Annotated in this window: 46 protein-coding genes and 3 pseudogenes (1 of these 49 only partly in view); 19 read left to right on the forward strand and 30 right to left on the reverse strand. The window is 70.3% G+C overall.

Translation table 11 applies throughout. The features are described 5' to 3' along the window. The 12 genes from ABT147_RS11735 to ABT147_RS11790 all read right to left on the reverse strand — a co-directional run. Positions 1 to 510: the 5' portion of a hypothetical protein gene (locus ABT147_RS11735; RefSeq protein WP_351404516.1), read on the reverse strand. It extends 96 nt beyond the left edge of the window; only the first 510 of its 606 coding nucleotides appear in the window; it begins with the start codon at positions 508 to 510; its stop codon lies off the left edge, out of view. Positions 511 to 525: 15 nt separating this feature from the next. Further along, positions 526 to 1,143 (reverse strand): pilus assembly protein TadG-related protein, encoded by a 618-nt coding sequence (locus tag ABT147_RS11740; RefSeq protein ID WP_351404628.1) that lies wholly within the window; start codon positions 1,141 to 1,143, stop codon positions 526 to 528. After that, on the reverse strand, positions 1,140 to 1,352 hold the full coding sequence (locus ABT147_RS11745) for a hypothetical protein (RefSeq protein WP_060890813.1): 213 nt from the start codon (positions 1,350 to 1,352) through the stop codon (positions 1,140 to 1,142). Before ABT147_RS11745 ends, ABT147_RS11740 begins: the two co-directional genes overlap by 4 nt. A 105-nt stretch (positions 1,353 to 1,457) precedes the next feature. After that, positions 1,458 to 2,255, reverse strand: a complete 798-nt coding sequence (locus tag ABT147_RS11750; RefSeq protein ID WP_351404518.1) for a response regulator — start codon at positions 2,253 to 2,255, stop codon at positions 1,458 to 1,460. After that, positions 2,248 to 3,654, reverse strand: a complete 1,407-nt coding sequence (locus ABT147_RS11755; RefSeq protein WP_351404521.1) for a sensor histidine kinase — start codon at positions 3,652 to 3,654, stop codon at positions 2,248 to 2,250. Before ABT147_RS11755 ends, ABT147_RS11750 begins: the two co-directional genes overlap by 8 nt. Further along, the gene (locus ABT147_RS11760; RefSeq protein WP_351404630.1) at positions 3,654 to 4,565 is read right to left on the reverse strand and encodes a DUF5936 domain-containing protein; all 912 of its coding nucleotides are present in this window, start codon (positions 4,563 to 4,565) and stop codon (positions 3,654 to 3,656) included. The genes ABT147_RS11755 and ABT147_RS11760 overlap by 1 nt, the downstream gene beginning before the upstream one ends. A gap of 19 nt (positions 4,566 to 4,584) precedes the next feature. Next, positions 4,585 to 5,532 (reverse strand): type II secretion system F family protein, encoded by a 948-nt coding sequence (locus ABT147_RS11765; protein WP_351404632.1) that lies wholly within the window; start codon positions 5,530 to 5,532, stop codon positions 4,585 to 4,587. A gap of 155 nt (positions 5,533 to 5,687) precedes the next feature. Next, entirely contained in the window at positions 5,688 to 7,028 is a 1,341-nt protein-coding gene (locus ABT147_RS11770) for a TadA family conjugal transfer-associated ATPase (RefSeq protein WP_351404523.1), read from the reverse strand. Positions 7,029 to 7,082: 54 nt separating this feature from the next. Then, positions 7,083 to 7,361 carry a hypothetical protein gene (locus tag ABT147_RS11775; RefSeq protein ID WP_502983073.1) on the reverse strand — a complete coding sequence of 93 codons (279 nt, stop codon included), beginning with the start codon at positions 7,359 to 7,361 and terminating at the stop codon, positions 7,083 to 7,085. A gap of 416 nt (positions 7,362 to 7,777) precedes the next feature. Continuing rightward, a complete protein-coding gene (locus tag ABT147_RS11780) occupies positions 7,778 to 9,391 on the reverse strand; it encodes a CpaE/TadZ family protein (RefSeq protein ID WP_351404525.1) in 1,614 nt (537 codons plus the stop codon). A gap of 184 nt (positions 9,392 to 9,575) precedes the next feature. After that, entirely contained in the window at positions 9,576 to 10,292 is a 717-nt protein-coding gene (gene cpaB / locus ABT147_RS11785) for a Flp pilus assembly protein CpaB (protein WP_351404527.1), read from the reverse strand. 184 nt (positions 10,293 to 10,476) lie between these two features. After that, positions 10,477 to 11,337 (reverse strand): hypothetical protein, encoded by an 861-nt coding sequence (locus ABT147_RS11790; RefSeq protein WP_351404530.1) that lies wholly within the window; start codon positions 11,335 to 11,337, stop codon positions 10,477 to 10,479. A gap of 368 nt (positions 11,338 to 11,705) precedes the next feature. Between ABT147_RS11790 and ABT147_RS11795 the strand changes: the two genes are divergently transcribed. The 3 genes and pseudogenes from ABT147_RS11795 to ABT147_RS11805 form a co-directional block, all read left to right on the forward strand. Further along, positions 11,706 to 12,374: an RNA polymerase sigma factor gene (locus tag ABT147_RS11795; RefSeq protein WP_351404532.1), complete on the forward strand. Its 669-nt coding sequence runs from the start codon at positions 11,706 to 11,708 to the stop codon at positions 12,372 to 12,374. Next, complete coding sequence (locus ABT147_RS11800; protein WP_351404534.1) at positions 12,371 to 13,390, forward strand: CU044_5270 family protein; 1,020 nt, start codon at positions 12,371 to 12,373, stop codon at positions 13,388 to 13,390. The genes ABT147_RS11795 and ABT147_RS11800 overlap by 4 nt, the downstream gene beginning before the upstream one ends. Before the next feature lie 670 nt (positions 13,391 to 14,060). Then, positions 14,061 to 15,128 (forward strand): annotated as a pseudogene (locus ABT147_RS11805) (RHS domain-containing protein); the annotation flags it as partial. A gap of 562 nt (positions 15,129 to 15,690) precedes the next feature. Here the strand turns inward: ABT147_RS11805 and ABT147_RS11810 are convergent. Beyond that, positions 15,691 to 16,481 (reverse strand): IS5 family transposase gene (locus ABT147_RS11810; protein WP_502983077.1). Its coding sequence is split into 2 segments (ribosomal slippage): positions 15,691 to 16,166 and positions 16,166 to 16,481, totalling 792 coding nucleotides; the frame shifts between segments, so codons are not numbered across the junction. A gap of 70 nt (positions 16,482 to 16,551) precedes the next feature. Between ABT147_RS11810 and ABT147_RS11815 the strand changes: the two are divergent. From ABT147_RS11815 to ABT147_RS11835, 5 genes and pseudogenes are all read left to right on the forward strand, one after another. Beyond that, positions 16,552 to 16,830 (forward strand): annotated as a pseudogene (locus tag ABT147_RS11815) (RHS repeat-associated core domain-containing protein); the annotation flags it as partial. A 409-nt stretch (positions 16,831 to 17,239) separates the two neighbouring features. Continuing rightward, complete coding sequence (locus tag ABT147_RS11820) at positions 17,240 to 17,638, forward strand: hypothetical protein (protein ID WP_351404542.1); 399 nt, start codon at positions 17,240 to 17,242, stop codon at positions 17,636 to 17,638. 178 nt (positions 17,639 to 17,816) lie between these two features. Further along, positions 17,817 to 18,019: pseudogene (locus tag ABT147_RS11825) on the forward strand (hypothetical protein). A gap of 182 nt (positions 18,020 to 18,201) precedes the next feature. Next, on the forward strand, positions 18,202 to 18,708 hold the full coding sequence (locus ABT147_RS11830; RefSeq protein WP_351404544.1) for a hypothetical protein: 507 nt from the start codon (positions 18,202 to 18,204) through the stop codon (positions 18,706 to 18,708). A gap of 89 nt (positions 18,709 to 18,797) precedes the next feature. After that, the gene (locus tag ABT147_RS11835) at positions 18,798 to 19,928 is read left to right on the forward strand and encodes an epoxide hydrolase family protein (protein ID WP_351404546.1); all 1,131 of its coding nucleotides are present in this window, start codon (positions 18,798 to 18,800) and stop codon (positions 19,926 to 19,928) included. A 102-nt stretch (positions 19,929 to 20,030) separates the two neighbouring features. Here ABT147_RS11835 and ABT147_RS11840 read toward each other — a convergent pair whose 3' ends face one another. Next, positions 20,031 to 20,258, reverse strand: a complete 228-nt coding sequence (locus ABT147_RS11840; RefSeq protein ID WP_351404548.1) for a hypothetical protein — start codon at positions 20,256 to 20,258, stop codon at positions 20,031 to 20,033. A gap of 240 nt (positions 20,259 to 20,498) precedes the next feature. Continuing rightward, the gene (locus ABT147_RS11845; protein ID WP_351404550.1) at positions 20,499 to 21,023 is read right to left on the reverse strand and encodes a hypothetical protein; all 525 of its coding nucleotides are present in this window, start codon (positions 21,021 to 21,023) and stop codon (positions 20,499 to 20,501) included. A gap of 160 nt (positions 21,024 to 21,183) precedes the next feature. Between ABT147_RS11845 and ABT147_RS11850 the strand changes: the two genes are divergently transcribed. Both ABT147_RS11850 and ABT147_RS11855 read left to right on the forward strand, forming a co-directional pair. Beyond that, complete coding sequence (locus ABT147_RS11850) at positions 21,184 to 21,693, forward strand: SigE family RNA polymerase sigma factor (RefSeq protein WP_351404552.1); 510 nt, start codon at positions 21,184 to 21,186, stop codon at positions 21,691 to 21,693. A 128-nt stretch (positions 21,694 to 21,821) separates the two neighbouring features. Next, positions 21,822 to 23,141 carry a hypothetical protein gene (locus ABT147_RS11855; RefSeq protein WP_351404555.1) on the forward strand — a complete coding sequence of 440 codons (1,320 nt, stop codon included), beginning with the start codon at positions 21,822 to 21,824 and terminating at the stop codon, positions 23,139 to 23,141. Between the two features lie 139 nt (positions 23,142 to 23,280). Here the strand turns inward: ABT147_RS11855 and ABT147_RS11860 are convergent, their stop codons facing one another. Both ABT147_RS11860 and ABT147_RS11865 read right to left on the reverse strand, forming a co-directional pair. Further along, positions 23,281 to 24,621, reverse strand: coding sequence for an Nramp family divalent metal transporter (locus ABT147_RS11860; protein ID WP_351404557.1), 1,341 nt, complete (start codon positions 24,619 to 24,621; stop codon positions 23,281 to 23,283). Between the two features lie 46 nt (positions 24,622 to 24,667). Beyond that, a complete protein-coding gene (locus ABT147_RS11865; protein WP_351404636.1) occupies positions 24,668 to 25,069 on the reverse strand; it encodes an ATP-binding protein in 402 nt (133 codons plus the stop codon). A 454-nt stretch (positions 25,070 to 25,523) separates the two neighbouring features. Here ABT147_RS11865 and ABT147_RS11870 point away from each other — a divergent pair, with 454 nt between their 5' ends. Further along, positions 25,524 to 26,918 (forward strand): M14 family metallopeptidase, encoded by a 1,395-nt coding sequence (locus ABT147_RS11870; RefSeq protein ID WP_351404558.1) that lies wholly within the window; start codon positions 25,524 to 25,526, stop codon positions 26,916 to 26,918. A gap of 92 nt (positions 26,919 to 27,010) precedes the next feature. On the opposite strand, the gene ABT147_RS11875 is transcribed toward ABT147_RS11870, so the two are convergent. From ABT147_RS11875 to ABT147_RS11895, 5 genes are all read right to left on the reverse strand, one after another. Next, positions 27,011 to 27,613, reverse strand: a complete 603-nt coding sequence (locus tag ABT147_RS11875) for a hypothetical protein (RefSeq protein WP_351404560.1) — start codon at positions 27,611 to 27,613, stop codon at positions 27,011 to 27,013. Between the two features lie 77 nt (positions 27,614 to 27,690). After that, complete coding sequence (locus tag ABT147_RS11880; protein ID WP_351404562.1) at positions 27,691 to 29,169, reverse strand: GntP family permease; 1,479 nt, start codon at positions 29,167 to 29,169, stop codon at positions 27,691 to 27,693. 208 nt (positions 29,170 to 29,377) lie between these two features. Continuing rightward, positions 29,378 to 29,815 carry a RidA family protein gene (locus tag ABT147_RS11885; protein ID WP_351404564.1) on the reverse strand — a complete coding sequence of 146 codons (438 nt, stop codon included), beginning with the start codon at positions 29,813 to 29,815 and terminating at the stop codon, positions 29,378 to 29,380. Continuing rightward, positions 29,812 to 30,573, reverse strand: coding sequence for an IclR family transcriptional regulator (locus tag ABT147_RS11890; protein WP_351404567.1), 762 nt, complete (start codon positions 30,571 to 30,573; stop codon positions 29,812 to 29,814). The genes ABT147_RS11885 and ABT147_RS11890 overlap by 4 nt, the downstream gene beginning before the upstream one ends. Further along, complete coding sequence (locus tag ABT147_RS11895; protein WP_502983078.1) at positions 30,570 to 31,829, reverse strand: sugar kinase; 1,260 nt, start codon at positions 31,827 to 31,829, stop codon at positions 30,570 to 30,572. Before ABT147_RS11895 ends, ABT147_RS11890 begins: the two co-directional genes overlap by 4 nt. A 203-nt stretch (positions 31,830 to 32,032) precedes the next feature. Here ABT147_RS11895 and ABT147_RS11900 point away from each other — a divergent pair, with 203 nt between their 5' ends. Both ABT147_RS11900 and ABT147_RS11905 read left to right on the forward strand, forming a co-directional pair. Further along, complete coding sequence (locus ABT147_RS11900; protein WP_351404571.1) at positions 32,033 to 33,322, forward strand: amino acid deaminase; 1,290 nt, start codon at positions 32,033 to 32,035, stop codon at positions 33,320 to 33,322. A gap of 344 nt (positions 33,323 to 33,666) precedes the next feature. Then, a complete protein-coding gene (locus ABT147_RS11905) occupies positions 33,667 to 35,286 on the forward strand; it encodes an N-acyl-D-amino-acid deacylase family protein (protein ID WP_351404573.1) in 1,620 nt (539 codons plus the stop codon). Positions 35,287 to 35,341: 55 nt separating this feature from the next. On the opposite strand, the gene ABT147_RS11910 is transcribed toward ABT147_RS11905, so the two are convergent. Continuing rightward, entirely contained in the window at positions 35,342 to 36,244 is a 903-nt protein-coding gene (locus tag ABT147_RS11910; protein ID WP_351404576.1) for a S1 family peptidase, read from the reverse strand. A 369-nt stretch (positions 36,245 to 36,613) separates the two neighbouring features. Further along, entirely contained in the window at positions 36,614 to 37,483 is an 870-nt protein-coding gene (locus ABT147_RS11915) for a hypothetical protein (protein WP_351404578.1), read from the reverse strand. 223 nt (positions 37,484 to 37,706) lie between these two features. Between ABT147_RS11915 and ABT147_RS11920 the strand changes: the two genes are divergently transcribed. The 6 genes from ABT147_RS11920 to ABT147_RS11945 all read left to right on the forward strand — a co-directional run bounded on the left by ABT147_RS11920 (position 37,707) and on the right by ABT147_RS11945 (position 44,260). After that, positions 37,707 to 38,918 (forward strand): pyridoxal phosphate-dependent aminotransferase, encoded by a 1,212-nt coding sequence (locus ABT147_RS11920; RefSeq protein ID WP_351404580.1) that lies wholly within the window; start codon positions 37,707 to 37,709, stop codon positions 38,916 to 38,918. A gap of 125 nt (positions 38,919 to 39,043) precedes the next feature. Continuing rightward, positions 39,044 to 39,451, forward strand: a complete 408-nt coding sequence (locus ABT147_RS11925; RefSeq protein WP_351404582.1) for an SCO4983 family protein — start codon at positions 39,044 to 39,046, stop codon at positions 39,449 to 39,451. Between the two features lie 327 nt (positions 39,452 to 39,778). Then, entirely contained in the window at positions 39,779 to 40,852 is a 1,074-nt protein-coding gene (locus ABT147_RS11930; RefSeq protein ID WP_351404584.1) for a substrate-binding domain-containing protein, read from the forward strand. 21 nt (positions 40,853 to 40,873) lie between these two features. Beyond that, positions 40,874 to 42,067: a toxic anion resistance protein gene (locus ABT147_RS11935; protein WP_351404586.1), complete on the forward strand. Its 1,194-nt coding sequence runs from the start codon at positions 40,874 to 40,876 to the stop codon at positions 42,065 to 42,067. After that, positions 42,064 to 43,626 carry a substrate-binding and vWA domain-containing protein gene (locus tag ABT147_RS11940; RefSeq protein ID WP_351404588.1) on the forward strand — a complete coding sequence of 521 codons (1,563 nt, stop codon included), beginning with the start codon at positions 42,064 to 42,066 and terminating at the stop codon, positions 43,624 to 43,626. The genes ABT147_RS11935 and ABT147_RS11940 overlap by 4 nt, the downstream gene beginning before the upstream one ends. A 49-nt stretch (positions 43,627 to 43,675) precedes the next feature. Next, on the forward strand, positions 43,676 to 44,260 hold the full coding sequence (locus ABT147_RS11945; RefSeq protein ID WP_351404590.1) for a hypothetical protein: 585 nt from the start codon (positions 43,676 to 43,678) through the stop codon (positions 44,258 to 44,260). 394 nt (positions 44,261 to 44,654) lie between these two features. Here the strand turns inward: ABT147_RS11945 and ABT147_RS11950 are convergent, their stop codons facing one another. From ABT147_RS11950 to ABT147_RS11975, 6 genes are all read right to left on the reverse strand, one after another. Next, on the reverse strand, positions 44,655 to 45,815 hold the full coding sequence (locus ABT147_RS11950) for a hypothetical protein (protein WP_351404592.1): 1,161 nt from the start codon (positions 45,813 to 45,815) through the stop codon (positions 44,655 to 44,657). Positions 45,816 to 45,909: 94 nt separating this feature from the next. Further along, complete coding sequence (locus ABT147_RS11955) at positions 45,910 to 46,701, reverse strand: PP2C family serine/threonine-protein phosphatase (protein ID WP_351404595.1); 792 nt, start codon at positions 46,699 to 46,701, stop codon at positions 45,910 to 45,912. A gap of 1 nt (position 46,702) precedes the next feature. Continuing rightward, positions 46,703 to 47,464, reverse strand: a complete 762-nt coding sequence (locus ABT147_RS11960) for a vWA domain-containing protein (protein WP_351404597.1) — start codon at positions 47,462 to 47,464, stop codon at positions 46,703 to 46,705. 131 nt (positions 47,465 to 47,595) lie between these two features. Next, the gene (locus ABT147_RS11965) at positions 47,596 to 48,846 is read right to left on the reverse strand and encodes a hypothetical protein (RefSeq protein WP_351404599.1); all 1,251 of its coding nucleotides are present in this window, start codon (positions 48,844 to 48,846) and stop codon (positions 47,596 to 47,598) included. A 177-nt stretch (positions 48,847 to 49,023) separates the two neighbouring features. Further along, positions 49,024 to 49,308: a hypothetical protein gene (locus tag ABT147_RS11970; protein ID WP_351404601.1), complete on the reverse strand. Its 285-nt coding sequence runs from the start codon at positions 49,306 to 49,308 to the stop codon at positions 49,024 to 49,026. Between the two features lie 292 nt (positions 49,309 to 49,600). Next, positions 49,601 to 50,599: a serine/threonine-protein kinase gene (locus ABT147_RS11975; protein ID WP_351404603.1), complete on the reverse strand. Its 999-nt coding sequence runs from the start codon at positions 50,597 to 50,599 to the stop codon at positions 49,601 to 49,603. Positions 50,600 to 50,826: the final 227 nt, after the last annotated feature.

Consider the following 50,826-nt stretch of genomic DNA (forward strand, 5'->3'; position numbering starts at 1 on the left):
GTACCAGTCGGCGCTCGCTCCCTGCACCAAGGCCCCGGTGAATTTGGTGCACAAGCACCGGCCTTGAGTGTCGCGCAGGATGAGGTACTTCTTCTTGCCCGCTTGATCGACAAGGCTCGCGCCCGCGACTGAACCACCGTTGTTGACCAGTTCGCGCTCGTCGCCCCGCCAGTCCGCAGCGACCCAAGACCTGCTGCCGTTGTTCGTCACTGTGCCCTCAACGGTCACGAAGCCTCCGCCATCGCGGGTGGCGGAGGTGACCTTGAGCGTCAGGTTGTCGCCCTTGACCTCGGCCAGAACCGACTGACCGGAGGGCGCCTCGGTGTCCTGCTTGTCGTCGTTCCCATCGGGCTCATCGGTCTTGCTGGAGGGTGCCGAGGACGAATCCTTCTTCGCTGAATCGTCGCCATCCCCTCCCCCGCCGCAACCGGCAACCGTGAGGAGCAGCCCGGTCGCGATCGCCACCGCGGTCACTGTCCTGCGGCCCTTCATGGTGTGCCGAAGGTTCATCGGTACGGCTTCCTCTCACTTGGCCAGATACACAGAGAACATCACGGACGCGTCCGGAAGGTCGGCCGGATTGAAATTTCCGGGGTCGATGTCCACGGGCACACCGTCGCAGTCCAGGCTGACGGGCTGCGCGGGGTTCGGGTTCGGGGCGAAGTCACAGCGCGGCTGGATGACAGCGACCGCCTGGGCCGTGGCTGTCATGTTCTCGGTGCCGGGGATGATCGAGTCGCCCACGGTGTAGTCCGTCACGACATCGACCTGGAACCCCGGGTCGCCGTCGACCTCGGTGGGCTGGGCGCCGCCTTCGAGAGTCGAGTTGTTCTGGGCAGCCAGCTCCGCCGCCGCGGCGTCGGCCCCTTCGAAGGGGAGCTCTACTCCGGCCAGGTCGAGCCAGTCCAGCCAGTTGCCGTTGCCCGCCTCGATGGCGTCCCCGAGGTCCAGCAACAGTTCGTCCCGCGCATGCTGAGCGGCCGCCAACGCGGCGGCGTCCGCGGCGGATTGGGCACCGCTGCGGGCGGACGCCGCCTGGGCGAACGCGAAGAAGGCCAACGCCGTGAAGAGCAGGATGGTCGTCAGCCAGATGTAGATGGGGAGGGTCGACCCGCGGTCGCCGAGGAACCGTGGTGCTGTCAGCCTCCGCCAATAACGCTGTTGACAGCGTCGAAGATCGCACCCGAGATCAGTCCGTCGAGCCCCAGCCCGTCGATCATCACGAAGATCCCCGCGACGATGATCATGATGCCCGCGTACTCCACGAACCCCGCGCCCGAGTCCCGCCCTTTCCCGCGCATGCGGGAGACGACGGTGGTCCTCCAGGTCTCGAAACGGTGTTTCACCTTCATGGCGGTTGCCTTCCCGCGCGATGCCGACACCAACCGGATCACCGTACGTGAGACGGCCCGTACGGGGGGTGGGTCCGGGGGCCCAACTTCCGTGGGTGGGGCGGGTCATCGCGGCCACCCCCCGGGGGTCGTGCCCAGCCAGTGGGCGATGGCTTCGCTGCGGGTCGAGCTGTGCAGTTTCGCGAAGATGCGGTTGATGTGGTTCTTGACGGTCTTCTCGCTGATGAAGCAGGTGGCGGCGATCTGACGGTTGTTCATGCCGGACGCGATGAGGTCCATCACCTCCACCTCCCTTGAACTCAGGCCGAAGGACGGTCGGTTGGAACGGTTCGGGACGCGGCGGTGGAACGCCGACGCACGGGGGGTGGGGCCACCCTTTGGCGACTGTGACATAAATGATTGCAGGCGCGAAGAGTGGTCGTGACTTTCGTGTGAAGGTTTGTAGGAAACGCCGAACGAAGTCGAGACAGTCGGGGAGACGACCGGAGAGACGGTCGCGGAGATCGTCCGGTGGCCTTCCCTCATATTGCGTACCGCGGCGATCAGTTCGGGGGCCGTGAACTCGCCGTGGACCAGATAGCCGGCCGCTCCCCGGCGCAGCGCCTCGGTGACCACCTCGGGTTCCGTGCTGTACGTCAGCATCATCACGGGGCAGAGCGCGGCCAGTTCGGGGAGGGCGGTGAGGCCGTCCGTGCCGGGCATGCGGACGTCGAGGAGGGCGACGTCCGGCTGGTGGCGGCGCGCTTCGGCCACCGCCTCGTCGCCGTTCGTGGCCTGGGCGACCACCGCTATGTCGGGGTGTGTGTCCAGGAGGGCCGTGAGGCCGGCGCGGACCACCGGGTTGTCGTCCGCGACCAGGACGCGGAGGGGTGGGCCGGGGCGCGCCTGGGGCTGGTCAGGCATGTGCGGCCTCCTGTCGGGGGGTTTCGGGGTTGGTGGGGAGTGGGGCGGCGGCGGAGGGGAGGAGCAGAGGGAGAGGGAGTGACAGGGTTACTTTTGTGCCGGTGGTGTCCGATTTCAGGTGCAGGGATCCGCCTGTCCGGCCCGCGCGTTCCGCCATGCCCAGGAGGCCGAAATGGCCGGATTCTTGCGCCGCTTCGAGGGTGAGGGCGGGCGGGAGGCCTACGCCGTCGTCCTTGATCGTGAGGTGGAGGGTGTCCGGGGTGACGCCCAGGGACACCTCCGCCGTACTGGCCCTCGCGTGGCGGTGGATGTTCTCCAGGGCCTCCGACGTGATCGCCAGGAGGTGGTGGGTCGTCTCGGGTGGGAGGGGTGGGGGTGCCTCGCCGGTGTGGGTGAGGTGGGTGGGGAGGGCGGTCCGGGATGCGAAGTCCGTTGTGCGGGTGGCGAGTTCGGTCCTGAGGTCGGTGGGGGGCGTCGGTGTCGTCAGGTCCGTGTGGCGGCGTAGGTCCGTGAGGAGGTCGCGGGACTCGGCGGCGGCTCGGCGGGCGGCTGAGGCGACGAGGCCGGCCTGTCGTTTCAGGTGGGCGGGGTCGGGGGCCGCGTGGTCCGCCGAGGTCGCGAGGGCGTCCGCCGCGAGGGCAAGGCCGTGGAGGGTCTTGGCCACCGAGTCGTGGAGGTCGCGGGCCAGGCGGGCGCGTTCCGACTCCACCGCCTCCGCGACGGCCAGGCGGGACGTGGCCTCGGAGAGTGCCTGGGTGGCCGTACCGAAGCGGAACATCAGGTTGCGGAGGGTTACGCCGATGATGCCGGCCGCGACGCAGAAGCCGGCGATGAGGAGGGTGCTGACGCCTGCGCCGGGGCGGTGTTCCCAGGCGCGGTGGACGGTGAGGAGGACGGCCAGTTGCAGGCCGGTGAGGACGCCGGCGCCGCGCCAGCCGTAGAGGAGGCCGGAGAGGAGGGGGGTGCAGACCGTGGCGTAGGCGAGGGGGGAGGCCGGGGAGGCGGTGAGGAGGAGGACCGCGCCGAAGAGGAGGTCCAGGGCCATGAGGGTGGGGTGGGCGAGGAGGCGGGGGGCGAAGCGGTCCCAGTCCCTGAGCATGGCGTAGGAGACGGTGATGCCGAGGACGGCGGCGATGAGTACGGCGTGGGTCGGGGGGCCGGTGGTGGTGTTGGCCATGGCGAAGGGGGTGCCGATGGTGAGGGTGATCAGGCGGACGGCGAAGGTCTGGCGGGCCAGGGCCTGGAGGGCGTTGAGCTGGAGGCGGAGGGTGGCGGGGGGTGGGGCGTCGTCCGCGAGGTAGCCGGTGGTGGGTGAGGCCGTGGGGCGCGCGCTGGGGCTGGGCGGGGGTGGGAGGCGCTTGCCGGCGCTTACAGGGTGCCAGGTGTGTCGGGGTTTCATCAGCGGCCCAGGATGTCGCCGAAGTTTGTTCCCGAGCCCAGGAACATGCCTGTGGCGATGAGGATCATCGTGGCCGGGAGCATGAAGACGAGGGTGACGAGGGTGGCCTTGGGGATGGTGCGGGCGGCTCGGCGGCGGGCGTTCTGGGCGTCGGTGCGGCGCATGTCCGCCGCCAGTTGGATCAGGGTCTCGGCGATCGGGGAGCCAAGTTCCTCGCCCTGCTGGAGGGCCGAGACGAACTGGGCGACCTGCTCCGACGTGTTGCGTTTGCGGAGTTCGTCGAAGGCCTGGCGGCGGCTCACGCCCATGTCCATCTGGCGGAGGGTGATGCGGAGTTCGTCCGCCCAGGGACCCTCGTACTTCTCCGCCACCCGGTCCAGGGCCTGGCGGAAGCCCAGGCCCGCGGAGACGACTACGGCCAGGACGTCCAGGAAGTCCGGCAGCGTGCGGTCGATGACGTCCTTGCGGTCGCGGATGGCCTGCCAGATCAGCGCGTCGGCGGCGAGGAGGCCGAAGGCGAAGGTGAACGCGGCGAACAGGGGGCGGTCGCTGGTGAGGAAGACCAGGCCCATGAACGCGCCGAAGAAACCGTAGACGGCCCGGCGGGCGGCGTAGCGGTTGAGGGTGAGGCCGCCGGGGTTGCCCGCCATGTCGATGCGGCGGCGTTTGGCCTCGACCCGGCGCGGGCCCATCAGGCGCAGGACCAGCGGAGCGAAGCGCATGCCCAGGCGGTCCACGGCCGAGCCCGTCTTCGAGACGCGGGTGGCGCCCACCTCCAGGGCGAGGGCCAGGTCGCTGGGGAGTTTCGCGTCGGCGCGGATCATGCGGATGCCCAGGAGGGCGCCCCCGACCGCGACCGCCATCAGGAGGGCGAGGAGGACGGGGAGGAAGGAGGGCGTCGATGTCGTCATGTCGGTCACCGGGCCCTTCTCATACTTCGATCTTGCCGAGGCGGCGGATGACGAAGAAGCCGACCGTGTAGAGGCCGATCGAGACCAGGACCAGGACCTGGCCGAGGGGCGAGCCGGTCACCCGGGCCAGGGCGCCGTCGTTCGAGGAGTTGATCAGGAGGAGGGAGCCCAGGCCCAGGAGGGGGACCGTGAAGGCCGTCGCGTTGACCTCGGAGAGCATCGTGCGGACCTCCCGGCGGGTCTCCTTCCTGTCCTCCAGGGTCTGGGTGAGGTTGCGCAGCGAACTGACCACCGAACCGCCCGCCTTGTTGGACAGGACGAGGGTGGTGACCAGGACGATCAGTTCGCGGGAGGGGAGGCGTTCGGCCAGTTCGCCCAGGGCGTCGTCCACCGAGCGGCCGAGCGCCAACTGGTCGGCGACCCGGGCCAGTTCCTCGCCCGCCGGGGCCTCAAGCTCCTCCGCCGCCATCGCCAGGGCCGTACGCAGCGCGAGGCCGGCGGCGGTGGCGTTGGCGAGGAGGCGGGCCACGTCCGGGAGTTGGTTGATGAAGGCCTCGATGCGTTTCTGGCGCTGCCAGTTGAGGAAGATGGCGGCCGCCCAGACGCCTACGGCGCCCGCGATCGGGCCGAAGAACGGGGCCAGCGTGGCGGAGGCGATCAGCCACAGCGCCACGACGAGCATCGCGACGTACGTGGCGAACTCGCCGGCGGTGAGGTCGAGTCCCGTCGTCGTCAGGCGGAGATGGATCGCCCGGCCGAGGCGGGTGCGGCGCAGACGGCGGTCGACGGCCGTGAAGCGGCGTACGCGGCCCGCCGCCGTGCGCAGCGGGCCGCCCTGTCCGCCCGCGAGACGGTCGGCCAGGGCCTGGCGCTGGGCGCGGCCGGAGACGTACGTGTGCGCGCCCGCGACGGCGAGCGTGCCGCAGAGGACGGTGGCGCCGAGGGCCAGCAGGGTGGTGTTGTCCAGGTTCAGGGGTACTGACTGGGCCAGGGTTGCCAGGGTGGCGTGGGGGTCTTGGGGCTCGGGGGGCTCGTGGGCCGCCTGGGACGACACGGCTGGCAGGTTGAGCAGGTGTGACAGGGGGGTCCAGGTTGTCGCCATGGTCGGTCCTTCCTCCTCGGCTATCCGATGGCCTGGCGGGTGTTCAGCGGGTCGATGGCCTCGGCCACGCCGTACGCGGGGGGCAGCGGCTCGTTGGCCACGTACAGCTTCTCCGCGACCGGGCGGGGTATCGGCAGGTGTTCGAAACGGCCGTGGACGACGCGGTCGGCGCCGAGGGGGTCCGGGGCGTAGCGGGAGACCGTGGCGATACGGAACTGTTCGCGGCCGTGCGAGACGAGCAGGGCGATCTCGGTGACCTTGCGGGAGCCGTCGGCGAAGCGGGTGAGCTGGACGACCACGTCCACCGCCGAGTTGATCTGGTCCTTGAGGGCCTCGAAGGGGATGAGGACCTCGGACATCGAGCCGAGGGTCTGCAGACGCATCAGCGCGTCCTCGGCGGAGTTGGCGTGGACCGTGGCGAGGGAGCCGTCGTGGCCCGTCGACATGGCCTGGAGCATGTCGAGGGTCTCGCCGCCGCGGACCTCGCCGACGATGATGCGGTCGGGGCGCATCCGGAGGGAGTTGCGGACCAGGTCGCGGATGGTGATCTGGCCCTTGCCCTCGATGTTCGGCGGCCTCGACTCCAGGCGGATGACATGTTCCTGCTGGAGCTGGAGTTCGGCGGAGTCCTCGATGGTGATGATGCGTTCGCGGGGCGGGATCAGGCCGGAGAGGGCGTTGAGGAGGGTCGTCTTTCCGGTGCCGGTACCGCCGCTGACGATGATGTTGAAGCGGGCGCGGACGAAGGCCGCGAGCAGCATCAGCATCTGTTCGTCGAGGGAGCCGAGGTCGATCAGCTCCGGGAGCGTGTACACGCGGGGGAAGCGGCGGATCGTGAGGGTCGGGCCGGTGAGGGCCAGTGGGGGGATGATCACGTTGACGCGTTCGCCTGTGGGGAGGCGGGCGTCGACCATCGGGTTCGACTCGTCGACGCGGCGGTTGACCGTGGAGACGATGCGTTCGATCGTCTGCATCAGTTGGTCGGTGGAGGCGAAGCGGAGGGGGAGCTGTTCCACTCGGCCCGCGCGTTCCACGAAGATCGAGTCCGGGCCGTTGACCATGATCTCGGTGACGGACGCGTCGGCGAGGAGGGGTTCGAGGACGCCCAGGCCGAGTGCCTCGTCGACGACCCTGCGGATCAGTTGGGAGCGTTCGGCGGAGGAGAGGACCGGGCCCTCTCGGCTGATGATGTGGCCCAGTACGCGTTCGAGGCGGGCCCTGCGGTCGGCTGCGGTCAGGGCCGACATCTCGGCGAGGTCGATCTCTTCGAGGAGCTTGGCGCGGTAGACGGCCACGAGGTGTCCGTCCTCGCGGCCGGTGCCTCCTTCGTCGGGGGCGGCGATACGGGATCGCAGGCTCATCTTCTCGTCAACTCCTCTCGGGGGGCGGTGTGGGGGTGGGGTGAGGTGGGTGGGTCAGTCGTCCGTGTCGTTGGGCATGGTGGCGCTGCGGTCCACGGTGACCGGGTCGAAGAGGGGGACCACTGAGGGGACGGTGACGGTGACCGTGAAGGTGGTGGTGTCGGTGCCGGCGCCGTCCAGGGCGGGGGTCGGGTTCAGCCAGGCGCTGGCCGCGGCGGCGCCTGCGGCCTGGCCTGTGCCGGGTTCCAGGGACTCGGCGCGGGCGGCGGCGCGGGCGGCTGAGCCGGCTTGGCTGATGCCGTAGCCGATGAGGCCCAGTTGGATCGCGGCCATGCCTACGAGGAGGAGGATCGGGAGGAAGCCGGCGAACTCCAGGATGGAGGAGCCTCGGTCGGTCCAGCGGTGGGGGCGGGTGCGGTGGTGGGGTGGCTTTCCCGCCGTGGGTGGGGTGCCTTCGGTTCGGTGGGTGGGTCGGGGGCGCGCCGGGGGGTGTCCGTCCTCGGAACGGCGCGGAATCGGTTGGCTGGGAGGCTGGAGGGGTTGACGCGCCAACCGCTGCGGGCGGACACCCCCCGACACGCCCCCTTCTCGCCGTACGCGGCCACCGGGACGTACGGGGTGCGCCTCGCCGTCGGCCTCGCGAGCCGTGCGTGCGCAAGCCATCCGCCGTACGGGCTTCGCCGCCTCGCCCTCGGCCTCGCGAGCCGTGCGTGCGCGGGCCGATCGTCCTGTGGGCTCGTCGGGTGGGGTCATTGGGGGTCTCCCTCCAGGGCCGCGCCCGCCTCGCCGTTCACTGTCCAGCCGGCGTCGAAGCCTGGGAAGAAGAGGGGGACGTTGGCCTGGACCTCGGCTCGCATGAGGGGGCCCTCAGGGGTGCAGTCGATGGAGGTGTCGGACCAGGCGCCGGGGAGGTGCTGGGTGCCGGCGGCTTCGCAGGCGGCGGTGATGTCGCCGTCTGTCGCGTAGGCGGCGGTGGCGGCGCGGGCGGCCTCGTCGGCGGCGTTGCCGGCCAGGGAGTAGGTGTAGCCGTAGAGGGCGGCCTGCCAGAGGATGGCCATGGTGACGAGGATGAGGGGGAACATTCCGGCGAATTCGAGGGTCGCCGAGCCCCGGTCGTTGTTCTTGCGGCGGAGGACGAGGGCGCCCCGGTCGGCGGACCTGCGGCGTCGGCCGCCGTGGCCGTTCTCCGGGGCGGCGACCAGTTCCAGTTCGCCGGCCAGTGCCCACAGGGCCTGTTTGACGACCGAGCGGGCGTCCAGGTCCTGGAGGCGGCCCGCGTCGACGACGGACTGGAGTTCCTTGAAGGCGGCGGGGACGGCGGCGCGGGCCACCTTCGTGCCGGTGACCTTCTCGATCAGCGAGGGCTGGATCTCCGTGGCGCGGGAGTGGCGGTTGACGACCGTCAGGGTCTCCTCGGCCTTGCGGATCTGGAGGCGGTCCCAGAGGCGGACCATGCGTTTGGCGGCGCGGACGGCGACGACGTCGGGGGTGACCAGGAGGAGGGCGTGGTCGGCCATCTCGACGGCCGCCGCCGTGGCCGCGTTCATCTGGGAGCCGCAGTCGACGATCACCACGTCGTGCCGGGAGCGGAGGGTGGCCAGGATCTGGCGGGCCACCCGGTCGGTCACCTCCTCGCCGCGTTCGCCCTCGGCGGGGGCGAGGAGGAGGGCGATGCCGGTGTCGTGGGTGTAGACCGCCTCCTGGAGGACGCGGGGGTTGATGTCCGTGATGGCGGCCAGGTCGGCGACCGAGCGGCGGAACTGCACGTCCAGGTAGGAGGCCACGTCCCCCGACTGCAGGTCGAGGTCGAGGAGGGCCACCGTACGGCCGGACGCGCGGGCCGCGAGGGCGAGTTGGACGGCGGTGACCGTGGCGCCGACGCCGCCCTTGGCGCCGCTGACCGTGACGACGGTGCCGCCGGGGCCCGCGTACAGCTCCGGTGCCGGGCTGCCGAGGTGGCGGCGCATGCCGGCCGACCAGGCGGCGGCGGCCTGGACGCGCTCGGCCAGGGCCTCGTAGGAGAGGGGGAGGTTGACGATGCCGCGGGCGCCGGAGTCCATGGCGGCGGTGAGGACGCCGGTGCTCGTGTCGGAGGTGACGAGGACGACGCCGACCGCCGGGAAGCGCAGGACGAGATCGCGGACCAGGTCCAACGCCGGTACCGGGCCGATCCGTTCATGGACGAGCACCACCTCCGGCAGCTCGTCCAGCGATTCGGCGGCCAGCCGCGCCAGGGTGTCGAGGAGCGCCGTGGAGTCGGACACGTGCGGCGCGGGCTCGGCGTCGGCCAGCTGGGTGAGCAGGGTGGTGAGGGCGCGGGCCGAGTCGAGGTCCCCGGCGACGGGGAGGATGCGGATGGTCATCGGCGGATTCCCGTTCCGGTCGCGGACGTCTCACATCGGCTGCGCCCCGTGGGCACCCGAGGCCCCCACGGCACCCTCGTTCGTCCCATTCCCGTCAGCATGCCCACCCGTAGGGGCGTTCGACGCATCTCCGTTCGAGATGTCCTCGTGCGGACGTTCCGGACCGACCTCATCGCGGGGCCTCCTACTTGTCCTCGTCGAGGGTGTACGAACGGTCGTCCGGTACGACGACGGTGGCCTCGCCGCCCCCTACGAGGGCGAGACGGACGTGCTCGGCGAACGACTCGGCGAACGCCACGCGCTGGGCGTCGGCGGTGTCGAGCGCGAAGGTGATCGGGACGGCCTCGGTCGCGGTGCGTCGGCGGTCGCTGCTGGACTGCCCGGATTCGAGGGGGGTCAGCTTGCCGACGTCGATGACGCGGGCGTCGGCGACCATCAGCTTGGACGTGTCCTTGCCGGAGTCGCTGTCCTTCTCCTCGAAGGTGGCGTAGATATTGACCCGCGAACCCGGGTTGATCTTGCCCGCCACACCGGTGGAGGCGTCGATCAGGATCGCGATCTCCTGCTGTCCGGCTTGAAGTTCGGGACGGTCGACGATCATGTCGGACTGGAGCAGGGAGCCCTTGCTGAGCTGGGTGACGGCGATCTTCCCGCGGATCTCCGACAGATCGGTGACCGCCGTGCCGGACAGCCACCGCTCCGGCATCGTGATCTTCTCGAACTCGCCCGCCGACAGCTCCTTGTAGGGCGCGATGTCGTTCTTCAGCCGGTACGCCGTCACCTCGGGCCCGACCTTCGCGTTCACGTCCCGGATCACCGAGAGCACGCCGGCGAAGGCGGCCAGGGCGCACAGGGCCGAGAGGACCAGCAGGATGACGCCGCGGCGCTGGCGTGAGTTCACTACTTCTCACCTCGTGGGGAAGTGCCGGGCAGTTGAGCGGGCCTGCTTGTCTGCTGGGGGTCCGGGGGTCGGCCCCTGGAGTGATGCGGCATGAGCCGAACGACCTCGATCGGGGGGAGAGACAGACTGACGGGTTCGTGCGAAGCCTTCGCGGCCTACGGCCTGTTCAGTTGTCGTACGGCTGTCATGTGGCGCCCCGTGGCAGCGCGCGCACGGGTGGCGGTTCCGGTTCGCGGAGCGGGGCCGCGCAGAACCCGCAGCGGTCGCCGATGAGTTCGAGGCCGCACCAGTGGCACGTCTCGCGGCGTACGGACGACACGAGCTGGTAGAGCACGGAGACGTCGGAGAGGCCGGCGGCGAACTCGACGAGCTTGCCGGTCCCCCACCAGCGCGCGGACCCCTCGGGCAGTGGTACCGGCAGGGACCCCTGCACCTGCCAGGCCGGCGCGAGCGTCGCGGTGACCCAGTCGGACGGCGGCTGCGGGCCCTGCGCGACGAGCAGCCGGGTGCCGAACTCGGGCCCCGCGAGGGGTTCCTCGTCGGCGGTGTGCAGGCGGACGAGCTGTGGCCGCGGGTTGGCCAGTACGGCGAACTGGGCGCCCGGCAGCCAGGACTTGGCGTGCGACTTGAGCGTGACCGGCACCCGGTCGAGCTTGGCGACGGAGCCGAGGAGGGCACCGGCGTAGATGTAGTGCGCGAGGAGGCGTACGGAGGAGGCGAGCACCCCCGGGCTGAAGTCGCACACCGACAGCTGCCGCAACTGCTGGGCGAGCAGGGCGAGACCGAGCGGGGGCAGGTCCACGCCGAGCAGGGCGATCCGGTCGCTCTCCAGCACGGAACGGACGGTGTGCAGCCGCCGGGCGAGGGCCGACTCGTCGGAGGTCGAGTGGAGGGCGATGACGTACCCGTGCTGCTCGATGAGCGCGTGCATGCCGTACAGGGAGGCTTCGAGGGTCTTCTGCGGCTGTACGACCGCGGGCGGGGTCTGCCGGTCGTGCGGTGGGAGCACCAGATCGGAACTGGTGACGGCTATCGCGGTCGGCACGCTGCACACCACCCCGTTCACTTCGGCGGAGTGGTCGACCACCGCCTCAGACGGCCCCTGTGAGGAGTGACGTCTCCCTCGACGTCCCTCCCGCATCGTCTTGCATCAGCACCATATCCACGGCATGGCCCGATCAACACCGAATCTCCTTGATCAACTCACGGAAGGTGCGGCCGTATCCACACAGAGTGAGACGCATATGCCTCAACTAGGCATGCCTGCGCGGGCGTTGAGCCACCCGTACGGGTGAACAGGTCTCGCGCGGGAGTATTGACGAAGGACGGTTCCCCCGGCTGTGGCACAGGTCACCGGAACCTCTCCCACCGCACGGAGAGACAGGGGTGTGAGGTGGGAGAGGTGCATACGAGATGAGTGACCCCGAAAGGGTGCGGGAGCGGATACGGGCCGGGGACCGGGAGGCCTTCGCGGAGGTCTACGACGCGTACGCGCGGGCCGTCTACAACCACGCCTACCGGCTGACCGGCGACTGGTCGACGGCCGAGGAGGTGATGGCGGACACCTTCCTCGACGCCTGGCGCACCCGGGAACGACTGGAGCCGGACGGCGGCTCGTTGAAGCCGTGGCTGCTCGGCATGGCGACCAACAAGGCCCGCAACGCGGGCCGGGCGCGCGGCCGTCGACTGGCGTTCCTGGCCCGCCGCCCCGCCCCGGCCCCGGTCGCCGACTTCGCCGACGAGACCGCCGGGCGCCTCGACGACGCGCGCCGGCTCGCCGCCGTACGCGAGGTGTACGGCCGGCTGCGGCGCGCGGAGCGGGAGGTGCTGGCGCTGTGCGTGTGGTCCGGCCTCGACTACGGGCAGGCGGCCGAGGCGCTGGGCGTCCCGGTGGGGACCGTACGGTCGCGGCTCTCGCGGGCGCGGGCGCGGCTCGGCCGCCTCACGGACGAGCGTCTGCGGGAGCAGCGGGCGGATTCCCGCGCAAACGGTGTGGAACCGGGGCGTCGTCACGGAGAGGTGGAGAGCGAGGCCGTGTTCGCGGCCCTTCCGCTCAAGGAGATTCAGGAGGGATCCCGATGAACGAGGAGCTGGCCCGACTGCTGCCGCCCCCGCCCGAACGGGACGTTCCGCCTGGTCGCCTCGCCCACCACAAGGACCGTCTGATGCGACTGATCGACGACGACGCCCAAGCCACGGCTCCCGCCGCCTCCGCCCCGGAGGCCGCCCGTCCGCGCCGACCCCGGCTGCCGCGCCCGGCGCTGTGGCTGCCCGCCGCCGCGCTGACGCTGGCCGGGGCACTGATCGTCGGCCTGGTCACGACCTCGGGCTCCGATTCCGGTTACGGCGTGCGGCCGTCCGCCGGTGAGAGTGCCGTCGTCCTGCTCGACCGGATCGCCGATGTCGCGGCGCGGACGGAGGTCGAGCCGGTCCGCGACGACCAGTTGGTCTACGTCAAGAGCCTGACGGCCGGGGCGGAGGCCAAGGACGAGAACAGCCCGTACGTGCCGGGGCAGCTGCACGAACGGGAGGAATGGGTGTCCCAGGAGCCGGGCCCGGTGAAGCAGTTGGCCCTGCACCACGAGGACGGCCACTACTACCCGCTGCGGGAACTGCTGCCGCCGGGGTCGCCGGGTGTCCCGGCCGGCATCGACCGGCCCACGTACAAGTGGCTGGCCGCCCTGCCCACGGACCCCGACGAACTGCTCGCCGAACTCCGCCGTCTGATCAAACCGTTCGAGGGCCAGGAGCGGTCGCAGGCCGTCTTCGACAAGATCGGTGAACTGCTCAACGCGTCGGTCATGCCGCCCGAGACCGCCGCCGCGCTGTACGGGGCCGCTGCGAAGATCCCCGGGGTGACCCGGATCGAGGACGCGGTGGATCCGGCGGGGCGGCGCGGCGTCGGTATCCGTCGTGTCGACGGGCGTTCGGCGTGGGCCACCGAGTGGATCTTCGACCGGGACAGCCTCACGTACCTGGGCGCACGCAGCTATCTGACGGTGGACGGCCCGATGGGAGACAAGGGCACGATCCTGAGCGAGACCGCTGTGCTGAAGCGGGGGGTTGTGGACGAGTATCGGGAGCGGCCGGGGGCGTAGACCGGCGGGCGCCGTTGCCTCGTGCCTGGAGGCGGGCGCGCATGTCGTAGGGGTCCGGCGCACGCGCCCGCCGTCAGGTGTTCCGCGCGCCCGCCGTGAGGTCTTCTGCGCGGCGGCAAAGGCATCGGCGTTGCAGCCCTCAGCGCACCGACGCGATGATCGCACGCATGTCTGATCGCGGGGAGGGCGGCGGAGCGGCGGAGGGTGTGCGACGCCGGTCCAGGATCTTCGACTACATAGAGCCGACCGATCCGGCGGAGCCGACCGAGGCCGCTCCCCCGCCCCCTCCGGAACGCGCCGGGGAGCCGCGGGCATCATCAGCTTCGGCCGCAGCATGAACGCCCTCGACCCGTACAACATCGCCCACCCCGCCGAGTACTACCAGAACGTCAACATGACGCTGTCCGGGCTGGTGTCGACCGTGGCCCACCCGGACCGGGCCCTCAAGGACACCTGGCAGTCCGCCAAGAAGGACCCGTCCGAGTTCGGCGGCCGGGTCGTCCTCGATCTCCTCGGGACAAAGGGGGCGGGGGCGGCGCGGGGGGGCGGTGACGGGCGGGATCAAGGGCACTGTCAGGAATGGTCTGGACGACGCGACGGAGGCGGCAGCAGCTCAGCGAGGGCTGAGGGACACCGTCGGCGACAGGCCCCAGGAGCACGACAATCCTGGCTCGCCCAGGCGACGGGCCCCGACGGTACGACGCTGACGATCCTGCGGGACCGCTTCGGCCTGGTGCGCTCGGAGACGGTCGACGGCCGCGAACTGACCTACGGATACGACGAGTTCGGCAGACGGACATCCCGCACGACACCGACAGGCGCGACAACGACCTGGACGTACGACGCGACCGGTCGCCGCACGGGGATGACAGTCTCGGGCCGCACTGTCGACTTCACCTACGACGCGGCCGGCCGCGAACTGACCCGCCGCATCGGCGAGACGGTCACCCTGCACCACACCTTTGACTCCGTGGGCCGCCTGACGGCCCAGTCGGTCAGGGGAGCAGACGACCGCTCGATCCAGCACCGCGCATACACCTACCGCGCCGACGGCAACCTGACCGGCATCGACGACCGGCTCTCCGGCACCCGCCACTTCGACCTGGACGCGGCGGGCCGCGTGACAGCGGTCCACGCGGCGAACTGGATGGAGACGTACGCGTACGACGAGGCGGGCAACCAGTCGTCGGCGTCGTGGCCGTCGAACCACCCAGGCCACGAGGCGACGGGACCGCGCATGTACAAGGGCACCCGCATCACCCACGCGGGCAAGGTCCGCTACGAACACGACGCCCTCGGCCGCGTCAGCGCCCGCCAGAAGCCCCGCCTGTCCTGCAAACCGGACACCTGGCGGTACGAGTGGGACGTCGAGGACCACCTGACATCGGCGACCACCCCGGACGGCACCCGCTGGCGCTACACGTACGACCCGCTGGGGCGCCGCACGGCGAAGCTCCGCTTGGCGGACGACGGCTGCACGGTGATCGAACGGACCGACTTCACCTGGGACGGCACGACACTCTGCGAACAGACCACCAGTTCCTCGGACCTCTCCAACCCGGTCATCCTCACCTGGGACCACCAAGGCCTGCGCCCGATCGCCCAGACGGAGCGCATCACCGCCGCCGAAGCATCGCAGGGTGAAATCGACTCGCGCTTCTTCGCCATCGTCACGGACTTGGTGGGCACACCGAGCGAACTCGTCGACGAGCAGGGAGAGATCGCGTGGCGGACCCGAAGAGCTCGTAACACGATCTTCTGCGTTGACCGGGGTGCAGCCGAAGTGAAGCGGTCGAGAGATCTTCGAGTCGTGGAACCTGACGGAGTGGCCCCTGCGCTACTCGCTCGGTCGCTTTCCGTAGTAGGGACTGACGGTCCGGGCCAGCTTCCGCTGGATCACCCGCAGCATCCTGATCGTCGCCGCATCGTCGCGCCCTGTGGTCGTTGACCATTCGACGCCCGAGCCGGCGAGGTCGCTGACGAAGACGATCTCTGTAGCCAGAAGTGTCCGTGCCCAGTCCGCTGCGTCGAGTGGGGCGTCTTCGCCAAGAGCCTTCCGGAGCCTTTGGCACTGGTGGAGTAGATCCTGCGCGCCGGCGAACCCCATGCCGAAGGCGAGTTGATCGCTGCAGTGTGCGGGGCCGCCCCACTCCAGGAGCGCACGAGTCAGCAGTTCGACCTCGTGCTCGGTCAACAGCTCGCTGGCTCTGACCATGTCTCGCGACACAGGTTCGCCCTTCCCGTATTCCGGCGACGTAGCCGGACCCGGTGCCTGGCCTGTACTCGAAGCTCTCGGGTGATCACGCTACCTGTCTCTTGAGTCGCCTCCAGCAGATGAAGCCGCATGCCAGCGAGACGAGTGCGTCGTGCAGTTCAAGACGTCGCTCCCAGCGGACAGCGAGGCGCTTGAACTGGTGGAGCAGGGCGAAGGTCTGCTCCACGACGTAGCGGAGCTTGCCCAGGCCCCTGATGTTCGGGGCGCCCTTGCGGGAGATCACCGGCATGATGCGCCGGCGTTGCAGCTCGCGCCGCACGGCTCGGGAGTCGTAGGCCTTGTCGCCCAGGACGGATTCGGGGCGGCGTCGTGGACGGCCAGGACGTCCGGCCACCGGCGGGATGCCGTCGATCAAGTTGAGTGTCTGGGTGATGTCGTTGACGTTGGCCGCGGTCGTGATGACGTGGAGCGGGATGCCGTGTCCGTCGCAGATCAGGTGGTGTTTGCTGCCCGTCTTCCGCCGGTCGACCGGTGACGGACCGGTTGCGGCACCCCCCTTTTCGCACGGACGTGGGACCCGTCCACGCACGCGCGAGTCCAGTCGAGCTTGCCAGCCGCATGCAGCTCGGCGAGCAGGATCCGGTGCAACTGCTCGAAGACTCCAGCCTTCTGCCAGCGGTCCAGGCGCCGCCAGCAGGTCTGCCCGGAGCCGAAACCCAGTTCCAACGGCAGGAGTTGCCAGGCGACGTCCTGGTGCAGGACGTAGAGAATGCCCTGCAGACACAGCCGGTCCGGCACCGGTCTCGGCCCTGGTGAACCCTCCGGCCACGGCGGCAGCAACGGTTCGATCAGCGCCCACAAGTCGTCGTCCACGATCCACGGCCGAGTCGTCACACACCACGAACGGTCGAATCATCACGTCGGTCACGCCCGACCAGGGCACTTCGGCAAGATCCTGTTACGAGCTCGAAGCACACTGTGGGGCACGACGGCATGGGCGGCCAACAGCACCGCCTACACACCACTCCGATTCCCCGGCCAGTACTACGACCCGGAAACGGGTCTGCACTACAACTACTTCCGCCACTACGACCCTGAAACAGCCCGCTACCTGACTCCCGACCCTCTTGGGCTCTCACCTGCACCCAACCCTGCCTCCTACGTCTACAACCCGCACACGCGATCCGATTCCCTCGGGCTTGCGCCGGATTATCCCGAGGGTGAAGGCGACCGAGGTATATTTGACTTTAGGGATCCGAATCCAAGTTTCCCTGCCGGCGAAGCAGCGACCGAAGCCATGCGGTCCGCACCGATCGGCGGGAATATCGATTGCTCCGAGGTCGCCGCGTTCATCCTCCGAGAAACTGGAGGAGAGGGGAAAATCATCAACTTCACGTCACGCAACGACCCCGTTATCAACATCCCCGAGAATTCGGGCCGAACGGTGACAGAATACCGCTATCACGATGTATATACAGACGGTCGATATGTGTACGATCCAGTAATGCGTTCGGATCCCATTCCGTATGGCGACTTCGAGCGAGCAATCCGACTACTGAACCTCGGAAAGAAGCTAATAATCCAAGACGGAGGGTACACAGGCCCCCTCTGGTAACGCTTGAATGGATTCTCACATGTCGACCCGTAGTGCCCGCGCGATGGAAGTCCTCAGCAGGTTCGGAGAACTTGAATGGTTTTCTCTGCCTGCAGAGAAGCACCCTGTCTACGGATACCCTCAGGTGCCGTACATGGGGTGGCGCTACACGTCTGCCCGCGAAAGCGTCGCGCATCTCATCGAAGATGCCGTAAGGGCCCTGCCAACCCAAGTCGAGTGGACACTCGACAGGACGAGAAAGAATTGGCTGCTGGTTCCGACGCGGATTCTTCACGAAGCACAGGGGCTGAACAGTCCAGCATTCGCGAACATTGTCCATTCCGTGAATACACAGGATCAGGAATTCTGCTTCGAGGCACTGTCGGACCTCGGCCTCATTCTTGAGCACCTACATCAGGTCGCACTCCCGGAAGAATGATGAGCAATTCCAAGAGCGGGGCAACATCCTGGCGTCCGGCGACACGCCGAGAAGGCTGACCGAGAATTGCGGCCTCGCGACTGCCCCCCGCTGGTCACCGCCCAGCGGATCGCCCTGTCACGGAGGCGTCGCGCGACTTCGTCCACTCCATCGTCAACGCCCTGTGAGGAGACGCCCTGTGGACGACATCACGTGGGAGGAGCCCCTCCAGCTCCGCGGTGAGGGAGCCAGTTGCTTCCGCCTCGCACCGACCCCACCGGCAACGCCTCCATAGCCATAGCCATAGCCGGGGCCGAGGACGCCTACCTCACCGACACCCGGGAAGCGCTTCGTACGCTCATTCGCGACATCAAGGCAGGGAAGGTGGACCACCTGCTCTGATGCGCGGGGATCTCGCTCCTGCGGAGCCTCCGGTCAATGCCTTTCGAGCAGGATCGAAAGGGTTGTCCTCGTGGGAGAGCGTGCGTGAGCATCGGTGCGCCGACAGTGGCTCCGCGCGCCGGGAGGTCTCGCCGGGGGCCGCCGTCTCTTCGACCGTTCGATCATTCGACCAGGGGAACGACATGCGTAACATCCGCCGGATCTTCAGCGTGGGAACAGCCGCGCTCGTGCTCGGGGCAGGGCTCGTGGCCGGTTCCTCCGGTGTCTCCCAGGCGGCGGCGTCGGACTGTGTGGGGGGCGCGAAGGGGTTCACCGACATTCCCGACAGTCTCAGTGGCCGGGGTGTGGGGGGCGCGGGAGCGCTGGTTCTCGACAATCCGCACGCCGTCGCCTCGTACGCGATGCAGACCGGCAGCGTCAACGGCAGGTCGATGGGATGGGGCGTCATCCAGGCCGGCAGCGGCAGCAACTGGAACTCGGGCGTCCGCGCCGATGTCTGGATGGACGTCACCAACGACAACAAGGTCTCGTGGATCCAGTGCGGTCCGTTCAGCGTGACGACGGCCGGCAAGAGGATCACGACCCCGGCCTACCCGACCAGCAACTCGGCGAGCCGGGCCTTCCGTGTCTGCGCGTCCGTGAACGGCCCCAACGGGAGCACCGGCGTCACCTGCACATCCTGGTGGTAGACCGCCGCCGGTAGAAATCAGCACGTGTCAGAGCAAGTCGTCGACGCTTGCGGACAGAACCTGTCCGCAAGCCTTCCTACCTTGGACTCATGACAGACAACAGCGTGCACAGCCACCGGATCGACATCCCTCAGGCCCAGCTGGACGATCTGCACACCCGGCTGGACCTCACCCGCTGGCCGGACGAACTCCCGGACGCGGGCTGGGCGTACGGCGCCTCGCTGCCGTATCTCCGTGACCTCGCCGCGCACTGGCGGGGTGCCTACGACTGGCGCAAGCACGAGGCCGCGCTCAACGAGATCCCGCAGTACGTCACGGAGATCGACGGCGCCCGGGTGCACTTCCTGCACGTGCGCTCGTCCGCGCCGGACGCGCTGCCGCTGATCCTCACGCACGGCTGGCCGGGCTCGATCGTGGAGTTCCTCGGGGTGATCGACCGCCTGAGCGACTTCCATCTGGTGATCCCGTCCATCCCCGGCTTCGGTTTCTCCGGGCCGACCCGCGAGAAGGGCTGGAACGTCAGCCGTGTCGCCCGCGCCTGGGCGGAGCTGATGCGCCGGCTCGGCTACGAGCGTTACGGCGCCCAGGGCGGCGACCTCGGCGCGCTGGTCTCCCCCGCGCTGGCCCGGGTCGCCCCGGAGGCGGTGGTCGGCGTCCATGTGAACGCCGCGTCGGTCGGGTTCATCCCGCTCGGCCCGGTGGACGACGCGGAGCGGGAGGGGCTCAGCGAGCGGGAGTTGCGGAGCCTGGCGAGCATCGGCGAGTTCACCACGGACGGCTTCGGCTACAACGCCCTCCAGTCGACCCGCCCGCAGACCCTCTCCTACGGCCTCACGGACTCCCCCGTCGGCCAGCTCGCCTGGATCATGGAGAAGTTCCAGGCGTGGACGCATTCCTCGGCCGAACTGCCGGAGGACGCGGTCGACCGGGACACCCTGCTCACCAATGTGATGCTGTACTGGCTGACCGGTACGGCCGGTTCCGCGGCCCGTATGTACTACGAGAACAGCCATGTGGGCGACTGGTTCCCGGTAGCGACCTCCGGGGTGCCGACCGCGGTGGCCAACTTCGGCGAGGACGTGGCGATCCGCCGCTGGGCCGAGCAGGCCAACACCATCGCGCGCTGGACGGAGTTCGACCGCGGCGGCCACTTCGCGGCCCTGGAGGTCCCGGATCTGCTGGCCGGCGACGTGCGGGAGTTCTTCGGCCCGCTCCGCTGACGACCCGCACCGCCCCGCACCACCCGGCTCCGGCGCATCGCCTCCCGCCCGTGTCCCGTACGGCCCGACCCCCCACCGGGCCGTACGGGACACGACGCGTGGTCAGGCGGAGCGGCATACGGTGACGCCCGTGCCGTTGACGACGACGGCGTCGGCGCGGCCGTCCCCGGTCACGTCGGCGAAGGCGCCGTACGGGGCCTGGTTGCCGTAGTAGGGGTTGCTCGTCCATGTCTCGTTCGGGGAGAACGCGGCCTCCGCCGGTACGGCCATGGCCACGACGCCGGCCAGGGCGCAGACGGGGGCCAGGACGGCCTTGACGAGGGGTCTCATGGGGGCTCCTTTGGATCTCCGAGGGGGGTCGCCACGCGAGATGGGCATGGGCATGACAAGCAAGGCGCCAGACGGCTCCTGCGGCCCGGTGGCCCCTTGTGGTGCACTCGCACGGATTGCGGAGAAGTCGCGGAGAAGTCGTGAAGGGCGGGCCAGGGAAGCCTATAGACCCCGCGCGTCAGCCCGACCGGGCGGTACCCGGCCATTCGCGGCTGCGCACGAGGCCCCGGCGGTGCGTCCTCATCCCATCGGGCGGTAGTGGCCGAGCACCTGGGCCAGGTGGGCGAACCACTGGTGGAGGCGCTCGCGGGGCTTCGCCTCGACCGTGCACTCGAAGAAGCCGCCGTCGACATGGATGACGGCGACCATGAGGGCCTTGCCGTTGCCGCTCGCCTTGTAGTGGACGCTGCGGATCTCGGGCCAGGTGAAGTCGACGGAGACGCCGTGGTCCTCGAAGGCGACGCCGTTGCTGTCGACGACGACGGAGTTGCGGCGGTCGACGGCCAGGAACTCCGGGCCCTGGCCGGGAGCCGCGCCCGCCTGCGGCTGGGAGTACGGGTAGGGCGGCGCCGCCGGCTGCCCGTACGTCTGCTGCTGTGGCGGCCCGCCCTGGGGGTACGGCGGTTGCGCGTACGGCTGCGGTGGCGGGCCGGGGGGCGCGGCCGGGGGCGCGTACGGCGGGGGCGGCGGGCCGAAGCCCTGGGGGCCGCCCGGCGGTGTCCATGGCGGTGGTGGCGGCTGGTGGCCCTGATCAGGCTGGTCCATGGCGGTTCGTTCCTCTGCCCCGTTGGTGTGACTCGTACGGCACCGTATCCCTCCCCCGTCCATGAAACATTCCCCGGGGGCCACCGCATCAATGAAGTGAGAGACGAAGACGCGGCGAAGCGGCGACGGCCCATGCGAACTCCTTCAGGGGGAGCCAGAGATGAGACAAGTCCGCGCGGACGAATACCAGGAGTTCGCGGCGGCGCGCGCGGGACACCTGTACCGGTCCGCGTGTCTGCTCACCGGCGGGGACACCCATCTCGCCGAGGACCTCGTGCAGGAGACGCTCGGGCGGTTGTACGTGAAGTGGGGGCGGGTGCGGCGGGCGGACAACCCGGCCGGGTACGCGCAGACCGTGCTGACCAGGACCTTCCTCGCCCATCAGCGGCGGCGCAGCAGCCGGGAACGGGCCACCGACGTCATCCCGGACGTCCCCGCCGCCCCCGGCTCCGACTCGACCCTGCGGCTCACCCTCGTCGAGGCGCTGGCCCAACTCCCGCCCAAGGACCGGGCGGTGGTCGTCCTGCGCTACTGGGAGGACCGCTCCATCGAGGAGACCGCCACGGCGATGAACGCCAGCTCCGCCGCGGTGCGCACCCGCTGCGTCCGCGCTCTCGCCCGACTGCGCGTCCTCCTCGGCGACGGCATCGGTGAGTACGTCACCCCCTGAGCGCCGACAAGACGGCCGACAGAACACCGGACACGAGCCACGCCCACCCCGACAGTCACGGCCACAGTCACGGCCGCACCCACACCCACGGTCACAGTCACACCCACTCGCGGAAACGGCGGTTCGTCATGCCTCTTGACCAGCACGAAGACCCCTTCGAGGAGAGGCTCGGCGACGCCCTGCGCCGGGCCGGCGACACCTTCGAGCCCGAGGGACACACGTTGGCCGGCGGCGGAGCCGCACGCGGTCGGCGGCTGCTGTTCCGGCGGCGGGCCGCGATGCTGGGCGGGGTCGCCGGGATCGCGCTCGTCGGGGTGGGCGGGGCGTTCCTGCTGCCCGGGATCGGCGACGGGGGCGGGGGCGCGAGGCAGTCCGTGGCGGCTGAGCGGACCGGCGGGGAGGGGCCCGAGGGCGGCGACGGCGCGGTGTCCGGGGCCCAGCTCGTCCAGCGGTTCAAGGATCTGCTGCCCACGGGGAAGTTCAGCGGGGAGTCGGCGCGTGGCACGGACGCGCCGCTCGGGCCGTACGCGCATGTCGTGTTCGACGACGGCAAGGGCGCGGCGGCCGTGGAGATCGGGCTCGGGCGGGTCGAGGGGGGCGGTGAGAACGCCCGGCAGCTGACCGAGTGCCCGGACAAGGCGTTCACCGACTTCGACGCCTGCACGGAGAGCGTGCTGGAGGACGGTTCGCGGCTGATGCTCTTCCAGGGGTACGAGTACCCGGACCGCCGCGAGGAGACCAAGCACTGGTTCGCGCAGCTGGTCACCGCCGACGGGTACGACATCAATGTCATGGAGTGGAATGCCCCGGCGCAGAAGGGCTCGCCCGTCTCCCGCCCGGAACCTCCGCTGACCACCGCCCAGTTGAAGGACCTCGTCCTGGACTCGGGCTGGCGCGAGGTCATCGACGCCATCCCGGAGGACGAGGCGGCGCAGGAGGGGCAGAAGGGCCAGGAGGATCAAGGGGAGAAGGTGGAGTCGTCCACGGAGCAGCCCGGGGGTGGGGCCGTCGATCCCCCGATGGTCGACGGTGACGCCATTCGGAAGACGCTCACCGGTCTCCTCCCCGACGGCGTCGACGTCGTCGGGGAGGGCGGTCAGGAGTCGGACTTCGCGTTCGTCGTCCTCGACGACGGCAAGGGGCGGAGCCTGGTGCAGGTCAATGTGCAGCCGGGGATGGCGGACGTCGCGGACTCGTTGTTCGGCGCCGACGCCGAGACCCTGCCCGACGGCACCAAGGTCGCCGCGGAGCGGAAGCCCGGTGAGAAGGGCGGCGAGGGGGTCGTCATGTGGACCGTGGACACGCTCCGCACGGACGGGCTGCGGGTCGTGATCAGCGCCTTCAACTCCGGCGCCCAGCACACGGCCGCGACCCGCGAGACCCCCGCGCTCACCATGGCGCAGCTGAGGGAGATCGCCACGAGTGAGAAGTGGGGGACGCTCGGCTAGCGGGAACGGGGGCGCCCGGAGCGGCGTCCGATGGCGGCCGGACCACGGGGTCGGCCGCCATCGGCGTGCGCGGGGTCGGAACAAGTCGGGGTCGGAACAAGTCGGGGTCGGAACAAGTCGGGGTCGGAAGAGGTCGAGGTCAGAAGAAGTCCGCCCACGGCTGGTCCCAGATCTGCTTCACGGCCAGGACCAGGAAGAGCAGGCCCGCGATGGCCAGCATCGCGTTGCTGAGGATGCCGTTGCGCCATTCCCGGGGGGTGCGGGAGGAGTTGAGGAGCCAGATGAGGGTGGCGGCGAGGAAGGGGAGGAAGGCCGCGCCGAGGACGCCGTAGAGGATGATCAGGCGGAACGGCTGGCCCTGGAAGAGCAGGACGATGGGCGGGAAGGTCAGCCAGAGCAGATACGCCCGGAACGGCCAGGACTTCTCGTGCCGGCCGGAGGCGACCGCCTCGCCTCCGGCCCCCACCGCGCCCGCCGTCTCCCCCTTGCGGCGGAAGCGTTCCACGAAGTCGGCGAACATCAGGCTCACGCCGTGCCAGACGCCGATGAGGGAGGTGTACGAGGTGGCGAAGAAGCCGATCAGGAAGAACTTGGCGGTGGCCGTGCCGTACTCGTCGGCCAGGATGTCGCTGAGCTGGACCAGGCCCTTGTCGCCACTGGCGATGGCGATGTTCGCGGAGTGCAGCAGTTCGGCGCCGACGAAGAGCATGGAGATCACGAAGATGCCGGTGGTGATGTACGCGACCCGGTTGTCGAGGCGCATCACCTTCATCCAGCCGGTGTTCGTCCAGCCCTTGGCGTTGACCCAGTAGCCGTACGCGGCCAGCGTGATCGTGCCGCCGACACCGCCGATCAGGCCGAGGGTGTTGAGGATCGAGTCCTTCTCGTCGGGCAGGACCGGGAGGAGGCCGGCGAAGGCGTCCGCGAGGTTCGGGGTGACGCGGATCGCCAGGTAGACGGTCACCACGAACATGACGCCCACCAGGACCGTCATGACCTTCTCGAAGACCTCGTACTTGTTGAACCAGACGAAGACCAGACCGCTCAGACCGCAGAGCACGGCCCACCACTTGAGGTCCATGACGTCCGGGAACAGCGCCTGGAGGGGCAGCGCGCTGGAGGACATCGCGGCCGCGCCGTACACGAAGCCCCAGATCACGACGTACACGACGAAGAACCACGTCGTCCAGCGGCCGAGGCTCGCCCAGCCGTCGAAGAGGGTGCGGCCGGTGGACAGATGCCAGCGGCCGGCCGCCTCGGCGAGGGAGATCTTGACCAGACAGCCGATGACGGCCGCCCACAGCAGGGTGTAGCCGAAGTTGCTGCCCGCGATCAGTGTCGCGACCAGGTCACCGGCGCCGACACCGGTCGCGGCGACGACGATGCCGGGACCGATGTACTTCCAACTGGATTTACGGGGTGGGGGGTTGATGTCGGATGGTGCGGGGGTGTCAGTGGGGTTTCCCGTGGTGTCCGCCATGGGGGTCAAGAAACCCTAAAGGGTCACGGCAGACAAGAGGGCGTGCCTACGGTGCTCCACAGCCGTCGAGTCCGCAGGTGCCCAGTTCGAACCACACCGTCTTGCCCGGTCCGTCCTGTTGGCAGCCCCAGCGTCCGGCGAGCGCGTCCACCAGGAACATCCCCCTGCCGCTCTCCGATATCCCCGTGACCCGGCGCACGCGGGGCGGGCGGCCGTCCGCGTCCGACACCTCGCAGCGCAGTACGCCGTGCGAGGCCGACAGGGTCAGCTTCAGTCGGCTCTCCGCGTGCACCAGCGCGTTGGTGACCAGCTCGCTCACCAGCAGTTCCGCCGTGTCGGTCTGGTCGAGCAGTCCCCAGCCCTCCAACTGCCTGCGCACCTGGGCGCGTGCCTCGGCGGCGGCGGTGGGCCGGGGGTCGTACTCGACGCTCAAGTGGCCCGCGCCCATGGGTGGTTGGGGGTACGAGGCGAAGTGGGGGCCGGAATCCGGAAGGAGGCCCCCGGAGAGTTGCAGCATGCTTCCAGGGTTGCCGCCGCGCGTACCCGGCACACGGGGAGGAATACCCGTTTCCGGCCGTGCATATACCTGTTTACCGCCCAGGTACGTCCGCAATTGGTGGTGTACGCGCGTGATGGGCGTGTACGCGGTTGTGTACGGCTTACGCACGCCGTGAACCCCCGGCCGGTTACGGCCTGTTCCGGGCACTCCGTCGCCGCCCCGGCCACCACTCACTCTTGACCAGGTCATGCCAGACCCGGACCATGAGCGCCACACCCGCACCAGGGCCTGCCGGGCACCCCCACGGTCACCGGCCGGCCCGAGGCACGTCGCAAGGATCCACCCCCCGCTCCACTCCCCACTTCCGGAGACCCCGGAATTCCTGGAGAAAATAGGAGACTTCATGCGACTCCGCATACGCGGCAGGGCGGCCACGCCCGGCTCGCCCGGCACCAGCGGCTCCACCGGCAGGAGATCCGGCCGCCGCACCGCCGCCCTCGCCACCCTGCTGGCGCTGGCCCTCGCCGCCCCGGTCGCCGCGACCACCACGGACGCGACGGCGACCAGCGCCGAGCGGCCCAAGGCCTCGGCGGACGACATCCGCCAGTACGAGGTCCATATGCACTCGGACAGCAAGTCCCGCACGGCGCTGCAGCAGGCCGGTGTGACCGTGGACGACGCCGACGACCACTCGGTGTTCATCTCCGGCCGCGCCGACCAGGTCAAGAAGCTGAAGCAGCAGGGCTACGAGGTCACCCCGCTCGGCGCGGCCCCGGACCGGTCGAACGGCGAGGACGACGTACGGCTCTTCGACTTCCCGTCCGCCGACTCCCGCTACCACAACTACGCGGAGATGACGAACGAGATCAACTCCGTGGTCGCGGCGAACAGTTCGATCGCCAGCCAGCGGGTCATCGGCACGACGTACCAGGGCCGGAACATCGTCGCCATCAAGATCAGCGACAACGTCGGCACGGACGAGTCCGAGCCCGAGGTGCTGTTCACCCACCACCAGCACGCCCGAGAACACCTCACCGTCGAGATGGCGCTCTATCTGCTCAACGAGCTGACCTCCGACTACGGGACCGACTCCCGGGTCACCAACATGGTGAACAACCGCGAGATCTGGATCATCCCGGACGTCAACCCGGACGGCGGCGAGTACGACGTCGCCACCGGCTCGTACCGCTCGTGGCGCAAGAACCGGCAGCCCAACAGCGGTTCGTCGGCCGTCGGCACCGACCTCAACCGCAACTGGAACTACCGCTGGGGCTGCTGCGGCGGCTCCTCCGGGTCGACGTCCTCGGACACCTACCGGGGTACGGCCGCGGAGTCGGCGCCCGAGGTGAAGGTCGTCGCCAACTTCGTGCGCAGCCGGGTCGTCGGCGGGGTCCAGCAGATCAAGACCGGCATCGACTTCCACACGTACAGCGAGCTGGTGCTGTGGCCGTTCGGGTACACCACCGCCGACACGGCGACCGGGATGACGGCGGACGACCGCAACGCGTTCGCGACGGTCGGCGGGAAGATGGCCGCGAGCAACGGGTACACGCCCGAGCAGTCCAGCGACCTCTACATCACGGACGGGTCGATCGACGACTGGCTGTGGGGCAACCAGAAGATCTTCGGGTACACGTTCGAGATGTATCCGGGGTCGGCGTCCGGGGGTGGGTTCTACCCGCCCGACGAGGTGATCGCGCGGGAGACCGCGCGGAACCGGGACGCGGTGTTGCAGTTGCTGGAGAACTCGGACTGTATGTATCGGTCCATCGGCAAGGAAGCGCAGTACTGCGCCTAGGCTGCGCCGCTTGAGCGGGTGAGAGCTCGGGGGCTTCTGGCAGTGGGGAACTGCGGGACCGTTGTGGCTGGTCGCGCAGTTCCCCGCGCCCCTCAGGGGGCGCTGTCCTCGGGCTCTTCCTTGTCGGCGCCGTCGTCGAAGTACGCGTCCAGGACCTTGTCGATCTGGTTCTCCCAGGCCGCGTGCTCGGACTTCGCCTTGGCTTCGATCTCCAGGAAGTACCAGCGGCGGTCGGGGGTGTGGACCGTGATCGTGAAGCGCTTGCCGAAGCGGGGGGACTCCGTCTCGATCGCGCCGATCTCGTCCCAGCCGAACTCGCACTCCTGGTCGTCCAGGCGCAGCCGTACGCCGGCGCTGTCGGCGGTGATCTTCGCGCGGCGGTCGGAGGCCTCGAAGACGGGGCCGTCGGTCGGGGCGTCGGATTCGGGTTCGGCCCCGTCGTCCGTTTCAGCTTCGGTTGCGTCTTTGGCCTCGGGCGCGTCGTCCGTTTCGGCTTCGGTTGCGTCTTCGGTCTCGGCTGCGTCGTCCGTTTCGGCCGCGGCTGCGTCTTCGGCCGACTCCGTCGGCTTGGTGTCCTCCGGCTCCTCCTGCTTCTCCTTCTTCACGGACACCGGTGCCGTGAATCCGGGGATGTGCGACGGGTCGACCGCCGCGGCGGCCAGGGGCTGGTTGTTCGAACCGATGCGCTGCTCCACAGCGGGCAGTATGGTCGACGATCCTGTGCCGGGAACAGTCGGGCCAGGCATATGTCCGTATCTGGGTTTCACGACGCTCAGACGAACACGCTCAATACCGCCGCGACCGCGAAGCCCGCGAGAGACAGGACCGTCTCCAGGACGGTCCAGGTCTTGAGGGTGTCCCGTTCGCTGATGCCGAAGTACTTGGCGACGATCCAGAAGCCGCCGTCGTTGACGTGCGAGGCGAAGATCGAGCCCGCCGAGATGGCCATGATGACGAGGGCGACGAAGGCCTGCGAGTGGTCCCCGTCGGCGAGGAGCGGGGCCACGATGCCGGCCGTGGTCACGATCGCCACCGTCGCCGAGCCCTGGGCGACCCGGAGGACCACCGAGAGCAGGTAGGAGAGGACCAGCACCGGCAGGCCCACGTCGTTGAACGTGTCCGACAGGGCCTGGGCCACCCCGCTCGCCTTCAGTACGGCGCCGAAGACCCCGCCCGCGCCGACCACCAGCAGGATGTTGCCGACCGGCTTGAGGGACGAGGTCGACACCGTCTCCAGCGACTTGCGGGACCAGCCGCGGCGGATGCCCAGCAGGTAGTAGGCGAGGAGCAGGGCGATCGTCAGGGCGACGAAGGGGTGGCCGAAGAACTCGATCACCGAGCGGAGCGTGGAGGGGTCCAGGGCGATCGAGGAGAAGGTCGCGGCCAGGATCAGGAGGAGGGGGGTGCCGATGATCAGGAAGACCGTGGTGAGGGGGACCGGCTTCTCCTGGGGCTCGACGCCCGCTGCGCGCTGTTCGTCGATCACCGCCTGACGGGACTCCTCCGCCGCCTCCAGCATGTCCTGCGGTACGGGGACGAAGATGCGGCGGCCGATCCAGGCGGAGAACGCCCACGCGGCCAGTACGGCCGGGATACCGCAGACGACGCCCATCAGGATGACCCAGCCGAGGTCCACGTGCAGGAGGCCCGCCGCCGCCACCGGGCCCGGGTGCGGGGGCAGGAAGGCGTGGGTCATCGAGAGGCCGGCCAGGAGCGGGAGGCAGTAGAGGAGGATCGACTTGCCCGAGCGCTTGGCGGCGGCGTAGACGATCGGGGCGAGGACGAAGATGCCGACGTCGAAGAAGACCGGGATGCCGAAGATCAGGCCGGTCAGGCCCATCGCGAGGGGGGCGCGCTTCTCGCCGAAGAGGTTCAGGAGGCGGGACGCCAACACCTCGGCGCCGCCGCTGACTTCGAGGATCGCGCCGAGCATCGTGCCCAGGCCGATGATGATCGCCACGTGGCCGAGGATGCCGCCCATGCCGGACTCGATGGTCGAGACGGCGTCGCTTCGCTGGACCGTGCCGAAGAGTTCGGTGACGGAGAGGCCTGCGGCCAGGCCGACGGTTATGGAGACGGCGAGGAGGGCTACGAAGGGCTGGAGTCTCGTTTTGATGATCAGGAAGAGGAGGAGGGCTATGCCTAGGGCGGCGACGGTCAGGAGGCCGGCGGTGCCGTCCATGAGGAGGAGCAGGCCGCCGGTGTGGGGTGGGGGCTCGGCGGGTGCGGAGGCTGCGAGGGGGAGGGGCATGGGGGGGGTCCTCTGGGTGGGGGCATGGGGTTTTTGGGCAGGGGGGATCGCCGTGCGGGGTGCGGGGTGCGGGGTGCGGGGTGCGGGGTGCGGGGTTGGTGGGGGGTGGTGCTGTGGCGCTGCCGGGTGCGGGTTGTGGGGGTTGCTCGCGCAGTTCCCCGCGCCCCTGAAGGGCCTGCGGCCCTTCAGGCAGGCGCGGGGTGCCTTGTCAGGCGTCCAGGACTGCCAGGGCGTCGATTTCGATCAGCAGGCCTGCCGGGAGGCCGACGTAGACCGTCGTGCGGGCCGCGGGGGCTGCTGTGAGGTGCTCTTCGAAGTACTCGTTGTAGATCGCGTTCATCTCGGCGAAGTGGTCCACGTCGGTGAGGTAGACGCGGATCATCATCACGTCGTCCCAGGTGGCGCCGCCCTCCTCCAGGATCGCCTTGACGTTGGCGAGGGTCTGGAGGGTCTGGTCGCGGAGGGTCGGGCCGACCGGGGTGGGGGGCTGGCCCTCGACGGCCGGGAGGAAGCCGACCTGACCCGCGACCTGGAGGATGTTGCCCTTGCGCACGCCGTGCGAGAACTTCGCGGGCGGGGCCGTGTGGGTCTTGGGGGTGAGGGCCGTCTTCGCGGTCTTCGCGGTCTTCGCGGTGTTGTCCGTCATACGGTGTCCTTCGCTGGGGTTCTGCCGGAGTACTCCCCGCTGATCGCGTCCGCCGTGCGGCGGACCAGGGGGAGCAGGGTGAGGAGTTCGTCGGCGGTGACGACGACGTTGGGCGCGGAGACCGACATCGCGGCGACGACCCGGCCGTCGGTGCCCCGGATGGGTGCGGCGACGCAGTTGATGGACTCCTCGTGGCCGCCGAGGTCGGTGGCCCAGCCCTGTTCGCGGACCCGCGCCAGTTCCTTGAGGAAGGCGGGGGCGTTGGGGGTCGAACGGGGCGTGTACAGGGGGTAGTCGAGCTTCTCCGCGAGGGCGCGGCGCTCGGGCTCGGGGAGGTCGGCGAGGCAGAGCTTGGCCACGGCCGCGACCGTGATGGCGACGGGCTTGCCGATCCGGGAGTACATGCGGACCGGGTAGCGGCTGTCGACCTTGTCGATGTAGAGGACCTCGTTCTCCTCGTAGACGGCGAGGTGGACGGTGTGGCCGCAGTGTTCGTTGAGGCGTACGAGGTGGGGGTGGGCGATCTCGCGGATGTCGAGGTTCTCGACGGCCTCCTGGGCGAGGGCGAAGAGGCGGGCGCCGAGGCGGTAGCGCTGGTCGGACTGGCGGTAGACCAGGCCGTGTTCGTGGAGCGTGCGGAGGAGGCGGAGGGCCGTGGATTTGTGGACGCCCAGGCGGTCGGCGACCTTGCCGAGGTCGGCGGGGCCCTCGGCGAGCAGCGGCAGGATGCTGAGCGCGCGGTCGACGGTCTGGCTCATGGGGTGCGTACCTCCTCGGGGGCCTGATCGGCTTGCGTCCAGCCGGGGCCGAGTCGAAGTCTCCCCCACGTGTCGTCGTCCAGGGCCGCCAGGCGGTCGGCGTGGTGGCGGGTGGGCGGGGTGGCGAGGTCGCCGGGGACGGTGAGGGTGGCGGCCGCCATGAGGTGGCCGTGGCGGAGGCGGTCGCGGGCGGGGAGGGCGCGGAGCGTGGCGGAGAGGAAGCCGGCGGCGAAGGCGTCACCCGCGCCCACCGGGGCGACCACGTCCACCTGGAGGGCGGGGACGAAGGTGGTCGTGTCCGTGGGGTCGGTGAGGTCGGTGGGGTCGGTGGGGATGGTGAGGTCGGTGGGGAGCGCGGGTACGTCGGGTGGCGTGTTCGTGGATGGCCGGGTGTGCGTCGTCGTGGGCTCGCCTGCGGTGGGGGTGGGGTCGGGGGCGCGCCGGGGGGTCTTCGTCCTCGGTCCGGCGGGCGCCGTCGGGTGGGGATGTGCTCGGTGGTGGACGCCGGCCGCTGCGGGCGGACACCCCCCGGCACGCCCCCTTGCCGCCGTACGCGGCTGATCCGCCGGGGCGGGCCCGCGTTCGAACAGGGTGGCTCCGTGCGCTCCCTGTTTCACCACCAGGGTCGTCGGCTCCGGGAGCAGCGCCCGGATCGCGGTCGGGCCGCCGGTGACGCCCCAGGCCTCCTCCGCCTCGTCCTCGCCGACGAAGACGATGTCGGCGCCGCGTGCCAGTTCGAGCAGTACGTGGGGGCCGTCGGCGTCGCGCCACAGGCCCGGGCGGTGGTTGACGTCGAAGGAGACCAGGGGGCGGTTCGGGCGGGGGGCCGTCAGGTCGCGGAGGAGGTCCAGGCAGGTGTCGGAGAGGGCCGCCGTGATGCCGGAGAGGTGCAGGACGCGGCCGGCGTGCACCGTGGTGAGGTCCACGGTCTCCGGTGACATCGCCGAGGCGGCGGAACCGGCGCGGTAGTAGGCGACCTCGTGCGCGTCCGTGGCCCGGTCCCCGGCCGTGCGGAAGTAGACGCCCGTGGGGCGCGCCGGATCGCGTCGTACGGAGGTCACGTCGACGCCGTAGGAGCCGATCTCCTCGATGAGGTGGTCGCCGAAGCCGTCGGCGCCGACCCGGCTGACCCAGCGCACCGCGTGGCCGGCGGCTGCCAGTACGCAGGCGACGTTGGACTCGGCGCCGCCGATGGCCCGGTCGAAGGAGGGGACGTCGGCGAGGCGGCCGGGGCGGGTGGGGAGGAAGGTGACCATGGACTCGCCGAGCGCGACGACGTCGATGTCGATGTCGGGGGAGCGGCGTCCGTCGGCGGTCACGATGGTGGGGCTCCTCGTCGCGTCTGCTGGTGCGGTGCGGGCACCGTTGACCCGGCGCTGGCTGGGATGTTAGACAGCTGTAAGCGACATACGCAATGAACGTTGCAGAGGTTGCAACACTCGCCGTCAGGGAGGCTCCTATGGGTGTCGAGAGTGTCGAAGCGCTGGCCCGGCTGGCGGCGGAACGCGTCGACCACCGGTTCAAGGGGCTTCCGCCGGACGCCGACGGGCTGACCGTCGCCGAGCTGGCCGCGCAGGGCCGGAATCTGTTCACCGGCGGCTTCACCACGCCGGTGCTCGCCCTGTCCGCCGAGCGTCTGGAGCACAACCTCGCGCTGATGGAGACCTACGCCGTGCGTCACGGGCTGTCCTTCGCCCCGCACGGCAAGACGTCCATGGCGCCGCAGCTGTTCTGGCGGCAGGTCGAGCGGGGAGCGTGGGGTATCACTCTCGCCGTACCCCACCAGGTGCGCGTGGCACGGGAGTTCGGGATCGAGCGGATCTTCCTCGCGAACGAGGTCGTCGATCCGGCCGCTCTGCGCTGGGTCGCCGATGAGCTCGCGGCGGATTCCGCTTTTCGGTTCGTCTGTTACGTCGACTCCGTGCGCGGGGTGGAGTTGATGGACGCGGCGCTCAGGGAATCCGGGTCCGCCGCGCGTCCCGTGGATGTCGTCGTGGAGCTGGGCGCGGGTGAGGGGGCGCGGACCGGCGTTCGTACGGAGGCGGAGTGCGCGGCGGTCGCGGACGCCGTGGCCGGGGTCGACACGCTGCGGCTGGTGGGGGTCGCCGGGTACGAGGGCGAGGTGCCGGACGCCGACCCCGAGCGGGTGCGGGCCTGGCTGCGCCGGCTCACCGCGCTGGCCGTCGACTTCGACAAGGCGGGGCGGTTCGCGGGGCTGGACGAGGTGATCGTGAGCGCGGGCGGCAGCGCGTGGTTCGACACGGTCGCCGAGGTGTTCGCGGAGCTGCCCGAACTGTCCGTGCCTGTGGTCAAGTTGCTGCGGTCGGGGGCCTATGTCTCGCACGACGCCGGGCACTACCGCCGGATCACCCCCTTCAACCGCGTCCCCGAGGAAGGCACCCTGGAGCCCGCCTTCCGGCTCTGGGCCCAGGTCGTCTCCCGCCCCTCCCCCGGCCAGGCCTTCGCCAACGCGGGCAAGCGTGATGCCGCGTACGACCTGGATCTGCCGGTTGCGGAGGTGGTGCGGGACGCCGGTACGGGTGCGGTCCGCGATGCCTCCGGCATCACGGTGACGGGGCTGTCCGACCAGCACGCGTGGCTGCGGACCGAGGAGGGGGCCGCGGTGGAGGTCGGCGACTGGGTCGGGCTCGGGCTGTCGCATCCGTGCACGTCGTTCGACAAGTGGAAGCTGATTCCGGTGGTGGAGGGGGACGGGACGGTGACGGAGTACGTCCGGACGTTCTTCTGAGGGCGTGGGGGCTGAGGCGTAATGGGCTGAGGCGCGAGGGCTGGGGCTTGAGGGCCTGGGGACTGGGGCCTGGGGCCTGGGGCTTGAGGGACCGGGGCCTGGGGCTTGAGGGCCTGGGGACTGAGGCCTGACGGCTGACCGCTGACGGCTGACGGCTGACGGCTGACGGCTGACGGCTGACGGCTGACGGCTGACGGCTGACGGCTGACGGCTGACGGCTGAGGGTTTGTTGCTGCCCGGCGGAGCCGGTTCCGTCCGACCGAGTCGGGTGGAGTGGGTGGGCAAGGGCCGTGCGGAGCGCGGGAAACGAGAGGGTTCGGGCGGAGCCCGGGAAGGTGGCACACATGGACGTGGTGTTCCGGGATGCCGAGGTCGTGGACGGCTCCGGTGAGCCCTCCTACCGCGCCGACGTGGTCGTGGCCGACGGCAGGATCACCTCGATCGTGAAAGAGGCCGCCGCCGCCGGGTGCCAGCGGCCCAGGGGCGGGCGGGAGATCGACGCCGAGGGCCTCGTCCTGGCCCCCGGTTTCATCGACATGCACGCCCACAGCGACCTCGCGCTGCTGCGGGACCCCGAGCACACCGCGAAGGCGGCGCAGGGGGTCACCCTGGAGGTCATCGGCCAGGACGGGCTGTCGTACGCGCCCGTCGACGACCGCACCCTCGAAGAGGTCCGCCGCGCGATCACCGGGTGGAACGGATACGGCGAGGACATCGACTTCACGTGGCGGTCCGTCGGTGAGTACCTGGACCGGCTCGACCACGGCTTCGGGGGCGAGGGCATCGCCCTGAACGCCGCCTATCTGGTGCCGCAGGGGACGGTGCGGATGCTCGCCATGGGGTGGGAGGACCGGACGGCCACGCCGCAGGAGCTGGACCGTATGCGGGAGTTGGTGGCGGCCGGGCTGCGGGAGGGCGCGGTCGGGATGTCGTCGGGGCTGACGTACACCCCGGGCATGTACGCCAAGGACGCCGAGCTGACGGAGCTGTGCCGGGTGGTGGCGTCGTACGGCGGCTACTACTGCCCGCACCACCGCTCGTACGGGGCGGGCGCGCTGCGGGCGTACGAGGAGATGGTCACCCTGACGCGGGAGGCCGGCTGCGCCCTCCATCTGGCCCACGCCACCATGAACTTCGGGGTGAACGAGGGGCGGGCACCCGAGCTGCTGAGCCTCCTGGACGACGCGCTCGCCGCCGGCGCGGACATCACCCTCGACACCTACCCGTACACCCCCGGCTGTACGACCCTCGTGGCGATGCTGCCGAGCTGGGCGAGCGAGGGCGGGCCGGAGGCGATCCTCGCGCGGCTGGGGGACGAGGAGACGGCCGAGCGCATCCGGCATCACATGGAGGTCGTGGGCGCCGACGGTTGCCACGGGGTGCCCATCGAGTGGGACACGATCGAGATCTCGGGCGTCGCCGACCCAGCGCTGTCCGCGTACGTGGGCCGGACAATCTCGCGGTCGGCGGCGGCGCTCGGTGAGGAGCCCTGGGTCACCGCGCGTCGGCTGCTCGTCGAGGACCGGCTCGGGTCGACGATCCTCCAGCACGTCGGCCACGAGGAGAACGTACGGACGATCATGCGGCACCGGGTGCACACCGGCGGCTCCGACGGCATCCTGCGCGGCGACAAGCCGCATCCGCGCGCGTACGGGACGTTCCCCCACTATCTCGGCCGGTACGTGAGGGAGTTGGACGTGCTCTCCCTGGAGGAGTGCGTCGCCCATCTCACCGCACGCCCGGCCGCGCGGCTCCGCCTCGCGGACCGGGGACGCGTCCGCGAGGGCTACCGCGCCGACCTCGTCCTCTTCGACCCGGCGACCGTGGCCGCCGGGTCGACCTACGAGGCCCCCCGCACCCTGCCCACCGGCATCCCGTACGTCCTGATCGACGGCCGCTTCGTCATCGAGGACGGCAGAAGGACGGACGTACTGGCGGGAAGGACGGTCCGGAGGGTCCCGTAAGGGGCGCGGGGAACTGCGCGAGAAGCCCCACCGGCCCGCGGACGAAGAACAACCGCTACGGCTTGGGCAGTATGCAGCCGCTCGCGCTGAGGTCGAGCTTGTTGTCCACCCCGAAGCAGGCCGGGACATGCCACGTCTGCTGGCCGTAGTTGATGCCCTGGCGGACAGTCACCGTGCCGTTCGCGTCCACCTCGCAGGGGTTGTTGTCGGTGCAACGCCCCCCACTCTCGTTGCCCGTGTTGTTGACGCCGACGACCTTGCCGGTGGCGTCGTTGAGGACCGGGGAGCCCGAGGTGCCGCCGATGGTCTTGCACGCGGAGGTGTAGCGGATGGAGTCCTTCCAGGTCCAGGCACCCTCCTTCAGGCGGTACGCGTACCCGTCGACCGCGCAGCTGTACGTCCGCTTCCAGTAGCCGGAGACGACGGTGATGGGCGTGCCGACGGTCGGGCGCGCGGTGTCGTAGACGAGCGCGTCGATGCCGTACGAGCTCTTGATCTGCGCGTACGTGGTGGTGAGCTGGTACACCGCCATGTCCGTGTCGGTCATCGTGCCGTACGCGATCTTGCTGGCCCGCAGGGTGCCGACGCGGGTGCCGGCGGAGTTGAGCAGGCCGAAGGTGCGGGTGGAGGCCTGGTCGACGATGACCTCGCCGGCGTCCGGGAAGCCGCTCTCCAGACAGTGGCCGTTGGTCATCACCAGCGCCGGGTCGTTGTCCTCGGAGTCGGGCATCCGGACGACCGAGCCGGAACAGTTGCTGAGCGAGACGGTGCCGGCGAAGTTGACCGCCTGCACCGCCGGGGCCGCGAGGTCGGCCACGGTCTTGTTCGCCGTGTCGACGAGCGTGCCGACCGCCGTCTTGACGGGCGCCGCCGCCGGGTCCGGTGCCGCGACCGCCGGTGCCGCGCCCGCCCCGGTGATCACCAGGGCGAACAGCGAGGCAACGAGAGGCTTTCTCATGTGGGGGTCCCCTCTTGCTACGTGGGTGACGGAAGATCTTCCGGCACCGCAGTTTGTCATGCGCATTGTGAAGGCGATGTGGGGGACGAGCAAGGAGTTGGTTCCGGCCGCGCGATCTTCGGCCAAGGGGTGGGGGCGGCGCTGAGGGGTGAGTGGCAGGTGAGGGCGTCGCGACGGCGGGACGTGGCAGCGGACGAGACGTCAACTCGCCCGCTCCGTCCGGTCACTTCATATCGCTGACCCGATGGGCGGCATCGCATGCGTCACCGTCGACCGACTGCTTCGCGTGCCGGGCGCGCGCGCCGCCGCTCCCGGTGCGACCGGCGGGCGACCACGACTCGCGGGCCACCCCTGAGCGACCTCGTGGGGCTACTTGGGCGGTTTCGTGGCTCCCTGGCCGCGCCCCTGGCCGCCGTTGGAGTTGCCCCGGGACGAGGAGGTCGTCGTGGCGGTGGGCGAGGAGGACGCGGTGGCGGTGGTCGTCGCGGTGGAGGTGGGGTCGGGGGTGGTGGCGGCCGGGGACGGGTCCGTGGAGGTGCCGGGGGACGAGTTTCCCGGGGATGCCGTGGCCGCCGCATCGGCAGATCCGCCGGCCGACGGGGAGGCCGCCGCGTCGCCGGTCCGGGCGTCGGCCGGGGCGGACTCGACAGTGGCCGGGGAACTCGGGCTCTCCTGATCCGAGGAGCCGCCACCGGACAACCCCGCCACCGTGGCGCCGACGAGCACCGCCGCGCCGATACCGCCCGCGATCAACGCGCCGCGCCGCCGGGCCCGACGCCGCCCGAGCGTGGCCCGCCGCCCGCCCGCGGGCCGCGCACGACGCCCGGCAGCGTCCAGGGCCTCCGGGACACCCGACTGGCCCATCACCCCCGGGCCGTCCGCCCTGTACGACGCATGCCCCGCCGCGGAACCGTCCCCACCTGAGCCGTCCCCATCCGAGCCGTCGCCACGGAAGCCATTTCCACCCGAGCCGTCGCCACCGAAGCCAATTCCACCCAAGCCGTCGCCACCGAAGCCATCTCCACCCGGACCAGCCCCGGCCGCATCCGGACCCTCCACCACGACCTCATCCAGTTGGACGGTGTCGTCGTAGGCGTTCTGCCAGCCGTGGGCGGCGGCGGGGTCCCTGAAGGCCTCGTAGGCGGGGGTGGAGTGGGGGTCGCCGAGGGGGTGGTACACGTTCGGCGGGCTTTGGACGTCGGCGTTGTTGTTCCCGTCCGGCCCGTGCGCCCTGTCCACGCCGCCCACCCCATCCATTTCGTTTCGCTGCCTTCGTCTCGCGTGCCGTATGGGCATGTGTCGTGCGGTCGGTGGCCATGTGGGGGGCGGCCGGACCTGTTGGCGGATTCTAGATACGAGGAGGGCCGGGGGGACAGTCGCGGGGCATTTCGGGGTATAGCGGCTGTCTCACGTGGTGGAAAACACGACCCGGAACGCGTTACCGGGCCGTAAGCTCACGGACATGCAGGTGATCCAGTCGACCAAGCTCGCCAACGTCTGTTACGAGATCCGGGGCCCGGTGCTCGAGGAGGCGATGCGGCTTGAGGCGGCGGGGCATCGGATCCTCAAGCTGAACACGGGGAATCCGGCCGCCTTCGGCTTCGAGTGTCCGCCGGAGATTCTGGAGGACATCCTCCGGAACGTGTCGTCGTCCCACGGGTACGGCGACGCGAAGGGCCTGCTCGCCGCGCGCCGAGCGGTCGTCATGCACAACCAGACGATCGGCATCGAGACGGACGTCGAGCACGTCTTCATCGGCAACGGCGCCTCCGAGCTGATCGTCATGGCGATGCAGGGCCTGCTCGACGACGGCGACGAGGTCCTCGTACCGTCCCCGGACTACCCGCTGTGGACGGCGGCGGTCTCCCTGTCCGGCGGTACGGCCGTGCACTACCGCTGCGACGAGCAGTCCGACTGGATGCCGGACCTCGCGGACGTGGAGCGGAAGATCACCGACCGCACCAAGGCGATCGTCATCATCAACCCGAACAACCCGACGGGCGCGGTCTACGACGAGGCGATGCTGCGCGGTCTGACGGACATCGCGCGCCGCCACAACCTCCTCGTCTGCTCGGACGAGATCTACGACAAGATCCTCTACGACGGCGCCACGCACACCCCGACCGCCGCGATCGCCCCCGACCTGCTGACCCTCACCTTCAACGGCATGTCGAAGGCGTACCGGGTGGCCGGCTACCGGGTGGGCTGGATGGCGATCTCCGGGCCGCGCGCGCACGCCGACTCCTATATCGAAGGCCTGACGATCCTCGCGAACATGCGGCTGTGCGCGAACATGCCGGGCCAGCACGGGGTGGTCGCCGCGCTCAGCGGACGCCAGACGATCAACGACCTGGTGCTGCCGGGTGGGCGACTGAAGGAGCAGCGGGACGTCGCGTACGAGCTGCTCACCCAGATCCCGGGCGTCTCGTGCGTGAAGCCGAAGGGGGCGCTGTACCTCTTCCCGCGCCTCGACCCGAACGTCTTCAAGATCAAGGACGACCGGCAGATGGTCCTCGACCTGCTGCGGCAGGAGAAGATCATGGTCGTCCAGGGCACCGGGTTCAACTGGGCCGAGCCCGACCACTTCCGGGTGGTCACCCTGCCCACGGTGGGTGATCTTCGGTCCGCGATCACCCGGATCGGGAACTTCCTGGACGGATACGGGCAGGCGTAGACGGGTGCGTTTGGCAGGTGTGGCCGCCGGTGCGGAGTACGGCGAACCAGGGCGTTCGGACCTCGCTCAACTTTAGACGGATTCTAAGGTAGGCTGGTCTTCCGAGAGCGCTTGGAGGCCATCCCATGTACGAGCCGATCCGCACCAAGTCGGTCCACACGATGGCCGGCACGACCTCCTCCGACTTCCCTCACCGTTCGCGTGAGGAAGAGCTGGACATCCAGCTCGCGGGTCATCTGGCGGCGCTGCTGGCGGCGACGGACGCGCTGCGTGCGCTGGCCCCGTCCGAGGAGCTCGACGTGGCCGCGAAGGCGCTGGCCGCGCGGGTCACCGTGCTGCGGGGTGGGCGGCCGCCGGTGCGCTCCGCGTCCGCGTCCGCCTCCGGTGGGGATGACGTCGCCGGGTTGCACCGGCGGGCGCATGCGCTGGCCGGGCGGGCGCTTGTCGTGGCGGCGTCCCGGGCGGATACGGCGTCGGCGATTCTGGCGGCCGAGCGGATGGATGCGCACGCTGTTGTGCCGTTGAGCGCCTAATAGCTCGGGGGCGCGTGTCGTCCGGTGAGTGCGGGTGCGTGGGGCTTATCGCGCAGTTCCCCGCGCCCCTGAAAAGCCGGGGCTACGCCCCACGCTTTTCAGTCCCACCGACCCGTCGCTTCTCCCCCCCCCGGCCCGTGGTCCTTCAGGCCCGCAGGGGCCTGGATCTTTTAGGGGCGCGGGGAACTGCGCGGGAAGCCCCACCGGGGCCGCAGCCGAAATCGCACCCTTGCGTGGTGGACGTCCGTTGCGATCCGGGACCACCCGTTCACCGGCGGTTCACACGGCCCCGTACGGAACGTTGGGTTCCGGGAGCACTCTCCCGGTGTGAGACGAATCGCAGGAATCGTCCTCGCGGTACTGCTGATCGGCGGCGTGGTGGCAGCCGTCGTGGCGGGCCGGGAAAACGGGGACTCGGGCACGGCAACGAAGACCGTGCGAGGCGTGATCGGGTCGGAGAAGGCGGAGTTCTTCGCCGACCCCAAGGTGGTGAAGGCCCTGGCCGCCAAGGGCTACACCGTGAAGACGGAGACGTCGGGATCCTGGGCCATGGACGGCCTGGACCTGCAGGGGTACGACTTCGCGTTCCCGTCCAGCAAGGCACCCGCCGACGAGCTGGCCAAGAAGTACGACATACGCGAGCCGCTCCCCCGCCCCTTCTACTCGCCCCTCGTCGTGGTCGCCCACCGCAACGCCGCCGAGGTACTGCGGCAGAACGGGTTCGCCGAGCTCGACAAGAGCCGGGGCGTCCTCGACATGGGCGCGTATGTGAAGGCCGCCGAGTCCGGCCGGACGTGGCAGGACCTCAAGGGGGCGGAGAAGTACGGGGAGTTGATGGGTCTCCTCTACATCGCCACCACCGATCCGACCACCTCCAACTCGGGCGCGCTCTACCTCGCCGCCGCCTCGAACGTCGCCAACGGCGGCCGGGTCGTCGCGAGCAAGGCCGACGTGGACAAGACAGCGCCCTTGATGCACGAGCTGATCAGCGTCCAGGGCGCCCAGCAGCCGAGCACCGACGCCGCGTTCCGCGACTTCGTCAGCGGGGTCGGCAATCCGCTGGTGCTGGTCTACGAGTCGCAGGTCGCCGCGATGCTCACGGAGGGCCGGAGCATCGACGACCTGGTCGTCCTCTACCCGGACACCACCGTCTCCAGCGACCACACCGTCGTCCCGGTCACCGACGAGGGCCGCGCGCTCGGTGAACTCCTCGGCACCGACCCGACGTTGCGCGAGCTCGCCGCCCGGCACGGCTTCCGGCCGCAGGGCGCGGCCACCGAGTTCACGTCGGCGACCGCCGCCCACACCACGTATCTGATGCAGAAGCTGACCGTCCGGCAGGCGCCCGTGCCCACCTCCGAGGTGCTGCACGAGATGGCGCGCCGGGCCAGGGGCCAGTAGGAAGACGGGGGAACACGACACATGACCATCGAAGCGAGTGGCAACGACAGCACCTTCACCCTCACCCCTCCGGAGCCGGTCGCGGCCGTGCCCCGGGAGAAGGCCGGCGGGCTCGTCCCGGTCGAGGAGTCGGTACGGACGGACATGGCGCGCAAGGCCGAGGAGTACGTACGGGGGCTCGCCGTCCTCGACGCCCGCTCCCCGGAGTTCGCCGGCCGGGTCGGCGAGATCACCGCGCTCGGCGCGGGCGAGATGCGGACCGCCGCCGCGCAGTCCAACCGGATGCTGGAGCGGACCGTACGCAGCCTGCCCAGCAAGGGTGGGGACGCGCAGTCGCAGGTCGCGGGCTCACTCGTCGAACTCCGGCGTGTGGTCGAGGACCTGGACCCGCGTGATCTGCCGGCGAGCAAGGGCCGCAAGTTCCTGTCCCGGCTGCCGGGCGGCAACAAGCTGCGCGACCACGTCGCCAAGTACGCCTCCGCGCAAGGGACGTTGAACAAGATCGTGGGGTCGCTGCGCGGCGGGCAGGACGAACTGCGGCGCGACAACGCCGCGTTGCAGACCGAGCGGGTCCGGCTGTGGGAGACCATGGGCAAGCTCCAGGAGTACGTGGTCCTGACGGAGGCCCTGGACACGGCCGTCGAGGAGCACATCCGGACGCACTTCGACGGGGTCGATCCGCAGCAGGGCGACACCCTGCGCGCCGACGTGCTCTTCCCCGTCCGGCAGAAGCACCAGGACCTGCTCACCCAACTGGCCGTCTGCGCCCAGGGATACCTGGCCATGGACGTCGTACGGCGCAACAACGAGGAGCTGATCAAGGGCGTCGACCGGGCGGCCACGACCACGGTCTCGGCGCTGCGGATCTCCGTGATGCTCGCCTCCGCCCTCGACAACCAGAAGAAGGTCGTCGACCAGGTCAACGCCTTGCGCGGGACGACCGAGGATCTGATCCGGGGCAACGCCGAGATGCTCTCCACGCAGAGCGGCGAGATCCAGCGCATCGCCGCCGACCCGGCCGTCGGCGCGGAGACGCTCCGCTCGGCCTTCCAGCAGATCTACCGCACCCTCGACGCGATCGACACCTACAAGGTGCAGGCGACGGAGACCATGGCCGCCACCGTCGAGTCCCTGACCTCCGAACTCCAGAACGCGACCCAGTACCTGGAGAGGAGCCGGTCCCAGGGGGCACTGGAGGGAGGTGGGCTCGCATGAGAGTACGTACGACGGTGACGGTCGCCCTGACAGCGGTGGCCGCCCTGCTGGCCACCGCCTGCACCGCGACGGACACGACGGGACTGCCCGATCCGGTCGAGGCGACCAAGTACATCCCCGGCACCCTCCGCGTCCTCGCCTCCAGTGAACTCTCCGACATGACACCGGTGTTGGAGCAGGTGGAGAAGAAGACCGGGATCAAGGTCCGGCCCACCTACATGGGCACGCTCGACGCGGTGGACCTGCTCACCGAGTGGCGGGCGAAGGGCTCGTACGACGCGGTGTGGCTGTCCTCCAACGATTACCTGCGGCTCCGCCCGGACGCCGCCAAGGAGATCGTGTCGGAGACGCCGGTGATGTCCAGCCCGGTCGCGATCGGCGTGCGGAACGAAACCGTACGGAAGCTCGGGTGGAAGCCGGAGAGTGTCACCTGGACGGACATCGAGAAGGCGGTGGCGGACCGCAAGCTGACGTACGGCATGACCGACCCGTCCCGCTCCAACTCCGGTTTCTCCACGCTCGTCTCGGTGGCATCGGGGCTCTCCGGGGCCCAGTCCGCGCTCACGGACGCGGATGTGGCGCGGGCGACGCCCCGGCTGAAGGAGTTCTTCGACGGCCAGAAGCTGACCTCGGGGTCCTCGGGCTGGCTGGCGGCGGCGTACGACCGGCGCGGTGACATCGACGCGCTGCTCAACTACGAGTCGGTGCTGAAGGGGAAGAAGGGGCTGACGGTGATCCGGCCGCGCGACGGCATCGTCACCGCCGACTATCCGCTCTCCTCGCTCGCCTCCACGAGCAAGGAGGTCCGGGACGATGTCCGCCGGCTCACGGACGCCCTGCGCACCCCGGACATCCAGCGGCTGATCACCGAGAAGACGCTGCGCCGTCCGGTCGTCGCCTCCGTGCCGCCCGCGGCCGGACTCGACACCACGCGCCGCCGCGAACTCCCCTTCCCCGGCAGCCAGTCGGTCGCCGACGGACTCCTCGACACCTACGAGAACGAACTGCGCCGCCCCTCCCGGACCGTGTACGTCCTGGACACCTCGGGCTCGATGGAGGGCGACCGTCTCGACCGGCTCAAGTCCTCCCTGGCCGAGCTGACCGGCGACTTCCGGGACCGGGAGGAGGTCACGCTGATGCCGTTCGGGTCGGACGTGAAGAGCGTACGGACGCATGTCGTCCAGCCCGACGACCCGCAGACCGGGCTCGACGGCATCCGCGCCGACACCCAGGGGCTGTCCGCCGGCGGCGACACCGCCATCTACACCTCGTTGCAGAAGGCGTACGAGCATCTCGGCTCCGCCGACCGGGACACCTTCACCTCCATCGTGCTGATGACGGACGGCGAGAACACGGAGGGGGCGAGCCCCGCCGACTTCGACGAGTTCTACGGCCGGCTGCCCGCCGCCGATCAGCAGGTCCCCGTCTTCCCGATCCTCTTCGGCGACTCCGACAAGGCCGAACTGGAGCACATCGCCGACCTGACCGGCGGCCGGCTCTTCGACGCCCAGCAGGGCTCGCTGGACGGCGCCTTCGAGGAGATCCGTGGCTACCAATAGCTCCAATAGGTCTAGTAGGTCCAGTAGTTCCAGTAAGTCCAGTGGGTTGATGGGGTACATCGAGTCCCGGAAGAACCTCGCCGGGAGCGTGCTCGGCGTCGCCGGGCTCGGGCTGACGTTCGCGGGGGTCGCGGGGCCGTACTGGCCGGTCGTGGTCGCCGGGCTGTACGGCGCGGGTGCGCTGATCGCGCCGCCGGAGCGTCCGCCGGTGCCGGACTTCCCGGACCCGTCCGCGCAACTGGACGAGCTGCGCGGTGACTTCGGCACGCTGCGGGAGTATCTGACCGGTGTCGATCTGCCGCCCGCCGCGGCCGGCCGGCTCACCGAGCTGACCGAACTCCTCAGCGCCCTCCTCGACCCCGGCTGGGTCGCCGAGGTCCTGGCCCGCGACCCCGAGGGCATCCACGCCCTCTCCCGGGCCGTCCGGCAGGACGTCCCCGAGGCCGTCGACACCTTCGTACGCACCCGCTGGTGGACCCGCCTCACCCCGGGCACGGAACCGCCGGAGCGGCACCTTGAGCGCCAACTCGGCCTGTTGCAGGAGGAGTTGGGGCGACTTGCGGCGACCTTGCGCGACGCGGAGGCCCGCCGCCAGGAGTCCCACACGCGCTATCTGGAGGACCGGTCGGGGTGAGGGGGCCGCGGGGTCGGTTGCCGGGTGCGCGTCCGGTGGGGCTTCTCGCGCAGTTCCCCGCGCCCCTAAAAGCTTCAGGCCCCTGCGGGCCTGAAAGACCACGGGCCGGGGGGCGTGAGAAGCGACGGGCCGGTGGGGCTGAAAGGCGACGGGCCGGTGGGGCTGAAGGTGACGGGCCGGTGGGGCTGAAAGGCGACGGGTCGGTGCGGCTGAAGGCCACGGGCCGGTGCGGCTGAAGGCCACGGGCCGGTGCGGCTGAAAGGCGATCGGGCTGCGGGGATGAAAAGCACGGGGCGCAGCCCCTGCTTTTCAGGGGCGCGGGGAACTGCGCGAGAAGCCCCACCGGGGCCGCACCCGCCCACGCACCCCATCCACCCCCTTCCGTCCGCGATCCTCACCCCACGCTCGTAAGGATCACGATCAGCAGCACCACCCCCACCACCACGGCCAACACCTTCAACGCCGCGTAAGGCGACGGGGGCGGTCCGGTCGGGGGCGGTGGGACCGGGACCGACGTGGGCCGGGGCCCGTTGAAGACGTCGTGGCCGGTGACCGCCGCCCGGGTGCACCAGGGGCAGGTCGGCAGATGGGAGCCGTACGTGTGCAGCGGCCGCACCGTACACGCCCGCACCTCAGCACGTTCCTTGTCGAGGGCCCGCAGCCACGCCTCGGCCCGCGGCCGGGCGTCGGGATCCTCGACGCCGGCACCGAAGGCCGCCTTGGCGAGCGTGAGGAGTTCGGTCGGCAGGACGGACGGATCGATCGTGCCGCGGGGGATGATGACCCGCTCGGGCCGGACGACATAACTGCAGCTCGCGGCGATGTTGTCCTTGACGGTCGACTCGGACGCACTCTCGTGCGGCACCCCGCCGAAGGGATGGTTCCCGGCGGTGAGCAACTGGTAGACGAGCACGGCGAGCGCGAAGTCGTCGCTCTGCCGGGTCGCGGGGCCACCCGCCTGCCGCTCCGGGGACGAGTAGTCGGTGGTGTGCATCAGGCACGGGAAGAGCTCGCCGGTGACCGGGTCGGTGAACGCGATGGAGTCGCAGTCGAGGAAGGTGACGAAGCCGTTGGCGTCGACGACGACGTTGCTGCTGGAGAAGTCACCGATGACGAGGTTGTCGTAGTGCATCCGGGCCGTCATGAAGGCGAGGTTCCAGGCGACGCCGAGCAGGAACCGCCAGTCGGCCCGGTCCGGGAAGAGCTTCAGGCGCTGCACGCGGGTGAACAGGCCGATCAGCTGGACGTGTTGGGGCTCGCCGAAGCGGCGCATGGCGTAGCCGAGGAACTCGCCGTTCGTGCCCCGGGCGATCGCGGTGGGCCAGGCCAGCTCGGGCGGCTGGCTGGCGTCCGTGGGGCGGGCGGCCAGCGGTGACATCGTGAGCATGCGGGCGAGCCGCCGCTCCTGGTCGGGCCCCGGTGTGTCCCGGTAGATCTTGACGACGATCCCCGTGTCCCCCTCCACCGGGAACACGGCCGCCTGCCCGCCGCCCTTCAGGGGCAGCTCGGCCAGGGTGACCCGCCTGCCGTCGAGAAAGACCGTGCGGCCGCTCATGGCCGTACCTCCGAGTGTTCGTTGGGCCGGTGATCGCCACGCAGAAGCGTCGTCGTGAAGTGCCGTCGCCGTCGCCGTCGCCGTCGCCGGGCGGTCATCGACGCTGCGTGCGGACCGCTCGCAGCAGGGTCTTGTCGTCGGCGTTGAGTGCGGTGAGGCGGTCGGAGCGCAGGAGGGCGGCCAGGTTGGGGTCGCGGTCGTCCTCGGCGGCGGTGTCGAGGGAGCGGAACACGGCGTCGGCGAAGGACGAGTTCGGGGACGGGGCGCCGTCGGCCGACCGGTTGACCATGGCCTGGGCGAGCCCGTCCGTGGAGAGGAGCACCCCGTCGACCCCGTCGTCCGCGACGCACTCGGTGTGGGTCCAGCGCCCCACGTCCGGCGAGGTCAGGAACACCGTCTCGTTGCTGTACTCGCTCACCGCCGCGGCCTGCGGCAGCAGATGGAACTGCCGCTCCCCGTCCTCCGTACCGGCCCGTACGACCACGAACCCGTCCCCCACGGTGAGATGGCCGATCCAGCCGGGCGCGAGCACCACCACCGTGAGGGTCGTGGCGAAGTCCTGCGCGTCGGTGCCGGTCCGGTCGAGGAAGTCCTTGCTGACGTCCTCCAGGGCGGCCCGCAGCAGCTCGTGCACGGCCTCCCCGGGCCGCACCTCCACGGCCGCCTCGGCGCGCCGCACGAAATGCTCCGTCGCGAGCCCCACCGCGAGCCGCGCGCCCTCCTCCGAGCGGGGCCGGCTGCCGGCCCCGTCGGCGACGGCGAGCACGGCGACGGAGGGCGTCGCGGCGGCGGCACACGCGTCCTGGCAGGGCAGGCCCTGGCGCCGGTGGCGGTAGCCCTCGACGCTCAGGCCGTGGATCCGCCAGGGCGGGGCGGCGGTGGTCATCTCACGCCTCCCACGCCGGGCGCTGTGTCTTGAACTGGCTGAAGATCTTCTCGAACACCTCGTCCCCCGCCCCCTTCTGCTCGGCGTTGGCGCTGGCGGACATCATCTGGAGCAGCTCCCGGAACGGGAACCCCTGCAACCGTGCGTTGAACTTCGGCGCGAACGCCTGCAGCACCTGCTCCCCCCTGTCCGTGATCCCGCCGACCCCGATCGCGTACAGCCGGAACCGGCGGGCACGCTGCTCCTCGGCGAGGACGGGCACCAACCGGTGCCAGGAGTCGGTGAGATGGCCGGTCGGGTCGGTGGGCAGGCCGTCCGTGACGAGGCAGATCTGCGGCCGGTAGTACTGCAGCCCGGACGCCCGCAGCTCACTCTTGCGGGCCGCGACGATATGCATCGCCAGCTCCACGGCCTCGGTCATCAGGGTGACCCCGGCGGCCGTGAGCCGCGGTGCCTGGAAGGCGTGCGCGGGTATGAAGGGGCTCGTCCGGGTGCGGGGGTCGAGGAGCTGGGGTCCGCGCCAGGCACCGACGCCCTGGCCGCCGAAGGTGACGACGGCGACCTCGACGCTGTAGCTGAGGCTGACGTCGTCGTGGAGTTCCCTGGTCCACTCGGCGAGCGCGTTGTTGAGCGTCTGGATCGGCTGACCCGCCATGGAACTGGATGTGTCGAGGCAGAGCACGAGCGGCATGCGCTGGGCGTTGTTCTCGAACTCGATGTCGGCGTACTCCGCCGGCAGGGTGGGCGGGTATTCGCTGTGCATGGTTCATCCCCCTGTGCTTCTGGTGTTGCTGGGTGGTTCTGGTACGCCTGAACAGTGCTGGTGCCAGTGCCGGTGCTGCTGCTGCGCTCGGTGGTTGGCGGATGGCGGATGGCGGGTGGCGGATGACGGGGTCACCTGGGCGGGGTGGTGCCCTTCGCGTGCCGGGCGGCGGTCGGCGGGAAGGCGTACAGGACGTCGGAGTCCCGCTCCCGGGCATCGGTGACGTCGACGAGGCTGCCGGGGGCGGGCGGCGGGCGCCCCGGTTCGGCCCACACCGCCCGGCGCAGCACCCGGTCGACCTCGACATAGCCCTGCGGGTGGAGTTCGGTGCGTACGACCGCGGTCCGGGCGTGCGCCGGGCGGGCACCGACCTGCCGTCCGTGCCGGGGCGCGGGCGTGACCCGCAGCCGGGTGGTGCGCTCGTCCACGCCGCCGTCACCACCACCACCTTCACCACCACCGTGGCCACCGCCGTCGCCGGCACCGCGGCCACCGCGATGGCCCCCGCCGCCGACGCCCCCATTACCGCCCGCGCCGCCGCCGCGCGCCGCGTGCGCCGGGGCGGTGCGCGCGGGTCCGCCCCGCACGCCCCCACCGGCCGCCCGCCCGGGGGACGGCGCCCGGTGCCCCACGGCGACCGGGCCCCTGGACCGCCGGATCACCACCACGAAGGCGAGGAGGAGCAGAGCGAGCAGCAGCGCCATCCAGAAGGCGGTCCAGGTGGCGGTGCTGTACTCGGATCCGGAGGCCTCGGTGTCGACGGTGTCGGTGGTGCCGTCCGCGTCATCCGTCTCGTCGCCCGCGCCGCCCGTGTCGTCCCCCGGCTCGTCAGAGGTGCCGGACGAGGGCGAGGCCCCGGTGTTCCGTTCGTCGTCGACGTCGGTGACGGTGAAGCTGTCGGCGAGAGGAGTGGAGAAGGCGGTCAGATCCGAGCCCTTGAGCGTGGGCGACCGCCCCGGGCCGGGGCTGACCTTGGTGCACATCCCGCGTTTGTCGGGACAGACGCCGCTCTCCTTCAGGCCGGCGTATGTCCCCTCCTTCAGCCGGTCGACGGCGGCCTCCGGGTGGAGGAGCAACTCGTCCGCGACGAGGAGCAGCGCCGTGCCGCCCTGCCCCGTGCGCACCCCCTTCGGCACCTGCACGACCACCGGGTGGGCGCCCTCGCCCCGCGAAGCGAGGAGCTCCTTCTGCTCCTTGCCGATGTCCTCGTACTCCAGGGACGCCTCCAGGGTGATCACCACGGTCCCCGAGGCCGTCCGCCCGACCCAGCACTGCAGTCTCTTCTTGAACCCGGCGGCCGGACAGGGACCGTCGGCCGCGACCGACTGCCCCGGCGGGACCAACGCGATCAACAGCCCCACCAGCACACCCAGAAACGACAAACGCCCGATCGCACCCATCGCACCAACCCCCCGTGGCCTGAAAGGCACGCCCCCGCGGCCCTGAAAAAGCCCATCCAATAGTGGAGCAGGCAGCCGGGCGGCCGGAAGGGTTTGGTGATTTCCGCCGATGGAATTACGGCGAGTTACGCCGACGTTCGATCAGTATGCTTTTCACTTCTACAACTTGAACACCTGATGGCAACGACTGAACATCTGCCGCGCCCGATCCACCCAGTCATTGGCCAGAGCATCGAAGTCCGCCTGGGTGATACGGCATGTCAGTGGCAGATCACAGACCCCGGCGAGACAGGGGCGCGGCCCGCGCACATCCCATACGGAAAGCATGGGGTTCAATTGTTCGGTATTCCACGCGTTCGACGCGGCGGCGGCGATGGCGAGTTGGTCCTGCCGAAGGAAATTCCCGTCGGTCGCGAAGGCCACGAGAAGCTTCTTGGTGGTCATGAATCTGACCGTGACCATCCGTCCCGCCTCATGGAGATCGAATTGCAGGGAAACGGAGACGGTGTCATGGGCCGTGTGGTAATTCCGCCGGGCGACCCAGTTCTGCACCAACTGCCGCCAGTGCGTGCCCAGGTCGTATATCTCGGCGTTGCGCCCCGGATGGGAGTCGCGCCCGGAGAAGGAGTCACGACCCGCGTACGGGTCCCGCCCGGCGTACGAGTCACGGCCGACGTACGAGTCGCGCCCGGCGTACGAGTCGCGGCCGGGCTGGGACTCCCCGCCCGGGTAGGAGTCAGGCGCCGTCACGGACCACCGCCCCGGCGACCATGGCGTCGGTCAGCCCGGCGTCGAGCAGCGCCTGCGCGTGGAGCAGCAGACAGGAGGGGACGGACTCGCTCGTCGTACGGCGCCGGTGGCGCTCCCGCAGTTCCTCGTACCGCACCTCGATGGTCCGGGCCACGTGCGGCGGCGGCCACACCTCGGTCCTGGTGGTCTCCCCCACCAACTCCGCCAGAATGTCGGCGAGTCGGGGCCGGTCCTCGGGCCGCTTGGCCAGGCAGCGTGCGATGAGGGGCCGCAGTCCCGGCGGTACGCCGTCGAGCCGGGGCTCCCCTCGTACGACCTCCACGCTCACGCCCTCCCCGCTGCCGTGCGGTGGGCGGCCGGTGAGCGCGTACACCAGGACCCCGCCCAGCGAGAACACGTCGCTCGGCGGGCCGACACGGTCGCCTCGGTCGCCGCGGATCTGCTCGGGCGACATGAACGGCGGGGTGCCGACGACGACACCGACACGGGTGAGGCCGGGGGCGCCGTCCACCCGGGAGATGCCGAAGTCGATGACGCGGGGGCCGTCCTGGGCGAGCAGGACGTTCGCCGGTTTGAGGTCGCGGTGGATCACATGGGCGGCGTGGATGGCCTGCAACGCCTCGACGAGACCGGCGCCGAGGGGGCGGACCTGGGTCTCGGGGAGGGGGCCGTCGGCACGGACCGCTTCCGCGAGGGAGGGGCCGGGGACGTACATCGTGGCCAGCCAGGGGAGTTCGGCCGTGGGGTCGGCGTCGACGACGGCCGCGGTGTACGCGCCGCTGACCACGCGGGCGGCGGCGACCTCTCGGGCGAAGCGTTCGCGGAACTCGGGTTCCGCGGCGAGTTCGGGGCGGGCGACTTTTACGGCGACCTCGCGGCCGGCGGGTGAGCGGCCCAGATAGACCCAGCCCATGCCGCCCGATCCGAGGCGGCCGACTATCTTGTACGGGCCGATCCTCAGGGGGTCGCTTACGGGTGTACGCACCCCGTTCACCTCATTTCGGGGTTCGGTGCGGATGTCCCCGAGTGTCCCGCGATTTCCCCTCCCCGGCAGCCCTTTTCGCCCCCTCCGCCCCTACCCGTCCCATCCCCAGGGGCTGCGCCCCTTCGACCCCCGTCCGCGGGTCCGGTGGGGGCTGGTCGCGCAGTTCCCCGCGCCCCTGAAAAAGCAGGGGCTGCGCCCCGTGCTTTTTCAACGGCCCGCAGGGGCCG

This window comes from Streptomyces sp. NPDC001868 (assembly GCF_040297125.1).
Lineage (GTDB): Bacteria > Actinomycetota > Actinomycetes > Streptomycetales > Streptomycetaceae > Streptomyces.

What these genes read in the sequence shown, in the direction of transcription:
- ABT147_RS11920 (WP_351404580.1), top strand. Translation starts at nt 37,707, where the DNA reads ATGCAGGTGATCCAGTCGACCAAGCTCGCCAACGTCTGTTACGAGATC.
- ABT147_RS11755 (WP_351404521.1), bottom strand. Translation starts at nt 3,654, where the DNA reads ATGAAACCCCGACACACCTGGCACCCTGTAAGCGCCGGCAAGCGCCTC.
- ABT147_RS11900 (WP_351404571.1), top strand. Translation starts at nt 32,033, where the DNA reads ATGGGTGTCGAGAGTGTCGAAGCGCTGGCCCGGCTGGCGGCGGAACGC.
- ABT147_RS11890 (WP_351404567.1), bottom strand. Translation starts at nt 30,573, where the DNA reads ATGAGCCAGACCGTCGACCGCGCGCTCAGCATCCTGCCGCTGCTCGCC.
- ABT147_RS11960 (WP_351404597.1), bottom strand. Translation starts at nt 47,464, where the DNA reads ATGCACAGCGAATACCCGCCCACCCTGCCGGCGGAGTACGCCGACATC.
- ABT147_RS11970 (WP_351404601.1), bottom strand. Translation starts at nt 49,308, where the DNA reads ATGACCACCAAGAAGCTTCTCGTGGCCTTCGCGACCGACGGGAATTTC.
- ABT147_RS11770 (WP_351404523.1), bottom strand. Translation starts at nt 7,028, where the DNA reads ATGAGCCTGCGATCCCGTATCGCCGCCCCCGACGAAGGAGGCACCGGC.
- ABT147_RS11795 (WP_351404532.1), top strand. Translation starts at nt 11,706, where the DNA reads ATGAGTGACCCCGAAAGGGTGCGGGAGCGGATACGGGCCGGGGACCGG.
- ABT147_RS11945 (WP_351404590.1), top strand. Translation starts at nt 43,676, where the DNA reads ATGGGGTACATCGAGTCCCGGAAGAACCTCGCCGGGAGCGTGCTCGGC.
- ABT147_RS11830 (WP_351404544.1), top strand. Translation starts at nt 18,202, where the DNA reads ATGCGTAACATCCGCCGGATCTTCAGCGTGGGAACAGCCGCGCTCGTG.
- ABT147_RS11845 (WP_351404550.1), bottom strand. Translation starts at nt 21,023, where the DNA reads ATGGACCAGCCTGATCAGGGCCACCAGCCGCCACCACCGCCATGGACA.
- ABT147_RS11910 (WP_351404576.1), bottom strand. Translation starts at nt 36,244, where the DNA reads ATGAGAAAGCCTCTCGTTGCCTCGCTGTTCGCCCTGGTGATCACCGGG.
- ABT147_RS11885 (WP_351404564.1), bottom strand. Translation starts at nt 29,815, where the DNA reads ATGACGGACAACACCGCGAAGACCGCGAAGACCGCGAAGACGGCCCTC.
- ABT147_RS11835 (WP_351404546.1), top strand. Translation starts at nt 18,798, where the DNA reads ATGACAGACAACAGCGTGCACAGCCACCGGATCGACATCCCTCAGGCC.
- ABT147_RS11955 (WP_351404595.1), bottom strand. Translation starts at nt 46,701, where the DNA reads ATGACCACCGCCGCCCCGCCCTGGCGGATCCACGGCCTGAGCGTCGAG.
- ABT147_RS11850 (WP_351404552.1), top strand. Translation starts at nt 21,184, where the DNA reads ATGAGACAAGTCCGCGCGGACGAATACCAGGAGTTCGCGGCGGCGCGC.
- ABT147_RS11935 (WP_351404586.1), top strand. Translation starts at nt 40,874, where the DNA reads ATGACCATCGAAGCGAGTGGCAACGACAGCACCTTCACCCTCACCCCT.
- ABT147_RS11865 (WP_351404636.1), bottom strand. Translation starts at nt 25,069, where the DNA reads ATGGGCGCGGGCCACTTGAGCGTCGAGTACGACCCCCGGCCCACCGCC.
- ABT147_RS11950 (WP_351404592.1), bottom strand. Translation starts at nt 45,815, where the DNA reads ATGAGCGGCCGCACGGTCTTTCTCGACGGCAGGCGGGTCACCCTGGCC.
- ABT147_RS11940 (WP_351404588.1), top strand. Translation starts at nt 42,064, where the DNA reads ATGAGAGTACGTACGACGGTGACGGTCGCCCTGACAGCGGTGGCCGCC.
- ABT147_RS11870 (WP_351404558.1), top strand. Translation starts at nt 25,524, where the DNA reads ATGCGACTCCGCATACGCGGCAGGGCGGCCACGCCCGGCTCGCCCGGC.
- ABT147_RS11820 (WP_351404542.1), top strand. Translation starts at nt 17,240, where the DNA reads ATGTCGACCCGTAGTGCCCGCGCGATGGAAGTCCTCAGCAGGTTCGGA.
- ABT147_RS11840 (WP_351404548.1), bottom strand. Translation starts at nt 20,258, where the DNA reads ATGAGACCCCTCGTCAAGGCCGTCCTGGCCCCCGTCTGCGCCCTGGCC.
- ABT147_RS11800 (WP_351404534.1), top strand. Translation starts at nt 12,371, where the DNA reads ATGAACGAGGAGCTGGCCCGACTGCTGCCGCCCCCGCCCGAACGGGAC.
- ABT147_RS11775 (WP_502983073.1), bottom strand. Translation starts at nt 7,361, where the DNA reads ATGGCCGCGATCCAACTGGGCCTCATCGGCTACGGCATCAGCCAAGCC.
- ABT147_RS11760 (WP_351404630.1), bottom strand. Translation starts at nt 4,565, where the DNA reads ATGACGACATCGACGCCCTCCTTCCTCCCCGTCCTCCTCGCCCTCCTG.
- ABT147_RS11860 (WP_351404557.1), bottom strand. Translation starts at nt 24,621, where the DNA reads ATGGCGGACACCACGGGAAACCCCACTGACACCCCCGCACCATCCGAC.
- ABT147_RS11750 (WP_351404518.1), bottom strand. Translation starts at nt 2,255, where the DNA reads ATGCCTGACCAGCCCCAGGCGCGCCCCGGCCCACCCCTCCGCGTCCTG.
- ABT147_RS11780 (WP_351404525.1), bottom strand. Translation starts at nt 9,391, where the DNA reads ATGACCATCCGCATCCTCCCCGTCGCCGGGGACCTCGACTCGGCCCGC.
- ABT147_RS11905 (WP_351404573.1), top strand. Translation starts at nt 33,667, where the DNA reads ATGGACGTGGTGTTCCGGGATGCCGAGGTCGTGGACGGCTCCGGTGAG.
- ABT147_RS11745 (WP_060890813.1), bottom strand. Translation starts at nt 1,352, where the DNA reads ATGAAGGTGAAACACCGTTTCGAGACCTGGAGGACCACCGTCGTCTCC.
- ABT147_RS11855 (WP_351404555.1), top strand. Translation starts at nt 21,822, where the DNA reads ATGCCTCTTGACCAGCACGAAGACCCCTTCGAGGAGAGGCTCGGCGAC.
- ABT147_RS11925 (WP_351404582.1), top strand. Translation starts at nt 39,044, where the DNA reads ATGTACGAGCCGATCCGCACCAAGTCGGTCCACACGATGGCCGGCACG.
- ABT147_RS11880 (WP_351404562.1), bottom strand. Translation starts at nt 29,169, where the DNA reads ATGCCCCTCCCCCTCGCAGCCTCCGCACCCGCCGAGCCCCCACCCCAC.
- ABT147_RS11895 (WP_502983078.1), bottom strand. Translation starts at nt 31,829, where the DNA reads ATGGTCACCTTCCTCCCCACCCGCCCCGGCCGCCTCGCCGACGTCCCC.